Source organism: Malonomonas rubra DSM 5091 (genome assembly GCF_900142125.1).
Taxonomy (GTDB): domain Bacteria; phylum Desulfobacterota; class Desulfuromonadia; order Desulfuromonadales; family Geopsychrobacteraceae; genus Malonomonas; species Malonomonas rubra.
In genome coordinates this window covers 1-56688 of sequence record NZ_FQZT01000014.1, presented here as the reverse complement: position 1 = coordinate 56688, position 56688 = coordinate 1, and the positions used below count along the sequence as shown (strand labels likewise).

53 protein-coding genes and 2 pseudogenes (1 of these 55 only partly in view) are annotated in these 56688 nt (G+C 55.4%); 24 read left to right on the top strand and 31 right to left on the bottom strand.

The genetic code is table 11. The features are described 5' to 3' along the window. From BUB13_RS18665 to alaS, 9 genes and pseudogenes are all read right to left on the bottom strand, one after another. Positions 1–243 carry the 5' portion of an RDD family protein gene (locus tag BUB13_RS18665; RefSeq protein WP_167366816.1) on the bottom strand. 270 nt of this gene lie to the left of the window's left edge, so 243 of the gene's 513 nt are visible here — the first part of the coding sequence; the start codon lies at positions 241–243; the stop codon falls past the left edge of the window. A 15-nt stretch (positions 244–258) separates the two neighbouring features. Next, positions 259–351, bottom strand: a pseudogene (locus BUB13_RS19545) (zinc-ribbon domain-containing protein); the annotation flags it as partial. A 5-nt stretch (positions 352–356) separates the two neighbouring features. Next, entirely contained in the window at positions 357–1268 is a 912-nt protein-coding gene (gene argF / locus BUB13_RS15125; RefSeq protein ID WP_072909608.1) for an ornithine carbamoyltransferase, read from the bottom strand. Next, entirely contained in the window at positions 1265–2470 is a 1206-nt protein-coding gene (locus BUB13_RS15120; protein WP_072909607.1) for an aspartate aminotransferase family protein, read from the bottom strand. Before BUB13_RS15120 ends, argF begins: the two co-directional genes overlap by 4 nt. Then, positions 2467–3357 (bottom strand): acetylglutamate kinase, encoded by an 891-nt coding sequence (gene argB, locus BUB13_RS15115; RefSeq protein ID WP_072909606.1) that lies wholly within the window; start codon positions 3355–3357, stop codon positions 2467–2469. Before argB ends, BUB13_RS15120 begins: the two co-directional genes overlap by 4 nt. Before the next feature lie 39 nt (positions 3358–3396). After that, positions 3397–4728 carry an ATP-dependent protease ATPase subunit HslU gene (hslU, locus tag BUB13_RS15110; RefSeq protein ID WP_072909605.1) on the bottom strand — a complete coding sequence of 444 codons (1332 nt, stop codon included), beginning with the start codon at positions 4726–4728 and terminating at the stop codon, positions 3397–3399. Further along, a complete protein-coding gene (gene hslV, locus BUB13_RS15105; protein ID WP_208610185.1) occupies positions 4725–5255 on the bottom strand; it encodes an ATP-dependent protease subunit HslV in 531 nt (176 codons plus the stop codon). The genes hslU and hslV overlap by 4 nt, the downstream gene beginning before the upstream one ends. A gap of 125 nt (positions 5256–5380) precedes the next feature. Further along, the gene (locus BUB13_RS15100; protein WP_072909603.1) at positions 5381–6517 is read right to left on the bottom strand and encodes a hybrid sensor histidine kinase/response regulator; all 1137 of its coding nucleotides are present in this window, start codon (positions 6515–6517) and stop codon (positions 5381–5383) included. 98 nt (positions 6518–6615) lie between these two features. Further along, the gene (gene alaS / locus BUB13_RS15095) at positions 6616–9255 is read right to left on the bottom strand and encodes an alanine--tRNA ligase (RefSeq protein WP_072909629.1); all 2640 of its coding nucleotides are present in this window, start codon (positions 9253–9255) and stop codon (positions 6616–6618) included. A 385-nt stretch (positions 9256–9640) separates the two neighbouring features. Here alaS and BUB13_RS15090 point away from each other — a divergent pair, with 385 nt between their 5' ends. Next, on the top strand, positions 9641–10738 hold the full coding sequence (locus BUB13_RS15090) for a cytochrome c3 family protein (protein WP_072909602.1): 1098 nt from the start codon (positions 9641–9643) through the stop codon (positions 10736–10738). Here the strand turns inward: BUB13_RS15090 and BUB13_RS15085 are convergent, their stop codons facing one another. The 10 genes from BUB13_RS15085 to BUB13_RS15040 all read right to left on the bottom strand — a co-directional run bounded on the left by BUB13_RS15085 (position 10739) and on the right by BUB13_RS15040 (position 20072). Next, the gene (locus BUB13_RS15085) at positions 10739–11215 is read right to left on the bottom strand and encodes a regulatory protein RecX (protein WP_072909601.1); all 477 of its coding nucleotides are present in this window, start codon (positions 11213–11215) and stop codon (positions 10739–10741) included. Then, positions 11187–12392, bottom strand: coding sequence for a type IV pilus twitching motility protein PilT (locus tag BUB13_RS15080; protein WP_072909600.1), 1206 nt, complete (start codon positions 12390–12392; stop codon positions 11187–11189). Before BUB13_RS15080 ends, BUB13_RS15085 begins: the two co-directional genes overlap by 29 nt. A gap of 29 nt (positions 12393–12421) precedes the next feature. Then, on the bottom strand, positions 12422–13453 hold the full coding sequence (gene recA / locus BUB13_RS15075) for a recombinase RecA (protein ID WP_072909599.1): 1032 nt from the start codon (positions 13451–13453) through the stop codon (positions 12422–12424). 26 nt (positions 13454–13479) lie between these two features. After that, positions 13480–14061, bottom strand: coding sequence for an RNA 2',3'-cyclic phosphodiesterase (gene thpR / locus BUB13_RS15070; protein WP_072909598.1), 582 nt, complete (start codon positions 14059–14061; stop codon positions 13480–13482). After that, positions 14054–15532 carry a GAF domain-containing sensor histidine kinase gene (locus BUB13_RS15065; protein WP_072909597.1) on the bottom strand — a complete coding sequence of 493 codons (1479 nt, stop codon included), beginning with the start codon at positions 15530–15532 and terminating at the stop codon, positions 14054–14056. The genes thpR and BUB13_RS15065 overlap by 8 nt, the downstream gene beginning before the upstream one ends. Before the next feature lie 15 nt (positions 15533–15547). Beyond that, positions 15548–16819, bottom strand: a complete 1272-nt coding sequence (locus BUB13_RS15060; RefSeq protein ID WP_072909596.1) for a CinA family nicotinamide mononucleotide deamidase-related protein — start codon at positions 16817–16819, stop codon at positions 15548–15550. Positions 16820–16822: 3 nt separating this feature from the next. Next, complete coding sequence (locus tag BUB13_RS15055; protein WP_072909595.1) at positions 16823–17296, bottom strand: phosphatidylglycerophosphatase A family protein; 474 nt, start codon at positions 17294–17296, stop codon at positions 16823–16825. After that, a complete protein-coding gene (gene larC / locus BUB13_RS15050) occupies positions 17293–18489 on the bottom strand; it encodes a nickel pincer cofactor biosynthesis protein LarC (protein ID WP_072909594.1) in 1197 nt (398 codons plus the stop codon). Before larC ends, BUB13_RS15055 begins: the two co-directional genes overlap by 4 nt. Positions 18490–18741: 252 nt before the next feature. Beyond that, positions 18742–19494 (bottom strand): nickel pincer cofactor biosynthesis protein LarB, encoded by a 753-nt coding sequence (gene larB / locus BUB13_RS15045; RefSeq protein ID WP_072909593.1) that lies wholly within the window; start codon positions 19492–19494, stop codon positions 18742–18744. Between the two features lie 11 nt (positions 19495–19505). Further along, positions 19506–20072: an HDIG domain-containing metalloprotein gene (locus tag BUB13_RS15040; RefSeq protein ID WP_084092185.1), complete on the bottom strand. Its 567-nt coding sequence runs from the start codon at positions 20070–20072 to the stop codon at positions 19506–19508. Between the two features lie 160 nt (positions 20073–20232). Here BUB13_RS15040 and BUB13_RS15035 point away from each other — a divergent pair, with 160 nt between their 5' ends. From BUB13_RS15035 to BUB13_RS15025, 3 genes are all read left to right on the top strand, one after another. Continuing rightward, positions 20233–20808, top strand: coding sequence for a PEP-CTERM sorting domain-containing protein (locus tag BUB13_RS15035; protein ID WP_072909592.1), 576 nt, complete (start codon positions 20233–20235; stop codon positions 20806–20808). A 49-nt stretch (positions 20809–20857) separates the two neighbouring features. Then, complete coding sequence (gene yjgA, locus BUB13_RS15030; protein WP_072909591.1) at positions 20858–21352, top strand: ribosome biogenesis factor YjgA; 495 nt, start codon at positions 20858–20860, stop codon at positions 21350–21352. 195 nt (positions 21353–21547) lie between these two features. Beyond that, positions 21548–22300: a carbonic anhydrase gene (locus BUB13_RS15025; RefSeq protein WP_072909590.1), complete on the top strand. Its 753-nt coding sequence runs from the start codon at positions 21548–21550 to the stop codon at positions 22298–22300. A 76-nt stretch (positions 22301–22376) separates the two neighbouring features. Here the strand turns inward: BUB13_RS15025 and BUB13_RS15020 are convergent, their stop codons facing one another. The 5 genes from BUB13_RS15020 to BUB13_RS14995 form a co-directional block, all read right to left on the bottom strand. Then, positions 22377–22721 (bottom strand): flagellar basal body rod protein FlgC, encoded by a 345-nt coding sequence (locus BUB13_RS15020; protein WP_072909589.1) that lies wholly within the window; start codon positions 22719–22721, stop codon positions 22377–22379. A gap of 96 nt (positions 22722–22817) precedes the next feature. Beyond that, complete coding sequence (locus tag BUB13_RS15015; protein ID WP_072909588.1) at positions 22818–23297, bottom strand: RuvC family protein; 480 nt, start codon at positions 23295–23297, stop codon at positions 22818–22820. A 375-nt stretch (positions 23298–23672) separates the two neighbouring features. Beyond that, positions 23673–25472, bottom strand: coding sequence for a chloride channel protein (locus BUB13_RS15005; RefSeq protein ID WP_072909586.1), 1800 nt, complete (start codon positions 25470–25472; stop codon positions 23673–23675). Positions 25473–25573: 101 nt separating this feature from the next. Then, positions 25574–27256 carry an ABC-ATPase domain-containing protein gene (locus tag BUB13_RS15000; RefSeq protein ID WP_072909585.1) on the bottom strand — a complete coding sequence of 561 codons (1683 nt, stop codon included), beginning with the start codon at positions 27254–27256 and terminating at the stop codon, positions 25574–25576. 4 nt (positions 27257–27260) lie between these two features. Further along, positions 27261–28316, bottom strand: coding sequence for a type IV toxin-antitoxin system AbiEi family antitoxin (locus BUB13_RS14995; protein ID WP_072909584.1), 1056 nt, complete (start codon positions 28314–28316; stop codon positions 27261–27263). Positions 28317–28545: 229 nt separating this feature from the next. Between BUB13_RS14995 and BUB13_RS14990 the strand changes: the two genes are divergently transcribed. Genes BUB13_RS14990 through BUB13_RS14980 form a run of 3 tightly spaced genes read left to right on the top strand, consistent with a single transcriptional unit; the run spans position 28546 to position 32364 of the window. After that, positions 28546–29424 carry an ethylbenzene dehydrogenase-related protein gene (locus BUB13_RS14990; RefSeq protein WP_072909583.1) on the top strand — a complete coding sequence of 293 codons (879 nt, stop codon included), beginning with the start codon at positions 28546–28548 and terminating at the stop codon, positions 29422–29424. A 10-nt stretch (positions 29425–29434) separates the two neighbouring features. After that, complete coding sequence (locus BUB13_RS14985) at positions 29435–29659, top strand: hypothetical protein (protein ID WP_072909582.1); 225 nt, start codon at positions 29435–29437, stop codon at positions 29657–29659. Between the two features lie 5 nt (positions 29660–29664). Beyond that, positions 29665–32364 carry an EAL domain-containing protein gene (locus tag BUB13_RS14980; protein WP_072909581.1) on the top strand — a complete coding sequence of 900 codons (2700 nt, stop codon included), beginning with the start codon at positions 29665–29667 and terminating at the stop codon, positions 32362–32364. 100 nt (positions 32365–32464) lie between these two features. Here the strand turns inward: BUB13_RS14980 and BUB13_RS14975 are convergent, their stop codons facing one another. Together BUB13_RS14975 and BUB13_RS14970 are read right to left on the bottom strand one after the other, a co-directional pair. Further along, on the bottom strand, positions 32465–34915 hold the full coding sequence (locus BUB13_RS14975; RefSeq protein ID WP_072909580.1) for an ATP-binding protein: 2451 nt from the start codon (positions 34913–34915) through the stop codon (positions 32465–32467). 21 nt (positions 34916–34936) lie between these two features. After that, complete coding sequence (locus BUB13_RS14970; RefSeq protein WP_072909579.1) at positions 34937–35767, bottom strand: substrate-binding domain-containing protein; 831 nt, start codon at positions 35765–35767, stop codon at positions 34937–34939. Positions 35768–36340: 573 nt separating this feature from the next. Here BUB13_RS14970 and BUB13_RS14965 point away from each other — a divergent pair. Together BUB13_RS14965 and BUB13_RS14960 are read left to right on the top strand one after the other, a co-directional pair. Further along, entirely contained in the window at positions 36341–37198 is an 858-nt protein-coding gene (locus tag BUB13_RS14965) for an alpha/beta fold hydrolase (protein ID WP_072909578.1), read from the top strand. 214 nt (positions 37199–37412) lie between these two features. Next, the gene (locus BUB13_RS14960; RefSeq protein ID WP_072909577.1) at positions 37413–40745 is read left to right on the top strand and encodes an EAL domain-containing protein; all 3333 of its coding nucleotides are present in this window, start codon (positions 37413–37415) and stop codon (positions 40743–40745) included. 69 nt (positions 40746–40814) lie between these two features. On the opposite strand, the gene BUB13_RS14955 is transcribed toward BUB13_RS14960, so the two are convergent. Together BUB13_RS14955 and BUB13_RS14950 are read right to left on the bottom strand one after the other, a co-directional pair. After that, on the bottom strand, positions 40815–41270 hold the full coding sequence (locus BUB13_RS14955) for a DUF4019 domain-containing protein (protein ID WP_072909576.1): 456 nt from the start codon (positions 41268–41270) through the stop codon (positions 40815–40817). A gap of 42 nt (positions 41271–41312) precedes the next feature. After that, entirely contained in the window at positions 41313–42149 is an 837-nt protein-coding gene (locus BUB13_RS14950) for a bifunctional transcriptional activator/DNA repair enzyme AdaA (RefSeq protein ID WP_072909575.1), read from the bottom strand. Positions 42150–42386: 237 nt separating this feature from the next. Between BUB13_RS14950 and acsA the strand changes: the two genes are divergently transcribed. The 11 genes from acsA (at position 42387) to BUB13_RS14895 (ending at position 51516) form a co-directional block, all read left to right on the top strand. After that, the gene (acsA, locus tag BUB13_RS14945; protein ID WP_072909574.1) at positions 42387–44144 is read left to right on the top strand and encodes an acetate--CoA ligase; all 1758 of its coding nucleotides are present in this window, start codon (positions 42387–42389) and stop codon (positions 44142–44144) included. Further along, on the top strand, positions 44141–45121 hold the full coding sequence (pdhA, locus tag BUB13_RS14940; protein ID WP_072909573.1) for a pyruvate dehydrogenase (acetyl-transferring) E1 component subunit alpha: 981 nt from the start codon (positions 44141–44143) through the stop codon (positions 45119–45121). Before acsA ends, pdhA begins: the two co-directional genes overlap by 4 nt. A gap of 2 nt (positions 45122–45123) precedes the next feature. After that, positions 45124–46110: an alpha-ketoacid dehydrogenase subunit beta gene (locus tag BUB13_RS14935; RefSeq protein ID WP_072909572.1), complete on the top strand. Its 987-nt coding sequence runs from the start codon at positions 45124–45126 to the stop codon at positions 46108–46110. Beyond that, positions 46103–47224, top strand: coding sequence for a dihydrolipoamide acetyltransferase family protein (locus tag BUB13_RS14930; protein ID WP_072909571.1), 1122 nt, complete (start codon positions 46103–46105; stop codon positions 47222–47224). The genes BUB13_RS14935 and BUB13_RS14930 overlap by 8 nt, the downstream gene beginning before the upstream one ends. After that, a complete protein-coding gene (locus tag BUB13_RS14925; RefSeq protein WP_072909570.1) occupies positions 47221–47475 on the top strand; it encodes an acyl carrier protein in 255 nt (84 codons plus the stop codon). The genes BUB13_RS14930 and BUB13_RS14925 overlap by 4 nt, the downstream gene beginning before the upstream one ends. A gap of 233 nt (positions 47476–47708) precedes the next feature. Then, positions 47709–48503 (top strand): NAD(+)--dinitrogen-reductase ADP-D-ribosyltransferase, encoded by a 795-nt coding sequence (locus tag BUB13_RS14920; RefSeq protein ID WP_072909569.1) that lies wholly within the window; start codon positions 47709–47711, stop codon positions 48501–48503. A gap of 2 nt (positions 48504–48505) precedes the next feature. Continuing rightward, positions 48506–49837: an ADP-ribosyl-[dinitrogen reductase] hydrolase gene (gene draG, locus BUB13_RS14915; protein WP_072909568.1), complete on the top strand. Its 1332-nt coding sequence runs from the start codon at positions 48506–48508 to the stop codon at positions 49835–49837. A gap of 55 nt (positions 49838–49892) precedes the next feature. Next, positions 49893–50135, top strand: coding sequence for a hypothetical protein (locus BUB13_RS14910; RefSeq protein ID WP_072909567.1), 243 nt, complete (start codon positions 49893–49895; stop codon positions 50133–50135). Continuing rightward, positions 50102–50452: a hypothetical protein gene (locus BUB13_RS14905; RefSeq protein WP_244151886.1), complete on the top strand. Its 351-nt coding sequence runs from the start codon at positions 50102–50104 to the stop codon at positions 50450–50452. Before BUB13_RS14910 ends, BUB13_RS14905 begins: the two co-directional genes overlap by 34 nt. Beyond that, positions 50452–50901, top strand: coding sequence for an FKBP-type peptidyl-prolyl cis-trans isomerase (locus tag BUB13_RS14900; RefSeq protein WP_072909566.1), 450 nt, complete (start codon positions 50452–50454; stop codon positions 50899–50901). Before BUB13_RS14905 ends, BUB13_RS14900 begins: the two co-directional genes overlap by 1 nt. Positions 50902–51048: 147 nt before the next feature. After that, the gene (locus BUB13_RS14895) at positions 51049–51516 is read left to right on the top strand and encodes a hypothetical protein (RefSeq protein ID WP_072909565.1); all 468 of its coding nucleotides are present in this window, start codon (positions 51049–51051) and stop codon (positions 51514–51516) included. A 57-nt stretch (positions 51517–51573) separates the two neighbouring features. On the opposite strand, the gene BUB13_RS14890 is transcribed toward BUB13_RS14895, so the two are convergent. The 3 genes from BUB13_RS14890 to BUB13_RS14880 all read right to left on the bottom strand — a co-directional run bounded on the left by BUB13_RS14890 (position 51574) and on the right by BUB13_RS14880 (position 54463). Continuing rightward, a complete protein-coding gene (locus BUB13_RS14890) occupies positions 51574–51771 on the bottom strand; it encodes a hypothetical protein (protein WP_072909564.1) in 198 nt (65 codons plus the stop codon). A 244-nt stretch (positions 51772–52015) separates the two neighbouring features. Beyond that, positions 52016–52858, bottom strand: coding sequence for an endonuclease/exonuclease/phosphatase family protein (locus tag BUB13_RS14885; protein ID WP_072909563.1), 843 nt, complete (start codon positions 52856–52858; stop codon positions 52016–52018). A 45-nt stretch (positions 52859–52903) separates the two neighbouring features. After that, a complete protein-coding gene (locus tag BUB13_RS14880) occupies positions 52904–54463 on the bottom strand; it encodes an acyl-CoA dehydrogenase family protein (protein WP_072909626.1) in 1560 nt (519 codons plus the stop codon). A gap of 247 nt (positions 54464–54710) precedes the next feature. On the opposite strand from BUB13_RS14880, the gene BUB13_RS14875 reads away from it, so the two are divergent. The 4 genes and pseudogenes from BUB13_RS14875 to BUB13_RS18965 all read left to right on the top strand — a co-directional run. Then, entirely contained in the window at positions 54711–55442 is a 732-nt protein-coding gene (locus tag BUB13_RS14875; RefSeq protein ID WP_072909562.1) for a spermidine synthase, read from the top strand. Between the two features lie 3 nt (positions 55443–55445). Beyond that, a complete protein-coding gene (locus tag BUB13_RS14870) occupies positions 55446–55655 on the top strand; it encodes an RNA-binding S4 domain-containing protein (RefSeq protein WP_072909561.1) in 210 nt (69 codons plus the stop codon). A gap of 69 nt (positions 55656–55724) precedes the next feature. Next, positions 55725–56249, top strand: coding sequence for a CIA30 family protein (locus BUB13_RS14865; protein ID WP_072909560.1), 525 nt, complete (start codon positions 55725–55727; stop codon positions 56247–56249). 164 nt (positions 56250–56413) lie between these two features. After that, positions 56414–56688, top strand: a pseudogene (locus BUB13_RS18965) (hypothetical protein); the annotation flags it as partial.

The following is a 56688-nucleotide window of genomic DNA, read 5'->3' as shown; positions in this document are numbered from 1 at the left end:
CAGAACGGCGAGATTCTGTGGAGCCTTTATCGCGGTGGCCATGCCAAAGACTGCCAGGATCGAACCGAGCAATGTCTGCAGGATGAAAATGATCAGTCCATCCAACAAGGTGGCGATCAGGCGTAACCAAAATCCTGCTTTTGGTCGCTCGACTGCTTTCGTTTTTCTTCTGCTCCCCGGGGCCGGTTGAGGGCTCAGTAACTTCTCAGCCGGCTCCGCTGCAGACTTCGTTTCAGCTGCCAAGCTGAAATCCTGAGCGCATTTCGGACAGGTTGCCCGGGTTGTGCCAAGAGGCACAGCTGATGGGTCAACCTGCTTGCTGTAATTGCAGCGCGGGCACGTAATGCGCATAAAATTTATTTCGCCATCAAGCTGGCCATAATTGCTTTCTGCACGTGCAGACGATTTTCCGCTTCGTCGAAAATGATCGAGTTAGGGCCTTCGATCACCTCGTCGGTGATTTCTTCGTCACGGTGTGCCGGCAGGCAATGCATGACGACGCAATCGGCAGCGGCCATCTTGACCAGTTCGCTGTTGATCTGGAAGCCGACGAAGGCTTTTTCCCGCTCTGCCTGCTCCTCCTCCTGCCCCATGCTCGCCCAGACATCGGTGTTGAGCACATCGGCACCGGCAGCGGCTTCCTTCGGGTCGTTGGTGAAGATCAGTTTGGCACCTGCTTTTTCTGCCCGGGCGATAACGGCGGCATCCGCCTCGTAGCCTTTAGGCGTGGCCACGCGCAGCTCGAAACCGAAAATAGCAGCCGCGTTGATCCAGCTGTTGGCCATGTTGTTGCCATCGCCGATCCAGCAGTACTTCAGGTTGCGGTAATCCTCTTTATGTTCCTGCACCGTCATCAGATCGGCCATGATCTGGCAGGGGTGATACATATCGGTCAGGCCGTTGATCACCGGAGCGTCGCAATACTCGGCAAATTCCTCGACTGCAGCCTGCGAATAGGTCCGGATCATGATACCGTCACAGTAACGACCCATCACCCGGGCCGTGTCCTTGATCGGTTCACCGCGGCCCATCTGGGTATTACCGGAAGAGAGGAACAGGGCGTGACCACCAAGCTGGAACATACCGACCTCGAAAGAGACGCGGGTCCGGGTCGAGCTTTTTTCGAACAGCATACCTAGGGTCTGGCCTTCGAGCAGCTTGTGCGCCTCTCCAGCTTTCTGCTTCGCTTTCAGCTCTTTTGCCAGGGCGAACATTTTTTCCAGATCGGCCAGCGACCAATCGGACAGGCAAAGGAAATCTTTCATCATTTTTTCTCCTGATATTCGGCAAAAATCCCCTCGAGGATTTCTATCATCTGGTCGATTTCATCAGTATCTATGATCAAGGGTGGAACGAACCGCAGAACTTTGTCGACGGTACAGTTGATCAGCAGGCCACGTTCGAGTGCTGTTTTGACCATTTCGCCGCCAGCAATGTTCAGTTCCATGCCGATGATTAGGCCGCGGCCGCGAACCTCGACGACGAAGTCGTACTTTTCCTGCAGCTCTTCCAGCTTAGCACGCAGGTAATCGCCCGTTTTGCGACAGTTTTCGAGGACACCATCTTCAAGGTAAACTTTCATCGCGGCCAGTGCTGCACTTGCCAGCAGCGGGTTGCCGCCGAAGGTCGAACCGTGGGTCCCAGGGCCGAGGGCGCCGGCATGTTTTTCGCGGCTGATCATGGCGCCGATCGGCGGTCCACCGGCCAGAGCTTTAGCCAGGGTCATGATGTCCGGCTCGACTCCTTCCTGCTGGTAGGCGAACAGCGAACCGGTCCGGCCGCAGCCGACCTGAACCTCGTCGAAGATCAGCAGCAGGTTGTTCTCGTCGCACAGCTCGCGGATCGATTGCAGGTAGCCGGCGGGCGGAATGTTGACGCCACCTTCGCCCTGTACCGGTTCCAGCATGATAGCGCAGGTGTTCGGACCGACCGCCGCGCGCATCGCTTCGAAATCGCCGAAGGGCACGTGTTTGAAGCCGGGTAGCATCGGTGCGAAACCTTCTTTGACTTTATCCTGGCCGGTGGCGCTGATACCTGCCAGGGTCCGGCCATGGAAAGAGGCGACGGCAGTGATCACCTCGTTACGCTCTTTGCCGTGGTTCTCGTAGCTGTATTTGCGCGCCAGCTTGATCGCTGCTTCGTTGGCTTCGACACCGGAGTTGCAGAAGAACACCCGGTCACCGAAGGAGTGCGTGCAAAGCAGTTCCGCCAGCTCAATCTGCTGAGGGATGTGGTAGAAGTTGGAGCAGTGCAGCAGTTTGCCAGCCTGCTCCTGAATCGCCTTGACGACCTTTGGATGGCAGTGGCCCAAATTGTTGACCGCAACACCCGCAAGAAAATCGAGGTAGCGCTTGCCATCGACGTCGAGCAGCCAGCAACCGTCGCCGCAGTCGGCAACCAGCGGGTAACGGCCGTAGGTGGCAGCAACATGAGTCAGCCCCCGGTCGATCCACTCTTGTGATTTGCTCATTTGTCGAACCTCGCAACCGCGGTACCGATCCCCTTGTCGGTAAAGATCTCGAGCAGGCAGGCGTGCTCCATCCGGCCATCGATGATGTGGGCTTTGAAAACGCCCTCTTCAACCGCATCGACGCAACAGTTGATTTTCGGGATCATGCCACCGGAGATGGTTTCATCGTTGATCAGGTCGGGCACCCGGCCAACGTCAATGGTCGAAATCAGCTTGCCCTGTTTGTCTTTCACCCCTTCGATGTCGGTCAGCAGGATCAGCTTTTCAGCTTTCAACGCCCCGGCTATGCGACCGGCAACCAGGTCGGCATTGATGTTGTAGGTTTCGCCGTTCAGGCCGACGCCGATCGGTGCGATCACTGGGATGAAATTACTCTCTTCCAGCGCGCTGATCACGGTTGGATCGACGCTTTCAACCTCACCGACCATGCCGATATCGATAATTTCGGGTGTCAGGGTCTCCGGGTTGACCGCCTTCATCTCCAGCTTACGGGCGCGGATCAGGCCGCCGTCCTTGCCGGTCAGGCCGACCGCTTTGCCGCCGTGCAGGTTGATGTTTTTGACGATCTCCTTGTTGACCTTGCCGCCGAGCACCATCTCGACCACGTCCATGGTGGCGCTGTCGGTGACCCGCATTCCTTGAATGAAGTTGCTTTCGATCTTCATCGCTTCGAGCACTTTACCGATCTGTGGCCCACCGCCGTGGACCACGACCGGGTTCAGGCCGATGTACTTCATCAGGATGATGTCACGGGCGAAGCCCTCTTTCAGTTTTTCTTCGACCATGGCGTTACCGCCGTATTTGATGACGATGGTTTTGCCGTAGAAGTTTTTGATCCACGGCAGTGCTTCCATCAGCACGTTCGCTTTATTTATAAGTTCTTGCATTCTCTGTTTACCTCGGAGCGTTGATGCTCCTGAACTGCGTTAAAGAATGTATCTCGACAGATCCTCGTCTTTGCTGATGTCTGACAATCGTCGTCGGACCTCTTCAGCATCGATCACCACCTTGTTGTCAGTCAACTCCGGGGCGTCGAAAGAGAGCTCTTCCAGCAGCTTTTCCATGATGGTGTGCAGCCGCCGCGCACCAATATTCTCAGTGCGGTCGTTGACGGTTTTGGCCATCAGGGCAATTTCGCGTATCGACTCTTCCGTGAACTCGAGGTCGATTTTTTCCGTTTCCAGCAGCGCTTTGTACTGCCGTGTGAGGGCGTTCTTCGGCTCGGTCAGGATGCGGTAGAATTCTTCTTCGCCGAGGCTGTCCAGTTCGACCCGGATCGGGAAACGACCCTGCAGTTCCGGGATCAGGTCGGAGGGTTTCGAAACGTGGAAAGCGCCGGCCGCGATGAACAGCACGTGGTCAGTTTTCACCGGTCCATGCTTGGTGTTGATGGTGCTGCCCTCAACGATCGGTAGAATGTCACGTTGCACCCCTTCGCGGGAAACTTCCGGGCCGCTCATGCCTTCACGGCTGGCGATCTTGTCGATCTCATCTATGAAAATAATGCCGCTCTGCTCGGTCCGCTCGCGCGCCAGGGTGGTGACCTTCTCCATGTCGACCAGCTTTTCAGCTTCCTGCTGGTTGAGGATTTCCCTCGCCTCGCTGACCTTGATCCGCTTGCGCTTGGTCTTTTTCGGGAACAGGTTGCCGAACATTTCCTTCATGTTCATGCCGAGGTCTTCACCGCCCTGCGGAGTGAGAATATTCATCGTCGGCATGCTGCTCGATTCGGTTTCCAGCTCGACGAAGCGATCATCAAGTTCACCCATGCGCAGCAGCTTGCGCAGCTTGTCGCGGGTGTGCTGGTGCTTCTCCTGCTTGTCCGGCGAATTGTCGGCGTCGCCCGGCAGCAGCAGGTCGAGCAGTTTCTCCTCGGCGTTCGCTTCCGCTTTGACGTGCTGGTGCTTTGCTTCCTCTTCCTTGACCATGATGATGGCCAGTTCAAGCAGGTCGCGCACCATGCTCTCGACGTCGCGGCCGACGTAACCGACCTCGGTGAACTTGCTCGCTTCGACCTTGATGAACGGAGCCTGGGCAAGTTTTGCCAGGCGCCGGGCGATCTCGGTTTTACCGACGCCAGTGGGGCCAATCATGATAATATTTTTCGGTACGATCTCGTCGCGCAGGTCAGCGTTCTCCACCTGCTGGCGCCGCCAGCGGTTGCGCAGGGCGACGGCAACGGCACGCTTGGCGTCGTTCTGGCCGATGATGTAGCGATCCAGTTCGGAAACGATTTCTCTCGGGGTAAAGTTTGTCACTTGATGACCTCAACAGCGATCTGGTCGTTGGTGTAAATGCAGATTTCCGCGGCAATTTTCAGCGCTTCCTCAGCGATCATTTCGGCCGGGTGTTCCGAGTGGCGCAGCATGGCTCGGGCCGCTGCCTGGGCAAAGCTTCCGCCGGAACCAATGGCAGCGACACCGTCATCCGGTTCAATGACATCACCGGCACCGGAAATCACCAGTGAGCAGTCCTTGTCGGCAACGATCAGCAAAGCTTCAAGGCGGCGCAGCACGCGGTCGGTGCGCCAGTCTTTGGCCAGCGCAACGGCGGCACGTTGCAGGTTGCCGCGAAATTCCTGCAGCTTGGCTTCAAATTTTTCGAACAGGGTAAAGGCATCGGCGGTACTGCCGGCAAACCCTGCCAGAACCTGGTCCTGGTAGAGGCGGCGGATCTTGCGTGCGCCGTGCTTCATTACGGTGTTGCCGAGGCTGACCTGCCCATCTCCTGCCAAAGCGACCTGGTCGCCCCGACGAACACAGCAGATTGTTGTTCCCTTGAACATCGGCATTCTCCTGAAATCAGCTTGCGGGGTGAAAAAAAGACGAAATATAGCACAAAGGACCGGTGGAAAAAAGCTTTAGATCACTGAAATGGCGGGGGAAATAGCAGTTTTTTCGTTCGCTCGAATTATTCCGGCAGGGGGAATTCGATTGTGGCGACGGTTCCCAGGCTGGGGCTGCTGTCGAGGTGGAGTTTTCCGCCCATGTTGCGGACGAACTCACGGGCATAGAAAAGGCCGAGGCCAAAGCCTCGAATCTGACCAGTATTCTCCAGGTCGACCTGGTAGAACTTGTTGAAAATTTTTGGCATTTCGTCTGCCGGTATGCCGCAGCCGGTATCGCTGATCTGTAACTTGACCAGGTTGTCGTTGAGGCTGCCTTCGAACGTAATGCTGCCACCTTCGGGGGTGAACTTGATCGCGTTATCAAGCAGAGCACGGATGGCGAAGCTGATCCGCTCGCGGTCGAGTACAATCGGTTCCGGCGGCAGGGGAGGCTCGATGTTTATCCGGAAATCGATCTGTTTGTTGGCCGCGGCAATTTCCATTGCTGCTGCAACCTGCCGCGCCACTTTGCCAAGTTCGATTTGCTCAAGCTTTATGTGCCCATCCTGCAGGATAACGTTGCTGAAATATAGCAGGTCTTTGATCAGGTGTTCCAGGTGGAGGGCTTCCGCCTGCACCATTGACAAGGTTTTCTGGAAGCCTTCTTCGTTGGGGTCGCCGATGCCATCGGCGATATTCTGTACGAACAGAGAGATCGCAGTCGTCGGGGTTTTCAATTTGTGCGAGATCAGGCCGAGGAAATCACTCTTTAACTTGTCGAGCTGCTTCAGGTTGGCAATCTCTTTGCGCATGACTACTTTGTCGAGCACTTTGTCGACAGTGGTACGCAATTGCAGCAGGTTGATCGGTTTGCTGATGAAGTCATCAGCGCCCGCTTTCAGTGCCTGCAGAATGACCTCTTTTTCGGTGTAGCCGGTCATCAGGATGACGGCCAGGTCCGGCTGCTCGCGCTTGATTGTGCGCAGCAGATCCAGCCCGTTCATGTTCGGCATCATCACGTCGCTGAGGATGATGTCGACGTCATGTTTCTCCAGCACGTTGAGGGCCTGGCGGCCATCCCCCGCCTGGACAACATCAAAATTGTTGAGGGCACGGGCGCAGAGCTGGCAGATGATCGGCTCATCATCGACGACCAGCAGGGTCTTTTTTTTCTGCTCCTGAATTAATTCAGGTTGGCTGACCAGCTCTTGTTGCAACATCCGTGTTTATTCCATCAGAAAGAGATCTTTTCAGAAAACGTGACTTCCGACAAATATAGCCGATCTGCAGGAGAAGTCTAGAGTTCTGCTTGTAGGCGTTAGCCCAGCAGCTCTTTCAGCTGCTCCGGTGCGGCCTGCAACAGAGCTTCGACCTTATCGACATCGGCACCGCCTGCCTGAGCCAGTTCCGGTTTGCCGCCACCGCGACCACCGACAATGGCAGCCAGCGGTTTGATCAGGTCCCCTGCTTTGACTTTGCTGGTTAGGTCCTTGGTGACGGCAACCAGCAGGGCGACCTTGCCGCCTTCGGTCGATGTCAGCACCAGCACGCCGGAACCGAGCTTGTCGCGCAGCTGGTCGGAGAACTCGCGCAGGCCTTTGCCGTCAACGCCGTCGACCTTGACTGCCAGCAGTTTGACCCCGGCAACATCCTGTGTTTGATTGACCAGCTCGCCACTTTTGTCGGCGTTGGCCTTGGCTTGCAGCTGCTCGACCTCTTTTTCCAGCTCTTTCTGCTGCTCGAGAAGCTTCTGCAGCCGGGTTTCCAGCTGGGCCGGCTCTGCCTTGACCAGGTTGGCCAAACGTTGCAGGGCCTGCTGTTGCTGGTGAACCTGGGCCAGTGCACCATCGCCTGTGACCGCTTCGATCCGGCGGACACCGGCAGCGATGCCGCCTTCGGACAGAATGCGGAACAGGCCGATGTCGCCGGCTGCACTGGCGTGGGTGCCGCCGCACAGTTCCATGCTGTAGTCGCCGACGCTGATAACGCGGACCTCGTCGCCATATTTTTCGCCGAACAGCGCCATGGCACCGGCCTGCTCAGCAGTATCGGCCGCCATCACATCCGATTTGACTGCTGCGTTGACGCGAATCTGCTTGTTGACCTCTTCCTCGATCTTGATGATTTCCTCGGTCGTGACCGGCGAGAAATGGGTGAAGTCGAAACGCAGTCGATCCGGGGTAACTAGCGAGCCCGCCTGCTTGATGTGGTCGCCAAGGATCTTCTGCATCGCGGCCTGCAGCAGGTGGGTGGCGGTGTGGTTAAGGACGATCTTCTGGCGGCGTTCGGCGTCGACACTGATCGTTGCCTCGGCACCTTTTTGCACCGAACCGGTGACCACTTCGCAGACATGGCTGAAAAGGTTTTCCAGCGGTTTCTTGGTGTCGATGATGCGCAGGGACGCATCCGCGGTACTGATGTTCCCGGTGTCGCCGACCTGGCCACCCGACTCGCCGTAACAGGGAGTGACGGCAGTGATGACTTCGACGGTTTCACCACAGACGGCTTCATCGACCAGTACGCCATCTTTGATCAGCGCCAGTACGGCGCCTTTGTCTTCAGTTTTTTCGTAGCCGCTGAAAGTGGTTTTGATGCCCTCATCGACCAGTTTCTTGTAAATCGCTGAAACGGCTTCTTCGCCCGAACCTTTCCAGTGCTCGCGCGCTTTTGCACGCTGAGCTTCCATGCAGGTTTCGAAGCCGGCTTCGTCAAGCTCAAAGCCATCCTTTTCAACGATATCGGCAGTCAGGTCGACGGGGAAGCCATAGGTGTCATAGAGTTTGAAAACGGTTTCTCCCGGAATGACCTTCTGACCGGTTTTTTCCAGTGCCGCGATCTCTTCCTGCAGAATGCGCAGGCCGTTGCCGAGCGTGGCAATGAAGCGTTCTTCTTCGTTCTGTACCACTTTGGCGACAAAGTCTTTACGCGCGGCTTCGCTTGGATAGGCCTTGTTCATAAATTCGAGGACGAAGGTCGCTGTTTTGAACAGCACCGGATCTTCAAAACCGAGCATCTTGGCGTGACGCATCGCCCGGCGCATGATGCGGCGCAGCACGTAGCCGCGACCTTCGTTGGAAGGCAGCACGCCGTCGGCGATCAGGTAAGCGGTAGCGCGACTGTGGTCGGCCATGACCCGCATCGAGACGTCATTCTCGTCGTTGTCACCGTAGGTTTTGCCGGAGAGTTTTTCGATGTAGGCGATGATGTCACGCAGCAGGTCGGTATCGTAGTTTGACTGCACCTTCTGCATAACGGTCGCCAAGCGCTCCAGTCCCATGCCGGTATCGACCGCCGGTTTCGGTAGCGGTACCAGCTCGCCGTCCGGTTGCCGGTCGAACTGCATGAAGACGTTGTTCCAGATCTCCATGTAGCGGTCGCAATCGCAGCCGACGGTGCAGTCGGGCGAATCACAGCCGACTTCCGGGCCGTTGTCGTAGAAAATCTCAGAGCAGGGGCCGCAGGGCCCGGTGTCACCCATCGACCAGAAGTTGTCCTCCTCGAAACGGAAGATTCGCTCACGCGGGACGCCTTCCTGCTTGTGCCAGATATCGGCCGCTTCGTCGTCAGTGGTGTAAACCGAAACGTAAAGCTTGTCGATATCGAGACCCATGTCCTTGGTCAGAAATTCCCAGGCGTACGCAATCGCTTCTTTTTTGAAATAATCGCCGAAAGAGAAGTTGCCGAGCATCTCGAAGAAGGTGTGGTGGCGGGCGGTGCGACCGACGTTTTCCAGGTCGTTGTGCTTACCGCCAGCACGAACACACTTCTGCGAGGTGGTGGCGCGGACATAATCACGCTTCTCTGCGCCGAGGAAGCAATCCTTGAACTGGTTCATCCCGGCGTTGGTGAACAGCAGGGTTGGATCGTTGTGCGGAACCAGCGAAGAGGAGGAAACAACGCGGTGCTCCCGCTCTTCGAAAAATTTCAGGAAACGGGCGCGGATTTCATTACCGGTGATCATTTGTACAGCCTTTCTCGATCGTTATTTCAATATTAAATGGGCTAACCATTGAATTTAGCAGGATTGAATCAGCGATAATAATCCAAGTCGGCTGGATTGAAAAGGGCTTTGTCAGCTAGGTTGTTAAGTATGACGAAGAAGAGGAAAAGAAATTTTTGACATGGAATTTTATTTCGGCGTATATTTTAGGAATTATTAATAAGATTTGTGCGTTTCGGCAGAGGGGAAAATGGGCAAAAATATCACTGTAGGAACATTGGGTCATATATTTCTGTGGTCGATCTGTTGCTGTCTGCTCCTCTTTGTGCCTTCCGCAGGGAACACTGCTAACTATTCTGACTCTGCGCATGGCGATCCCGGTTACGGTGTATTGCGAAGCAGCATGCCATCGACTTACGCGCAGGGGAATTGCGGGCACTGCCATGAGCAGCATGAAGCGGCCAAGTCTGGGCTGTTGTTCGCGACCAATTTTAGTGGCAAGATGACCAATCCTTACACCGCTGCTGATAACGCCTGCTTTCAGTGCCATCAGGATGCTTCGAGCCAAAGTGGCGGAATTACCAACAATAACTACAGTGCGACCTTCGGTGGGGCGACGGCTGAATCTGACAGCATCATGGATGCGTTCAACCAGAGTTCCTATCACAACCTTTACGATATTCAGCAATACATAACCGGCAGTCGGGGGACCAAGAGCTTTTCCAATTTCTCAGCCCTGTACAATCCCTGCAGCGGTTGCCATAACGCCCACTTGGCTAAAGCGAATAAACGCTCAACCGGCGACCCGACGGAAACTGTCATGTCGAAACCTTCCGATCATGAAAATCTTTGGGGCGATGACAATGGCACAACCGAGCTGATGACGAGTTACGGAACCGGTTACCAGCCGCCGCTTTACGATGGCAGTAGTACGCTGCTGGAACCGGACGGCCTGTCAACATCGGCAACCACGCAGGCTGGAAAAACCCCGAATTACAATGCTTTCTGTACCGATTGTCACAATTCGACAAATGTTATTTATAGCACCGAGTTGGGGCGAAACTTACGGACGTTCAATTGGTCGCTGGAAGTGCATGGGGAGGATACTGCGTCTGACGATTCGAGTTCGTATTCGGGTTGGGGTGGTAGTGGGTCAGAGACAGAGATGCAATCGCCCTATTCCGATTCCAATCTGGGAAGCTATGTCCTGTCCTGTATGGATTGTCACGAGCCGCATGGGTCGAGTAACGCTTATCTGATTCGTACGAGTATCAATGCCGGTTCGGTCAGTTTGCCGTCTGGATCCAGTAATTGGGATAACGTTTGCTCACGTTGTCACGCGGTTGCAAGTGATTTGAGAAATTTGCATCACCGCGTTAAAGATGATGGAGATTATAGTTGTAGCGATTGCCATATCGGTAGCACCAGAGATGGAAATATTAGGCCCTGTATTGAATGTCATTACCACGGTTCCTCATTCAGGGGCTTGAAGACCTTCTGATTATTTTGGTACCTTCTTAATTACCTGAAATATTTCCCCCAAACCAAACCCGCGTCGCTGGAAATAACTGACCACCCGGCGCCGCTGTTTTTCATTCGCTGCTTGATAATCGAAGCCGGGAAACTTTCGCTCCAGTTGCTGCCGCAGTAGCTGATCGGTTTCGAACTCCTGCCCGATTTTTTCCAGTGCCTGTTCGGCTGTCGCATCGTCGATACCCCGACGTCGCAAATCGAGCAGCACTTTCCTGCCGACTCCTTTGCCACTGCGCATCAATGCGCGGGCACGCTCTGTCGCGTACCTTTCATCGTTCAGGTAGTTGTACTCGCGGCATTTTTCCAGGCAACCGTCGATAGCAGACGCTGAAAAGCCGAGCTGTTTCAGTTTTGCGGTCAGCTCGGCTTCACTGCGATCCCGTCCGGTCAGCAACCGCAGGGCGGTTGCGAAGATATCAGAATCTTTCGAGTTTGATGTTGCCATCCTCGTCCAGTCCGGTGTCCTCTTCCTCTTCTTTTTCTTCGGAGGTCAGCACTTCCTCTTCCAGCTTTTTGCCCTGCTCGAAATCACTCCAGGAGGTGTCGGAGGTGGAGTCGATGCCGGAGAACTTGAGCTTGAAGTCATCCGGGTTGGAGCTTTGGCGCAGTGCCTCATCGAAGGTGATGGCCTCTTTTTTGACCAATGTCATCAGCGCCTGGTCAAAGGTCTGCATGCCGTAGGTGGTGTAGCCCTTGGCGATTGCATCCTTAAGTTGGTTGGTTTTCTCCCGGTCGTCAATCAAATCACGAACGCGCGCGGTAGAAACCATGACCTCGACCGCTGCGACCCGCCCTTTGCCTTCAGCGCGAGGGATCAGGCGCTGGGAGACAACGCCTTTAAGGACGCCGGAGAGCTGCAGGCGGATGTGACGTTGTTGGTGTGGCGGGAACATGGAAATGATCCGGGTGATGGTTTCCGGGGCGTCGATGGTGTGCAGGGTCGACAGAACCAGGTGCCCGGTTTCGGCAGCGGCCAGGGCCGTCTCGGCGGTTTCAACGTCACGCATCTCACCAACCAGGATGACGTCCGGGTCCTGCCGCAGGGCGCTCTTCAGCGCCGGGGCAAAGCCTTCGGTATCAAAGCCGACTTCGCGCTGGTTGATGATACATTTACGGTCGCGGTGGAGGTATTCTATCGGGTCTTCAATAGTGACGATGTGGGCGGTTCTGGTGCTGTTGATGTGGTCGATCATTGCCGCCAACGTGGTTGATTTACCGGTTCCGGTAGCGCCGGTCACCAGTACCAGCCCGCGCTGTTCGGCGGCGATTTTCTTCAGCACTTCCGGCATCAGCAACTCGTCAAGCGTGGCAATCTTGTAGGGGATCGCGCGAAAAACCGCCGAAACCGTATTGCGTTGGGAAAAGACATTGACGCGAAAACGACCCAGTCCGGGAACGCCGTAAGCGAGGTCGACTTCGTTGTGCTCTTCAAAAGTGCGTCGCTGCTTATCGTTCATGATGCTTTTGCACATTTCGCTGACCGACTCCGCAGTCAGCCGTGGCGCTTTTGGCAGTGGACGCAGGTTGCCGTCAACACGAAATACCGGCGGCAGACCCGCTTTAAGATGAACGTCCGACGTTTGGGCTTTTAGAGCCATTGCAAGAATGTCATTCAGTTCCATAGTTTCTTTCCTGGCGGTTTACTTACCAATTAGTTGTTTTCTTCTTCCGTTGCAGCGACCGGCTCGCCGCCCAGCCCGTACATTTCGCGGAGCTTGCCTTCGATTTCATCGGCGATTTCCGGGTTCTCTTTCAGGTACTGCTTGACGTTCTCCCGGCCCTGGCCGATGCGGGTGCCGGCGTAAGAAAACCAGGAGCCGCTCTTCTCGACGATGTCGTTATCGACGCCGAGATCGAGGATATCTCCCTCGCGGGAAATGCCGGTACCATACATAATATCAAATTCTGCCTGCTTGAATGGTGGGGCCACTTTATTTTTTACCACTTTGACCCGGGTGCGCCCGCCGATGACATCCTGACCGTTTTTCAGCGATGCGATACGGCGGATGTCCATCCGTACTGAAGAGTAGAATTTCAGCGCATTACCACCGGTGGTGGTCTCCGGGTTGCCGAACATGACGCCGATTTTCATGCGGATCTGGTTGATGAAAATAATACAGCAGTTCGACTTGGCAACGGTCGCGGTCAGTTTACGCAGCGCCTGCGACATCAGTCGCGCCTGCAGGCCCATATGCGAATCGCCCATCTCGCCTTCAATTTCGGCACGTGGTGTCAGTGCCGCAACCGAGTCGACCACCAGCACGTCGATGGCGCCACTGCGGACCAGCATCTCGGTGATTTCCAGCGCCTGCTCACCGGTGTCCGGTTGGCTGACCAGCAGGTCGTCCGCCTTTACGCCGAGGTGGCCGGCGTACTGAATGTCGAGGGCGTGCTCGGCGTCGACAAAAGCAGCGATACCCCCTTGCTTCTGCACTTCGGCGACGATGTGCAGGGCGAGGGTGGTTTTGCCGGATGATTCCGGACCGAAGATTTCGATGATCCGCCCCTTCGGCACACCGCCGAGACCGAGGGCGAGGTCGAGGCTCAGGGCGCCGGTTGGGATATATTCGATCGAGGGCATCTGGTAATCGGAACCGAGGCGCATGATGCTGCCCTTGCCGAACTGTTTTTCAATCTGGCCCATGGCCAGTTCAAGAGCGCGGTTCTTGTTTTCGTCTGCCATTTTTTATCTCCCTTGGCGAATAAATTCTATTCGAATGAATGCGTTGTCTGTTGTTTGAAGACTGCTGTCGTTTGTGCCCTGTGGATGGCACCTTTCGGAGTCAGCTTGCTAGTATACAGGATCATTCTGTCAATTTTCATACTGCCGCAGCTTTGTGACAGAAAAGGGCACAAGGCTTCCGTTGTTGGCGGTGGCTGACGAAAGCGGCCGATCGTCAGGTGTGGCCGATAGCGACGCTGCTCGATCTCCAGGCCTGCACTCAGCAGTTGCTTGCTCAATTCTTCCTGCAGGGCGATCAGCTCTGCTTCAGGTTCGACCCCCAGCCAGAGGATGCGTGGCCGTTTAGCATTCGGGAAGAAACCGAGACCCTTCAGTAAGACATTAAAGATCTCTTTCTTTTGTCCTATCGATAGCACATGCTGACCGATTTCCGCAAGCTGCTCCGGTGTCAGGTCGCCAAGAAAATTCAAGGTCAGGTGCAGGTTTTCACTGCGGGGTGTTTTCAGAAGCGGTTGCAGGGCACGGAGTTGCTGTTGCAGTTTGCCGATGCGTCGACGCGTCTGCTCCGGTAAGGGGATGGCAATGAAGGAGCGCAGCAACTCAGTCATCGGCCTTGCGCGACCGATAAAGCGGCATCAGGATATGGAAGCAGCTGCCGGTTTCGCTTAACTTGGAGTTGTCGACCCAGATCATGCCGCCGTGGGCTTCAATCATCCCTTTTGCCAGCGGCAGGCCGAGCCCGGCGCTTGGCCCCTGGGCTGCGTACTGTTCTTTCCCATGCTGATTGATATCCCCGGCTCCCTGGAACTTGTCGAAAATCAGCAGGCGATCTTTTTCGGCGATGCCAACCCCGCTGTCGCTGATGCAGATTTCGATGTGGTCGAGCAGCGGCTTCTTCTGGAAAAAAGAGGGGCTGAAAATTTCGATTTCCCTTTTCTGGTCGAGCAACTCTTCGGCCGTTCGATGATGGGCTTCCAGCTTGACCAGGCCGCCGAGTGGCGTGAATTTGAGAGCATTTTTCATGATCCGCTCAAGGGCCTGGCGCAGATGGTGGTGATCGCCGACCGGGGCAATGTGATCGGGACATTCGCCGATTTCCAGGGACAACTGACGACGCAGAGCTTCGTCGCCAAATTGCAGCGACAGCTCGCCGAACATCAGTGGCAGGTCGATGTGCTCCTGCGCCAGATAGATGTCCTGGGCTTCGATACGTGCAATTTCCAGCAGGTCTTCAACCAGGTTGTTAAGCCGCTGGCTGCCTTTGTCAATGGTGTCGAGCAGAATGTGACACTCTTCCGGCAGGTCGTCACGCTGCCCGTCCAGCATCTCTGCGGCTGTCATAATCCAGGTCAGCGGTGTGCGCAACTCATGCGAAGCGAGGGCGAGAAAGCGATCCTTCATCTGGTTTGCTTTCTCCAGCGACCGGTTGCTCTCCTCCAGTCGCATGACGTGCTCGCGCAATTGGCGACGTGAGCGATCCAGTTCTCGCTGGCTGGCATGGGTCAGGCGATGTTGCCACTCAAGTTTTTCTACCAGTTCGGAGGCGTCGATGGCTGATGCGAGCAGGCGACAGCACTCATCCAGCAGCTCAACTTCAGGCTGGCTGTACTGACGTGGCTGTTGTTGAAACAAAAAGAGTACACCGATCAGCCGTTCATGGGCGATCAGTGGATGGGCCTGCAAGCTCTGCCAGCCTGCATCCAGAAGGGCCTTGTGGTGTAGCTCTTCGGCTTGTGGCAAGTCGTGCCAGCTGTGCGCCCGATTGGTGTCGATAACAGAAGAGACCAGGCCTTTCCCGGCGGGAATCTTCTGCAGAGACTGGCTCAGTTCGTCACTGATGCCCTGCGTTGCTACCAGGTGCAGGGGAGAGGCCGGGCTGTTCAGCTGGTAGATGCCGCAGCCGCTTGCCCCGAAATTGTTGTGCAGCATCTCCAGCGCAGTGTCGAGCAGAAGTCCGCGCTCGCGGACATTCGCCGTCAGACCGGCTATCTGGTGCAACAGCTGCAGGCGAGACAGGTCGCAGGTCGGATCGATCCTTGCGCTGATGCTCGCTGACTTTTTCTTCGACCCAGAACTCATAGTCTGTCCCGATTTTTAATCCTTTGCATAGCGTAATGCGAAGCGGCGCAGCCACTCCAGCGCCATGACTGCACTCATGCGTTGAACTTTATGGCGATCACCATTGAAGCGATAGCCTTTGACGTGCACCCCTTCCGGGTTCGCCAGCGCCATGAAAACGGTGCCGACCGGTTTCTCTTCAGTGCCGCCGTCTGGCCCGGCGATGCCAGTGATCGAGAGCGCCAGATCGGTGCCGGTGGCACGACGCAGGCCGATTGCCATGGCTCTGGCGCACTGCTCGCTGACAGCTCCGTGCTGCTGCAGGATCGGCAGGGGAACCTGCAGCCAGTCCTGCTTGGCCGAGTCGGCATAAGTAACTGCACCCCGTTCGAGAAAGGCGGATGCACCCGGTTGGCTGGTGAGCATGCTGGCGACCAGCCCGCCGGTGCAGGATTCCGCCAGAGAAAGCGACAACCCGGCTTCAATCAGCAGTTTGCCGACAACTTCTTCCGGTGTTTGCTCGTCGCGGGCCATGATGTGCTCGCCGAGCACTTCCAGCAGAATCGTCTCAGCCTGATCCAGCCTTTGCGTGGCATCGTCACCGTCAGCGCGCAGCTTGACCAGCACCAGCGGGTAATCGAGAGCGAAGGCGACATCGACCCCTTGCGGCAGTTGCGAATAGGGGATCAGCGCGTCAACCTTGGGCTCAGGCAGACCGAACAGTTTGAACAGCCGCTGCTGGCGCGCCGCTTCCGGCGGATGCAGCTCCTGCAGTGCTGGCAGTACTGCCTGGTTGAACATCGCTTTCATCTCGCTCGGGACACCCGGCAGGAAAAACAGCTGGCAATTTTTATGTCGCAGGCGGAAACCGGGAGCGGTACCGAGGGGATTCTGTAGTGGTTCCGCCTCCAGCGGCAGCAATGCCTGCCGCTCGTTGGACGGCTCCATCTGGCGATTGCGCTTTTTGAACCAAGCCCGGACCATTTCCAGAGCTTCTTCGTTGATCGCCAGCTGTTGTCCGGTTGCACGGGCGGCTGCGCGGGCGGTCAGATCGTCGCCAGTCGAGCCGAGTCCGCCAGTGACAATCACCGCCTGGGCGTGCCCGCTCAGGTAGCGCAGAGCAGCTTCGATCTCTTTTTCCTGGTCCGGTACTGACAGTGAGCAGCGCAGCCGGTAGCCGTACTGCGAAAGGATGGCGGCAATAGTGCCGGTGTTGGTGTCGGCCAGTTCGCCATTGAGCAGCTCGTCTCCTGTGGTCAGTACGGCGATATCGAAGGGGCGGTCAAGCCCTGTCAAGCGTGTCTGCATCGGTTAAAAAATCCACAAGCAAAGGCGCAGCGCAATCGCTGCGTAAATTCCGGCAACAAGATCGTCGAGGGTGACGCCAACGCCGTTTTTCATCTCTTTGTCGAACCATTTCGCCGGTTGTGGCTTGGTGATATCGAATAGCCGGAACCAGAAAAAGGCGATGATAGCGGTGCCCCAGGAAAAAGGCAGAAAGAGCACTGCCGCGAGGTAGCCGATCAGTTCATCGATGACGATCCGGCCGTCATCCGCTTCGCCATAGATTTTACCTGCTTCGTTGCAACTCCAAAAGCTCAAAAACAGCAGGGCGATGAAAGTGAGCAGTTGCAGGAACCAGTTGAAGCCGGAGATGTAGTAGAAGAAGGGGATGCCCATCAAGCTGCCGAAGGTGCCGGAGGCGACCGGGGCGTAACCGAGGCCGGCGTTACTGGCAAGAAAGAGAATCAATTTGCGCTGTGCGCCCTGTGCGATGTCATTCATGCCGGTTTCCCATTCGTCTCCGGTTGCAGTTGTTGATAGGCCGCGTTTTCCACCAGGCGGTAGACCTGTTGCAGCGGCAGCTTGCTGGTTTGGGCAAGTTTGCGGCAATCCTCGTACTCGGCGCTCAGGCGCAGAAAGCGGTCACCGTCGTAAAGCAGCTTGACCTGCGCTTCGCCCAGCTCGGTAGCGACAGTTGCCGTGCGGCGATGTAGCCTGAAGCGGTTGCAGCTGGTGCTGCGAACGCCGATGGCACTGCTCTGGTGCATAATCAGCTTGGCGAGCTTCTCCGCACAGCCCGGCTCGCAGGCCACGGTCAGTCGATGGGCGGGGCGATTTTTTTTCATCTGCAGCGGGCTGTAGGCTGCATCAAGCGCGCCGGCGTCGAACAGCTGCTCCAGCAGGTAGCCGAGCTGCTCCGCCGTGGAATCATCGATGTGGGTTTCCAGCAGTTGCACCCGGTCGGTTTGCGTGGCGTCCTCGACCATTTCGCCGAGAATGCCGCGCAGCAGGTTGGGGCGATCCTCCAGTTGCCAGCCGCCGACACCGTAGCCGGTGCGGTCGATGGTCAGCTGTGGCAGCTCGCAGAACTCTGCCAGTTCGGTGACGATGGTGGCGCCGGTCGGCGTGACCAGTTCTTTATCGCTTCCGCTGCTGACGATCGGCAGACCGTGCAGCATTTTCAGTACGGCCGGTGCGGGCAGCGGCAGGGCACCGTGGGCGCATTTACTCATGCCGCGGGAAAGCGGCAGCGGACTGCAGAGCAGTTTTTCGATGCCGAGAAGGTACAGGCCAATAGCGGCACCGGTCAGGTCGACGATGGCGTCGATGGCGCCAACTTCGTGGAAGTGAACTTTGTCGATATCGATGCCGTGAACCTTGGCTTCCGCTTCGCCGAGGCGGCGAAAGAAACGGCGGGCGGTCTGTTTCGGTTGTTCATCCAGTTCGCTGCCTTCGAGCATTTTGTCGATGGTGCTCCAGCTGCGGTGGTGGTGACCTTCTTCGTGGACCACCTGCAGGCGGCAACCTTCGATGCCGTGGCGTTGTTCGCGGTCGACTTTTAGTTCGTAACCGGTTAACGGGAGTTTTTTCAGTTCCGTCTGCAGGCGCTCGAGGGGGAGGCCGAGGTCTATTAGCAGGCCGAGGAACATGTCGCCGGAGATGCCGGAGAAGGTGTCGAGGTAGAGTGTTCTCATTTCTATTTATGCTGTCCTTTTTAAGGTCAAAGTCAAGGTCGTGGGCTTGCGCGCCCACACCGCGCCTTACTCTTTTGTCGCGCCACAAAAGAGTAAGCAGAAAAGGGCGCCCGACCTCCTTGCCCTTCGGGTTCCCTGCGCTGCATTGCGTTTTGCAGCACGGAAAAAAACTCGGCTACGCCTCAGACAGTTTTTCCTTGAAACCCTGCAAAACTTCATTTCGCTTCGGCTGCGTCACACGGGGGTGCTGTGTCAGCCTTTGCGGTTAATTCGGTTGGCTGCGAAAGCCGCGCCGAAGCCGTTGTCTATATTTACTACCGTTACGCCACTTGCGCAGCTGTTGAGCATGCCGAGCAGGGCGGCGATGCCGCCGAAGGCTGCGCCGTAACCGACCGATGTGGGGACGGCGATGACCGGGGCGGCGACCAGTCCGCCGACGACGGAGGGGAGTGCCCCTTCCATGCCGGCAACGACGATGATGACGGCGGCTTTCTGCAATTGATCGCTTTTCGCCAGCAGGCGATGGATGCCGGCGACCCCGACATCGACCAGTTCTTCGACCTCGTTGCCGAGCATGCGTGCGGTGATGGCGGCTTCTTTGGCGACCGGCAGATCAGAGGTCCCGGCGCAGACGATCAGTATTTTGCCTGCACCGCTGTTCTCAATTTTCTGCTGTATCAGGCAGAAGGCGCGGGCGTCGACGTTGTATTCCGCTTCCGGGAACTGGTTGCAGAGTGCGGTCGCTTTTTCGGCATCGACCCGGGTGGCCAGGATGTTGCTTCCGTTGCGCTGCATGGCGGCGATGATGGTTTTCAGCTGATCCAGACTTTTGCTCTCGCCGAGAATGATTTCGGGTACGCCCTGACGCAGTTCACGGTGGTGATCGATCTGGGCGACACCTAAGTCTTCGAACGGCAGTTTTTTCAGCTGGTTGACGCCATCTTCCACGCTGATGTGGCCGTCGGCCAGAGATTGCAGTAGTCTGGTCAGGTCTTTGCTGTTCAAACGCTTATCCTCTAAAGACCGAGATCGTCAGAAATGCCCTTCATCGCTTCCAGGCAGATGTCGCAAAACTCGGGAATCGGGATGCCGAGCTGTTCGCATTCAGCGATGATTTCGCGGTTTGCCCCGGCGGCAAACTGCTTTTCTTTGTAGCGTTTGCGCACCGATTTCGGTTTTACGCTGGCCAGCTTCTTATCCGGGTAAACCAGCGCCGTTGCGGTGATCAGCCCGGTGATGGTTTCTCCCGCCGCCAGTGCGTGGTGAAATTTTTCGCTGCGCTTGTCGCCGTGAGCCATTTCATTGTGCATGCGGATCGCTTCGAGAATCTCTTCAGCGACGCCTTCTTCGCGCAGGATGCGAACGGTTTCGTGGGTGTGTTTTTCCATGTCATCAAGGGTCATTTCCACATCGAGATCATGCAGCAGACCGGTCAGTCCCCAGAGCTCGACATCTTCATTGAGGTGCTTGGCCAAGGCACGCATCACCGCTTCACTGGCAAGGCAGTGTTTGACCAGGTTTTGGTTTTTTAAATGCTGGTTCAGCAGTTCAAGCGAACGTTCGCGGGTAATTCCGTAGTCCATCAGCTTTTGCTCCTTTTAGGCAGAATTGCAAGCATAGCAAAAAAGCGAGTGCGGCCAAAGCGTCATTCAGAATTTTGTCAGAGAGGGGAAGTATACTGCCAGATAAATAATTTAATGAAGATTTTTGTCACGTCAATTCACTCAAATGGAGGGGGCTCTTATGAGAGTTGTGGTGTTATGTCTATTCGTTTGTCTGCTGTCTGTTTTTCCTGCCTTTGCTATTCCTGTTACCTTTGATTTCAGCGATTCTCCAAGCGATTATTATTTTCCTAAAGCAGATCTGACGCTCAATGTCAGCGCCGGACTGGCGACTGTGACTGATACCAGTCGCGGTTTGGGGGTCGATGCCGGTGGTAGCGATAGTGGGACTTTGGATGGGGACGGCGCGTTCGAAGCTTTGTGGTTTTCATTCAGTGAAAAGGTTCGACTTGTTGATGCCTCTTTTTATTGGGTTGATGTAGGTGATGCATTTGCTTTTTCCCTTGGGGATGGTGATCAATTCGGGGAAGTTGAAGACATTTTGCGCATTGGTGATAAAGATGGTTTTTTTGATTTTACAGCCCACAACCTGAGCAGCCAAATGTTTGGTATTAAGGCAAGCGAGGGAAGCTCTTTTCGAGTAACAACTTTGACCGTCGATTTCACTCCCGTCCCAACTCCCGAACCCTCAACTTATTTACTGTTCGGTAGCGGTGTTGCCGGCCTGTTTTTCTGGCGCAGGTGCCACTCTGGTTGACTGCTCGTTCCGCTCGCGGTAGCTTCAGGCATCGAAGTCGGAGGATGTCATGAGCGAAGAATACCAGGAAGAGCTGCCCTTAAGCCGGACGAAAAAGAAACAAATGGCGAAAGAGGTGGAGAAGATCGCCGATCAGCTGTCGAGTATGTCGGATAAGGCTTTCGGCCAGTTGCAGCTGTCGGAAGATCTGACCGTAGAGGTGGTCGAGGCACGTGAAACCAAAGGGCGAAGTTCGCACAAGCGGCAGGTGAAGCATCTGGCGGGCTATCTGCGCAAACAGGAGGACGAACTGCTGCAGTTGATGACGCAGTTGCAAAACCTCGACCAGGTCGCGCGCAGCGAGAAGCACGAATTCCATCAGTTGGAAAAATTGCGTGACCGGTTGTGTGATGCACAGACGTTTGAGACGGCATTTGCAGAAATGCTCGACCTTTATCCGAATGTTGATCGAAAGGCAATCTCCCGCTTGTCACGCTCTGTTCATCAGCATGGGGATAAGAGGGCATATCGAGAAATATTCAAAAGGTTACGTGATATGGATTAGAAATCATTCCAAACTTTCCTGTGTTAAATTTAATGATAAAGTGATGGAATCCGCTGTCGGCCTCACGTATATTCACGCAGCGTGTAGATCGACTTTGTTTTTGTCTTTGTTGATTTCTGTCATTTGGGTTGCCGCGATTGGCGGTGACTGATTGGTCGGCCATGCCGATAACATTTATAGCAGGGAGGAATGGGGATGAAGAATGTTTTGCTTGCAGTTTTCCTGATGGTCGCTTTGGTCCCGGTCGCTTTTGCCGGCGGTCATGGCGGTGAAGTTCACTGGGGATACCACGGGGATATCGGGCCGGAGTACTGGGGTGACCTGTCTCCCGATTTTCACATGTGTAAAGACGGCAAAAGCCAGACTCCGATCGATATTGTCAGTGCCGTCGAGGCGGACCAGCCGGAACTGACCTTTAACTATGAAGACACCACCCTGGCCGTGATCAACAATGGTCATACTATCAAGGCCAATTACGGCGAGGGCAGCAGCATCTCGGTTGACGGAAAAACCTACCAGTTGCTGCAGTTCCACTTCCACAGTTTGAGCGAAAATAAAGTCGAGGGCAGCTATTTCCCGTTGGAAGCTCATCTCGTGCACCAGGCTACTGACGGTAGCCTGGCTGTTGTCGGGATTCTGTTCGAGGAAGGTGCCGCCAACCCGTTACTGGAGCGCCTGTGGGGCTATACGCCGTCGAAAGTCAACTCGACGACAACCGTCGGCAGCGCTTCGATCAACGTTTCCGACCTGTTGCCGGAGAGCGCCGATTACTATGGATTCACCGGTTCACTGACCACTCCTCCCTGCTCCGAAGGAGTCAAGTGGATGGTGCTGCAGAATAATCCGACCGTCTCGCCGGCGCAAATCGCCAAGTTCCGCAGCTTTTTCAATGATCAGGAAACCAAGCGTCCGATTCAGCCGCTCAACGGCCGTGTCGTGTACAAGTAGTTTTTGTTGGACGTGAAAATTAAAAGGCCGCTGCCCAAGATGGGGAGCGGCCTTTGTTTTTGTGGATAAGGTTGTCTCAGCCGATCAGATCGAGAGTGGTGTCTTCCATTTCGCCTTGTGCCTGCAGGGCTTTCAGGTTGGCTTCGTAGCCGCGCTGAGTCGGGATCATACCGGTCAGTTCCTGCCCAAGATCGACATTCGACAGCTCTTCAACGGTACCGTCAGGTTGATTGATCATCACGCCCGGTGTGTTGACCTTTTGTACTTTGGCGGAAACTGCGCCGTTCTGACCTTCTTCCAGCACCGCTGTCGATTTTTTGAATTTACTCGATTCAGCGTTGGCGATGTTGTTGCTGCTGACCGCTTGCTTGGTCGACAGGGCGTTGAGAGCACTGATATTGTTGCTGACCGATAAAGGCATGGTCCGCTCCTTTATGAGAGTGTTCTTGCAGGGTGCGGTAAAAATAAAGATTTGTCAACGCTAATGTTTTCTTTTTGAATGCTATCAGCCTGTTTTCTAATCTTTTTTTATCGGCCACTGCACCAGCCAGCCGAGTTCCAGTAGACCGAAAAGGCCGATGAGGATTGCTTCGGCAGTATCGTGGCGCAAGCTGGTTGGTTTTTTCCCGCCGAGCTGCTCGATCACCTGACGGGCCAGCCCGTCCGCCTCTCTTTTGGCTTGTGAGCCACTGCGATGCTGGCGTGAATAGAAAAGCCGATTACGCCATTGCTGGGCGTGGATCTGGGTTGTTTCGATGCTGAGTTTGTCGGCTTCCGTTATCCAGAGTTCGGCCAGTGGGCCGCCACCTTCCAGCAATACGTGGGTCGGACGGGGTTGTTCGCGGAGTAGTTTGCCGATGACTTTTTTCAGCTTTGCCGGGGAAGAGAGGTGGTGGGAGCGGTACCAGAGCAGCTCGGCGTTTTCGGAGAAAAGGGCGAGGCCGGTGTGGAGACCGACATCGACGGCTAATAAATGATGGAGTTTTTCGTTGCTCATGGTCGTTTAAAGTTGTGGCTCGAGTGCTCACACTGAGCTTACTTCAAAGTCGGCGGGTTGCGCCCCGCCAGGCGCCTTCCTTTTTGTCAATCGCAACAAAAAGGAAGCAAAAATGCTCTTTTTATCTGTAGAAGATTGAAACCCAGTGGGGTTCATCCGCCTTGCTGCAAATCAACTTACTGTGTACCCTTTCGGTTAAAACCGGCGGGATCGCAGCGAGCAAGCTCGCAATGCGCTGGTGTGCGATTAGCGCTGCCCCAATTTGGGCCCCTTTCAGTTCACAACAGTCACTGGTCATTGGTGAATCGATCCGTTCATTTGGAGTCGAAGACAGTCTCATCGTTTTCTTTGATGTTGCAAAACGTAAGCAGAAACTTACTCCGTAAACTCCTCCTTCGTTTTCTCCACCTGCTCCGCATAGTGCGCCAACAGCGTTCGTCGTGACAGCATATACAGCACCTTTTGTGGATCTTCACTGTCGACCACCGGAATCTCGTCCAGGTTGCGCGCCGTCAGTTTTTTCATGACTTCCGTCAGGTGCTCATCCGGTGTCGCACTGATCACGTTCTTGGTCGCCATGTCGCCAGCAATGACAAGGGTCGGCGGGATATCTTCATTCAAGATCCGCCGGATATCGTTGACCGAGAAAATGCCGGTCATCTGACCATCCTTATTGATGACGGGATAGTAGGCTGTTTTAGCCGAGGCAATCTTGTCGAGAATGTCCGGAAGGGTCATTCCTTCCGGGATCAGGGTCGGTTTGCGCCCCTTTCGCGCCAGCTTGCGAACGGTGATCCCCTCCAGCACATCGATGACGAAATCACCCATGTGGGCTGGCGAATCGAATCTGCCGGCGACCTGTTTTTCGTAGATGCTGTTTTTGCGCATGACGATCATGGCGACGACGCAGACCAGCATCAGCGGGGCGAGCAGGCCGTAGTTGCCGGTCAGCTCGCTGACCATGATCAATGTCGCGATCGGCGCGTTGGCGACTCCGGCGAAGAATCCGGCCATGCCGACCAACACGTAAGCACGCGGGTCCTGGGTCAGGGCGGGGAAGAGAATTTCCGCCGATGCGCCGAAGGCCCCACCGAGCATGGCGCCGATCACCAGCGACGGGGCAAAAACGCCGCCAGAGCCGCCGGAAGAGATTGTCAGGCTGGTGGCGATGATTTTTGCCAGCGCGACCACCAACATGACCCAGAGCGCCATTTTTCCGTACAGGGCGGCCTGCACCCAGCCGTAGCCGGAACCAAGAACCTGCGGGATGAACATGGCAAGCAGGCCGAGGGCCAGACCGCCGATTGCCGGCTTCAGCCAGTTGTCAACCGGCAGCAGTTTGAACAGGTCGCGCACGCCATAAAAGGTTTTGACATAAACCACGCCGAGCAGGGCGCAGCAGACACCGAGCGCAAGATACAGCAGCAGCTCAGCAGGATGATCGAAGCGGAAAAGCGGTGTGTCGAGGAGCGGCTCCCAGCCGGTCACAGCACCAAACAACGAGTAAGCGGTGATCGATGAGATGATGCAGGGGATTAAACCTTCGTGCTCGAACTCCGGATCGCGGTAGAGGACTTCGACGGCGAACAGTGCGCCGCCCAGCGGTGAACGGAAGGTCGCACCGACACCGCCCGCCATACCTGCCAGCAGCAGGATGCGCCGGTCCATGGTCGAGAGCCCCAGCTTGGTGGCGACAAAGGAACCGAAGCCGGCACCGATCTGGGCGATCGGACCCTCGCGGCCAGCTGAGCCACCAGTGCCGATAGTGACGATCGAAGCGATGGTTTTGACAATCGGGACCCGCCCGCGGATGACGCCCCGCTTGCGGTGGAAGGCTTCCAGTGCGCCGTCAGTACCGTGACCCTCCGCTTCCGGGGCGTATTTGTAGACCAGCCAGCCGGAAAAAAGTCCACCGACGGCCGGAACGAGAAACAGGCACCAGCGGTAAGGAGCAGAGAGATCGCCAATAAAGGTCGTGAAGGAGGATTCGGGCGTGCCTTCGAGGGGAGGATGAAATGCACCGATTTTTCCCAGCATCAGGTGTTCAACGCTGTTGGTGGCGAAGTAGAAAAGAAGCGCTCCACAACCGGAGACAATGCCGACAACGGATGCCAAAACCAGCAGGCGGAAGCCGGTTTTGTCGAGAACTTTAAGCAGGCCGCTGATAATCGGCATGGAAAAACCTTAAAAAAATACAGTCATAGTAAAAAACAGGCTTGATTTTTAACAGTTTTGCGCCGGGGGAACAAGGGGGGAATGGCGGCTTATCGCACTTTTTAGTGTGGTTTTTTTGACTCGCGTAACCGGTTCGCTGCCGCCATCAGTTCGTAAAGCCGTGGCATGGCCAGGTGTCCTGCTTTCCACGGCAGCAGGATGTCGAGCCCTTTTTTATCCACATTGGTCAACGCCTGTTCCAGGGTGGCGCGAAGTCCATCAGGCTGCTGCGGGTCATTTTTGAAACTGTCATGCAGCAAGCGGCCGATCGCTTCGGTCTGCCCGGCGTCGACCAGCTGTTCGACTTTCGACAGGTCGATGCGCTTGCGACCGTAGTCGAGCAGTCGTTTCTCCCGCACCTGGATTTTTGCCTCCCTGCCTTCGCGGCCACTGACAGCAAGCGAAACCTGGCGCAGCTTTGCGGGGCGGAGTGATCTTTCGTCGGCAGATTTCGGTGCCGGGCCAGCCAGCCTTTTTGCCTGCGCACTGACATCCTGCAAATGGTAGTTGTCAAGCATGATGACGGTATCGGCAACCGAGAGATAATCACCGGAGCCGCCGCAGACGATGATCGATGAAACCCCTTCCTGCTGATAGAGTTGGCGCACCCGGTGCTGCAGCGGGGTGATCGGTTCCTGCGTGTCCGGCACCAGTTGTTGCATGCGGGCGTCGCGGATCATGAAGTTGGTTGCCGAGGTGTCTTCATCGATCAGCAGGCAGTTGCAGCCGCATTCCAGTGCTTCGATAATATTGGCCGCCTGAGAAGTGCTGCCGCTGGCGTTGTCGGTGGAAAACTGGTCTGTCGCCCGGTTGCCGGGCAGGGTGCCGATGAAAGGGCTGATATCGACCTTGTTGATCACGCGGTGATCTTCGGCGCGGATTTTCACCGCCGATGGGATGGTCGCGACCAGCTCACGACCGTCGCCCGGAACCTGGTTGTAGATGCCCAGTTCCAGCGCCTGCAGCAGGGTCGATTTGCCGTGAAAGCCGCCGCCGACGATCAGGGTGACTCCGGGCGGGATTGCCATGCCAGCGACTGCTCCCCGATTTGGCAGGGTGAAGCTTTTTCGCAAGCTGCCGGGTGAAGCCGTTGGCACCGCGGAGCTCATCGGCCGGTCATCGATGCCGCTGCGGCGAGCGAGCAACGAACCGTCAGCGACAAAGGCGACCGCACCGGCTGCCGTAAGCTGTTCGCGCAGCGCCTGCTGATCTTCCAGCTGCTCGACGTGGCTGCACATCTGCTCGCGATCACGCTCCCGCCAGGTCAGGCCCTCGGCGATTATTTGCGGCAGTTCGTGGAAAAACATCTGCGCCGCCTGTTTCGGCGGAATTGAGCGGCCGGTGCCGGGCAGAGCGAACAGCAGCCGGGCTTCGAGTTGATGGTCATCGACGATCACGGCGTTGCGTCGCAGCACCTGCTGGCCGTTACAGCTGATCGCTATTTCACCGCTGCGGCCGGTGCCTCTTTTGCCTTTGACATGTTTGCTGATTGCTTTGCTGACGCAACGGGCGAGGTAATCTTCCAGCGCCGTCGTGCGGATGCGGCTGCCGTGCATTTTTGCCGGGATGCCGTGTTGCTGCGCGGAAAGCTGTACGCTGATGCGTGACGGCAGGGCGAAAGGGTCTCCCTGCACATGGTCGATACTGAGGCGGAAGTTGCCGAAATCGTACTCGCCCTGCAGCTCTTTGTAGGCTTTGTAACCGCGCCCCTCGACCTTCTGTATTTTGCTCCGCAGCCGTTCCATAAGATCAGCGGTCCAGTCGCGGCACCAGGTACTGGCTGTAAAGCTTCTGCGCCACCTGGTCGGTTTCGCTGCCGGAGAGTTCGGCGAAGGTCAGCAGCGGGTCGGCCAGGGTCAGGCCTTCCGGTTGCCAGCCGGTCCAGCTGCACTGACGGCCGAACGGCTGCAGCAGGGTGATACTGCCTTGCGGATCGGGGGTCAGGTTGAGCTGTAGCATCAGCTTCAGCTGGTGTTCCTGCGGCAGGTAGAAAACCGCGCTTTGTGGTTGAAAACCGCTGACTAAAAGCGACGCGCCCAGCTCGCCGCCGATCAGTATCTGTTTGCTGTTGGGCAGCTGTTTCAGTCGCTCTGTCAGTTGTGCGATGCTGTAGCCGGGGGCGAGTTGGCAACGCTGCAGGGTCAGCTTCGGTCGCAGGGTTTCCAGGTAGCCGAGCTGCCAGCGTTGCAGCAGTTCTTCGATGGCGTGCAGCTGGCGCTCACCCTTTTCACTGCTGACGTTGCCGCGCTTTTCCAGCTCGCCGAACAGGCTGCCGATGGCGCCGAGGGCGATCCCGGCGTCGTCCGCCAGCATGCGATAGGTGGCGTTGACCGCCTGCCGGTTGCGCAGAAACAGGTAGACCAGTTTCAGCCCGGCTGTGCGGAACAGGCGATCGGCTCCCGGCGGTTTCGGTGCATGCTTCTGGCCGCCGATCTCAATATAAAGCGGGAGCTGGTTGAGAAACAGGTTGCCGGCGCAGTCGACGTATTCAATTCCCTGTTGTTTCAGCTGTGCGGCCAGTTTGGGCGAAATGTAGTGGCTGACCAGAAGAGGGTTGGCGTCCTGCGGCGCCGGGCTGGTTTTAATCTGGTGGATGACCAGTTCGGTCAGAGTGGGGGTGAGCTTCGGGACAACTTTCAGGTAGTAGTAATATTCACCCCAGGGGCCGGAGAGGCGAAAGGTGCCAGCAAAAGGTCCGCCCACTTTCTTCAGCATGAACTCGATTTTGCTTTGCGGCAGGTTGCGGATCGCTTTCATGCTGTCGTAAATGATTTGCTCGTCATTCAGCAGTTTCTGTCGAGACATTTCCTTCTTTCCTTATTTTTTTGTTCATCAATAGTAAATTGTTCACAAATTGTTTGTTCTGTTTGAATTGAACAAAACGTTTCTGCGTTTGTCAAGCCCGAGGCATGGGTATTTTCCGGCATCCGGCTGTTGGCAAAGTGACAGTTTTGTTATCAAGAAAGCTGTTTGCGGTTGACAGTATTCTTGTTTGTCAATATTCTTCTAAAGATATTCTAATGGAGGTTTGTTTATGCGTACTGGTCTCACCTGTGCCTTTGTTTGCCTGTCCCTGTTTTTTTCCGCGGCCGTATTTGCCGAGCAACCTGTTGTCGCCAAGCGGATTACTTCTGCGCCGCAGATCGATGGTCATGCTGATGAATCGTTCTGGCAGCAGATCGCACCGGTAACGGTTAACGATGTGGTGGCCAAGATTCCGCTGCAGCTTAAAGCGGCCCACGATGGCGAGCATCTCTATTTTCTGGTTGAGTTCCCGGATGCCGATGAGAGTCGCCTGCATCGGGCGTTGGTCTGGAAGCCGGAGCTGAACAGCTACCAGAACGGGCCGACGCGAGAAGACTCTTTCGTCTTGAAATGGGCAATGTCGGGGCAGGACGCTGATTTGACCCTGTCCTCCGATCGCCCTTACCGGGCCGATGTCTGGTACTGGAAAGCGCATCGCACCGATCATGCAGGCTACGCTGACGACAAGATTCAGCACTACACCACCAGTCGCAGCAAGAAATCCCTGCTGCTGTTGTCGAAATCGGGCAAGGTTTTTTACCTGCTGCGCAACGGCGACAAGGGCAGCTCCGCCTATAAACCGAAATTGCAGGCCGCTTACACGGAAAATCAGGTCGCTAAATATGATCTTGTCGAACCGGGCGGAAGCCGTGCTGATGTGCGCGCTAAGGGATACTGGCAGGACGGCCGCTGGACCATTGAATTCGCTCGCAAGCTGCAGACCGGCAATGATGACGATCTGCAGATGAACCTGGATGGGCAGTACCTTTTCGGGGTCAGTCGCTACGAAATAGCCGGGCGGCAACCGGAACCTGAAACAGAAAGTGACGTGCCGCTGTTCGGCTCTGGTGAAGTTGGTGAACTTCTGCGCTTGAGCTTCCAGCCCTGATCGAGTTTAGATGTCTTTTCGCGCCATAAAAAATCTCGGACTGGCGCTGCTGCTCGGTGTTCAACTGGTGCTGGCAGCGCTGGCCTATCTGCAGATTGAAAACAAGCAGCAGGAGATCGATCAGCTTGCGACGGAGGTTGTTGCGCGCTTCGAAACCCTGGAGCGGGTCGATCGTACGCTCACCGCTTCATCCAACTTTTTTTTTACGATGTCACTGAAGGTTATATCTCGATAGACAGCTTGCTCTCGGTTTGTGAGCAGGCGGCTATAATTTCTACCAAGCTGCTGCAGATCAATGCCGGCTCCCCGCGACTCAACCAGATGGAGCAGCTTGCCGACAGCTTTCCCAGGTTGAAAATCGCCCTCGCGTTTTATGCCGAAGCGGACAGGCTGTTTTCTTCAGACCGACAGATTCTGGCCGATATGGTGCAGAGCCAGCTGTCGACAATCCTCAGTCAGATGATGTCTCTCCAGCTCGACTCCGGCCTGATGGCCCTGCCGGCAAATCAGAACCTGTTGAAGGTTCTGGAAGAGTTGGCTCATGTGCTAGATGATCAGTTCCGTCAGGTTGAGCAGATCGCGGTGCATCAGCCCCAGACCATTGTCCGCATCCTGGATAGCGCAACAGACGACCTTGACCTTCTGGAGACGATGAACGAAACCCTAGGTCACGCTGAGGTCGCTGCCGAGTTCAAGCGTCTGCGGGATGATATTCGTCTGCTGAAACTGAACCTGCTGGGGATTTACAATGTCTGGTCGTTCGATCCGAATCTCTCCTATCTCGGCGATGAGATCAAGAAGCTGAGTGAAGCGTGGGACCGGATTCAGTTCAACCTGAACGTCATCATCGATGACGAGAGTGAACGATTCGAAAACCAGCGCCAGCAGATGCGAGCAGATGCCGATGCGGCGAAGAGGCGTTTTACCATCCTTCTGGGAGCAGGCCTGCTGTTTGCGGTTTTGCTCGCCATGCTGCTGAGCCGGGCCCTGCGGAAACGCCTGGAAGTATTGGCTGCAGGGATGAAGCGTTACGCCGATGGCCACTGGAATGAACGACTCGATGTTGCCAGGGATGCCGACCTGTCTTTGCTGAGCGAGGCTTTTAACGAAATGGCGAGCCAGCTGCAGTGCAAGGATGAGGAGCTGAACCAGAGCATCGAAAGCCTGGTAGAAAGCCAGACGAAACTGCAAATGGCGCACAGCACCCTCGAGGTGCGGGTCGAAGAGCGAACGCAGGAACTGCAGGCCGCCAACGAACAGCTCCTGCTGATGGGCAAGGTTTTCGATCATGCAAAAGAGGGAATCCTGGTGTTCGACTCTGCCGGGGCAGTGGTCAAGGTTAACCCTGAATTCTGCCGCATGACCGGTTTTGCTGCCGAGAGAATTCTCGGTAAACGGCCTGATATGTTCAGGCCGAAGGCCACCATCCCGTTTTCACGTGACATCCGCGAGAGCTTGCGTCTGCTCGGCAGCTGGGACGGTGAGCTGTCTCTGAATGATCCGCTCGGAAATGTGATTCCGGTGCTGGTGTCGATATCGCGATACACGTACGAAGACGGTTCCCTGGCCGGTCACATTGCGGTTTATCATGATATCCGCGAGCTGAAGAAGAAGGAAGAAACGATTCGCTACCAGGCTTACCATGATGCCCTGACCGGATTGCCGAATCGTTTGCTGCTGGCCGATCGACTGGAAATTGCCATCGCCAAGGCAAGACGCTACAAGCATTCTGTCGGTATTCTGTTTCTCGATCTGGATAATTTTAAAAAGGTCAATGACAGCTTTGGCCATGCCTTTGGCGATAAGCTGCTGGAGCGGGTTGCCGAGATTCTGCGCAACATATTCCGCAGCGAAGACACCATCAGCCGGATTGGTGGCGATGAATTTGTCATCGCGCTTGGTGAAGTGCAGGATCGGGCCTGTATTCATATGCTGGCGGAGCGGGTGCTGGAACAGGTGTCGTGTGCGCATGTCATCGATGGGCGGGAAATCCATACCGGCGTCAGCATCGGTATGGCAACCTACCCCGAAAATGGTGAGACGGTTGACGATCTGCTGAAAAACGCCGACATCGCCATGTACTCGGCTAAAGAGCATGGCAAAAATGTGATTCACGCCTTCACCCAGAGCATGGACGAAAAAACCCGCCAGCGGCTGGCGCTGGAAGAGGCGCTCTGGAAGGCGCTGGAGCGGGAGGAGTTCGAGCTTTACCTGCAGCCGCAGCTGAGTATCGATGGCCGCTGCCTGACAGGTGCGGAGTGCCTGGTGCGCTGGAACCACCCGCAGCGCGGGCTGGTGCCGCCCTTTGAGTTTATCCCGCTGTGCGAAGAGACCGGCCTGATTCTGCCGCTGGGGAAGTGGATTCTGCAGACCGCCTGTCGCTTGGCGGCCGATTTCGCCCAGCGTTTTCAGCTGGCCGATTTCCGGGTGTATGTCAATGTTTCGCCGAAGCAGTTTGCGGATAAGAACTTTCTGTCAATTCTGCTGGGAATTTTGCAGGAGACCGGGCTCGATCCGCAGTTTCTTGGGGTTGAGATTACCGAGAGCTCGATGATGACAGATGTTGACTATGCCCGCGCCCTGATCGAAGAACTGAGCGCCCTCGGCATTGCCATCGCCATCGATGATTTCGGCACCGGTTACTCTTCTTTGACCCAGTTGAAGAATTTCCCCATCCAGATCCTGAAGATCGATCGCAGCTTCGTTATGGATCTGCCGGGAGATCAGAGCGACGAAAAAATCGTTGAGACCATCATCGGAATGGCGGGGCAGCTGGAAATCGATACCGTTGCCGAAGGGGTGGAAACTGCGGCGCAGCGGACGTTCCTGCAGCAGCTCGGCTGCCGTAAAGTTCAGGGCTACCTCTACAGCAAGCCGTTGCCTGTGGCAGATTTTATCGACTTTGTCGAGCAGGAAGACGGTTGGGAGAGCGGCTGTTGATCTTTGCCTGATGGCTTCGCTTTACAGCAACGTGCAGAAATTGAAAGGGCCGGTCTCCCTGTGGGGAGCCGGCCCTTTATACTTTGTTTGGCTGGTGCAGCTAGGCGTTCACCAGCGGTAGCAGCAGGGTGACGGTGGTGCCGCTGTTCGGCTGGCTTTCCACCTGGATGCTGCCCTGGTGGCTTTCGATGATCTGCTGGACGATGCTCATGCCGATACCGATGCCAACCTTCGGCGCGGTGTTATTGTCACTGCGATAGAATTTGTCGAAAATCCTTTCCAGCTGGAACTGTGACATGCCGATCCCCTGGTCGATGATTTTGACCTCGTAGTCGTTGTTTTCGACCCGGCCGACGATTTTTATCGGACTGGTTTCCGGTGAGAATTTGATCGCATTGCTCAGCAGGTTCTCCATCACTTTCTGCATCTGCCGCTCGTCCAGCATGACCTGCATCTCTCCCGTCGATTCCAGCTCGACCTCGAACCTGCGGTTGCTGTTGAGGTTCTGGGTTTGCCGGACGATTTTTTCCAGCAGCGGCTTGGGGTCGAGCGCTTGCTGCTCCAGGGGAATCTGCTGCCCGGACTCCAAACGGCTGATGTTGTGCAGATCGTCGATGATTTTTGCCAGCGATTCAGAGCGGCTGAGGATCTCTTCAACGAAATCGCGCTTCTGGTCGTAGCTGAAGTTGCCTTCGATTTCGCGGTCGAGCAGCAGCTCGCTGTAGCCGACGATCGACGTCAGAGGCGAAGTCAGCTCGTTGGCGGCGGTGTTGAAGAACTCGTTCTTGATCTGTTCCAGCGCCCGCTCGCGGGTGACATCGCGCAGCATCGAAACCATACCGGTGTGCGAACCGCGGTGGTCAAGCACCGGCGAACTGTGGACCTGGACGATGCGGCACTTGGAGTTGTTATCGGCCGGGATGGAGATGTCGAATGGCCGCATCTGGCAGGACGTGGAGGCCTCGGGCAACGCCTGAAGCAGGCGCTGGAAGTTGGGGCTTTCCTGGTCGCCGAGCAGCTCTTCGGCCGGCTGGTTATGCATCAGCACGCGGCCTGAAAGGTTGGTGACGATCAGTCCGTCGGCGACCGATTTGAGCAGAGCGTCGATGCGGCGATGAGCATCTTCCGCTTCACGCAGGGCGTGTTCGCGGGCGATGCGCGCGTTGACCAGCTCATCGATGTTCTTCATGATGCCGACAATGCCCATTTCAATATTGCGGCCGGGAACTGGTGAGCTGGAGAAGAGTACGGCGATGCGCTTGCCGTTGCAGCCTTCAACGTAGGTTTCCACGTTGTTCACCCGTTTGCGCAGCAGGGCCGAAGCGAAACTGGCCTCCGTCAGCAATTCAGGCGGGTCGGGGAAAAGGTCGGCCAGAGGTTTGCCGATCAGGTTACGTTCTTCGCAGCCAAGCAGTTCCATGGTGGCGTGGTTGACCTGTTTGATATGGCCCTGCTGGTCGGCAATCAGCAACGGGTCGATGATCGATTCCTGGATCTGCTGCAGCGACTCCTGCGAGTTGCGGTGGCGCGCCAGGTCCTGTGTCATGGTGTTGATCGCTTCGCCCAGCTTTTCGAAATCCTGGTCCTGGTACAGCTCGACATGGTGATCGTAGTCGCCGGCGCCGATCTTTTCGATGTGATCAACCAGCAGCTCGATGTTGCGGGTCAGGTGCCGTACCAGCCGGGTGGAGAGGCCAACGCTGAGCAGGGTGACCATCAGGCAGGTCAGGCCCGCCATTATTTTCAGATTCTGCAGCTCGTTGGAGAAGACGCTGTAAGGCAGGGCGGAAACCACCTGCCACGAGGTGTGCTCGACCGGCTGCGCAGCGATGAACATGTCTTCGCCGAGGAAAAGGAAGCGCCCCGGTTCTTCCGGGATCGGTGAACTCAGTTTTTTGAACAGCGGTCCTTCGTTCTCGCTCAGCAGCACCTGACGTTCGTCAACCAGGCTGATATATCCCTGCTCCCTGTGGATCGGGATCGCTTTCATGATCTCTTGCAGCTCTGCCGTCGGGATGGTGATCAGCAGGGTGCCGAAAAACTCATCACCGAAATAGCCGACCTTACTGATCGCCAGCTGCAGCGAAGGATGGTCGAAGCCGGGTGCCGAGCGGGTCAGGCCGATCTGCACCTTGTTCGGTTCAGCCACCGCCGCTTTGACCAGCGGGTTTTTTTTCAGGTCGAAAAAGTATTCCGAAGGGCGGCTGTTGACCAGCCGGACCGTCTCGTTATTGTCTTTATCGAGGTAGCTGATCAGCGGGAAACTGTCGCTTAAGTTGGAAAAGTGGCGAACGAACAGCTCTTCCAGTGGCAGGTCGCCGTACTTTTGGTGGAAACCTTCAAGGTCAAGGCTTTCCAGTTGCTCGGAGAGGTTCTGCAGGTAAATGCTGATATCTTTGGACGCTTCGCGCGAGACATGCTGCAGCCCCTGTTGCTGTAGCTTGAAGACAACAGGAATAAACAGGGAGTAGCTGAGCGCACCAAGAAAGATCGTGGTTGCCAGAACAGTGGCACACTGCAGAATGAGAAGTCTGTGACGAATGCTGAACATAGAAAATCAGGGCTTTCGTTTTTATTTGTCTGCAGCCGGAACGGCTCCAAGTTTTACCATGATCGCTTTTGCTTCCTCGCCGAACAGGAAATCGAGAAAGGCTTTGGTCGTTCCGGTCGGTGTTCCTTTCCAGACGATGCCGAGGGGCACCACTAGCGGGTAGCTGCCCTGCTGGACATTGCTGTTGGTCGCTTCGGTGCCGTCGAATTTCAGCATCGTCAGGTTGCCTTTGTGTACCTGTGATTTCGGCAGGTAGCCGAAGCTGTACGGATAGCGGTTCAGGGTGTCATAGGCTTCCGGGGTACTGTAAATGGTCCGCCCGGCCGGGTTGGCAATCTCGTTGATCTGCGGGATCACCCGCTCCAGTACCGATTTGGAAGAATCTCCCTCTTCCCGGTTGGCAATGTAGATTTTGTTGTCCGGGCAGTTGCCAAGTTGGCTCCAGTTGTTGATTTCCCCCCTGAGGATGGCGAGAAAATTTTCCGTTGAAATGTCTTCGAAGCATTGCTCCGGCAGGTTGGCGACAAAGACGACCGGGGCGTAAGCGAAAGTCCGATACTTCAAGCCTTCAGCCTGTTCTTTCGGTTTTAATGGCCGGGCGATGCGCGCCAGTTCAGTGCGGTCGGCCTGCAGCAGTTTGATGCCGCCGCCGCTGCCGACACTGTTCGGGACAAGGATTTTACTTTGTGGATTGTTGTGCTCAAAAGCTTGGGCAATCTGCCGCAGCAGGTGCTGGCTGTCACCCGTGCCAGAGACCGTGATGGTGTCAGCGAATGCAAAAGACGAATACGAAGCAATCAACAGGCAGCCGAGCAGCAGGCTACGAAGGAAGAAAAATGCAGCAAATTTCACAGTGAAAAGCTCCCTGGGAAAGTTGGTTGTTTTTAAGGGTAATCATGGCTTTATGTGGGGGGACTGTCAAGCGAGATTTGCCTGTATTTATGATTTAAATGGTCGGAAAAGTTTGCTTGAGAAATTCACGCTCTGCTCCACAATCTGGCAGTTGCCATATCAGTTCGTAATTCTCCGTCGCTGAAAAGACCAAATAGTCTTTTGTTTTATTTCGGTTTTTGCCCATTTTTCTTGCCGAAAAGCCAATAAATGCCAAAGATCGCTTTGCAGTTTTGCGAAAGATGTGAAAAGTCTATTGAAAACAGTTGGTTCCAATTTTAAGCCATTGTGTTTTGTTGTCAAGGGGCGTTCTTTTCTCGCGCGATTGCAAAAAATGAGAAGAGATCTCGTTTGTCATTTAGAAGCATTAAGTACTTGTTAAATCAGAGTCTTGAGCCTTTTGTTCGAATTTTTAGAACGTTGGTATATTCATTGCTTTGAATGTTCCTTGAATTTTAAAAAACTGTCCTGTTGGCGGATCGGCATTGGGCTGCTTTCTAACAGGGTGTGATGAATAAAGCCAAGGAGACACAGATGCGGGCAACCATCAATGGCGTACAGATCGGTTATGACGATTATGGTCAGGGTCCAACAGTTCTTTTCATTCACGATTGTCCGTTGAACCGTAGAATGTGGCAGCCACAGGTCGAGCCGCTGGTCAACGCTGGTTATCGTGTGGTTCTGGTCGACCTGCGGGGTTTCGGCGAGAGTGAGCTGGAGTCGGAAGAGGTTGCGATTCACACCTACAGTGCCGATATCGTCGGCCTGCTGAACTATCTCGGTATCGGCCGTGCCGTGGTTTGCGGGTTAGCGCTCGGTGGGACCGTGTTGTTTGATCTGATGGAGAACTATCCGAAGCGGATTGCTGGAGCCTGCCTGGCAACCAGTCGTCCGGTATCGGATGATATCCAGGAAACCGCCAAGCGGACCGAACTGATTTCGGCCCTGCAGAGCGGCAAGGAAGATCAGGTAAAAGAAGAGATGTTCTGCATGCTGATCGCCGGTCAGGAGAAATCGCTGCCAGCGACGATCAAGGACGAAGTGCGGGGTTGGATCAAGGGCCTGAAAGGAAAGACACTTGATGTCGCTCTTAAGGCAATCGGTCAGCGCAAAGATTATACTCCGCTGCTCAAGGGGGTGAAGATTCCGACCCTGTTGGTGGGTGCCGACCAGGATCCGATTACGCATCACAACCACACTGACCTGATGGCTGAGCAGCTGCCGAACTGCTACAAGGCGGTCAAGTTGAGCGGCGGCCACTTTGTCAATATGGAGCGAGCTGCTGAGTTCAACGCGCTGTTTCTCGAGTTTCTCGAAAACCTCTCGCCCAAGCGTAAAATGCTGGTCGATGTTGACGAAGAGGAGGAAATCGATTTCTGCGCCGTGATGTAAATATCAGATCGACTCAGTTTGAGAGGAGCGGGCGGCCGGTAAGGCCGTCCGCTTTTTTTGTGCGGAGTATTATGAAAAGTTTTTGAGCTATAAGGAAAACTTTCTTCAACATAAATATTAATGTGAAAAACCCACGGGCTTTACTGTTGCTTTAGCAGTGGGGCATCCCTTAGAATGCTCGTGCTTTTCTTTTGCATTTCAATGAGAAACTCAGATGTTGATCAAACAGAAAGTCCTGCTGACAACTTTGGCTCTTTTTATCGTCCCGGTTTTTGCTATCGGGGCGATTTCCTATTTTCTGGCGGAAAACTTTCTCTTGAAGAGCCGCCAGGATTCTCTCGAAGTTGTAGCCCAGATGAAGGCGCGCAAGATCGAGGATTTCATTCAGCAGAAAACCTGCAGCTACTATGAGATCCGCAAGTCGGAAAATGTCCAGCATTATCTCAAGCGCTACCGCGACGCGCTTGTTTCCGGTGACCGGGCAGTTCTCGCTAACACACAGCTGTCCTTCGATCGCGCCATGGGACCTTTCCAGGAAATTGCCGGGCTCGATGGTATCTTCCTTACCGATGCCGCAGGCGAAATTTTCTACCAGAGTAACCCTTATCATCGCGACACAGGTTTACATGATGACCTGCCGCTGCATGGAATCGACCTGCAGGAAATTATCGAGAGCCGCATGAGCCGGGTGGTTTTCGTACAGAGTGACCATGAGCAGGGGGAGGACAGCTTTTTTCTGATTGGTCCGATTATCTCGAAGCAGTCAGAATTTCTCGCTCTGATGGTTTTCGAGGTTGGTATGACCTCGATCTACACCGAAATCGACAGTTCGACCGGCCTTGGGCAGACAGGGAAAACAACGCTCGGGAAAAAAATTGATGAAACCCATTTTGTCCACCTGACCTCTTTTGTTCGTGGTCAGGAAACAGCACGCCGCACCGCTGTGGAGTTTATCGAAACAGAGGAGTTGATGCCGATGCAGGAGGCGGTTCTTGGTCGCAGCGGAACCGGTATCTGGAAGAACTGCGAAGGGGTCGAGATTATCGCTTCCTGGGCTTATCTGCCAAAGCTCGACCTTGGGCTGGTGGCGAAAATTGATCTGGATGAAGCTTTTGCTTCCATCGATCTTTTTAAAAAATTCACGGTCGGACTGATCCTCGGCATGGTGAGCCTCGGTCTGCTCATCGGGCTGAAGGTTGCCAAGTCGGCTGCCGCGCCGATTCTGCAATTGCAGGAAGGGACGGACCTGGTCGGGCAGGGAAACTTCTATCACCGGCTGCCTGTTGAGCGTAAAGATGAGTTCGGTAGCCTGGCGCAGGCGTTTAACAATATGACCGAAAACCTGTTGCGGGTGACAGCTTCGCGCGACCAGTTGAACACAGAAATTGCCGAGCGGATTGAAGTCGAGGAGCGCCTGTCGGAGAGCGAGAAGCGGCTACGCGACCTGTTTGACAATGCGAATGACCTGATCCACAGTGCCACCTCTGATGGCGAGATTCTGTTCGTCAACCGGGCCTGGCGGGACACTCTCGGCTACAGCCCCGAGGAGATCTCTTCGCTGAATATCTTCGATGTTATCCACCCCGATTACCATGAAAGCTGTTCCGCTTTCTTTGGCAACTCTTCCCCGGCGAGTCCGGCAGCAGCGATAGAGACGGCTTTTGTTACCAAGGATGGCCGTCGCATTGAGCTGGAAGGGAATGTCAGCTTTCAGTTCAAAGATGGTTTGCCCATTGCCTCGCGTGGGATTTTCCGCGATACGACTGACCGCAAGGAAGCTGAGAAAGCGGTTGAGTCTGAGCGCAAGTTTTTGCAGAGCGTCATCGATGGCGTTGACGATCCACTCTATGTTATTGCGAACGATTACCGGGTTCTGCTGATGAACCGGGTGGCACAGGGAATGCTGCGCGAAGATGCGCGGGATGCGCGCAACCTGACCTGTCACCTGGCTTCACACAATAGCAAGCAGCCCTGCCATGGCACCGATCATCCCTGCCCGCTGGAGCAGGTCAAGCAGACTGGGCGTTCCGTGACGGTTGTCCATACGCATATTATGAAAGACGGCGAAGAGCGGGTCTTCGAGCTTGTCGCCTCGCCGCTGAAAGATGAGCAGGGGCGCCTGCGTGGAATTATTGAATCATCGCGTGATGTCACGGAAAAACGCAAAGCTGAGATCGCTCTGCACGAAAACGAGAAGCGCCTCAATTTCCTCGCCCATCATGATCCTTTGACTCGCCTCGCCAACCGGGTGCTGTTCAACGAGAGGCTGGCGCAGGCGTTGGCGAAAGCTCGCCGCTCCAAGCAGCAGGTGGCGTTGCTGTTTCTCGACCTCGATCGCTTTAAGAATATCAACGATTCCCTCGGCCATGCTTTCGGAGACCAAGTGCTGAAAACTGTGGCCGAACGGCTTGACCTGTTGGTTCGTTCGACCGATACCGTGGCCCGCCTCGGAGGCGATGAATTCCTGGTGATCGCGGAAAATATTGACGGACCACAGTCGGCGGCAAACCTGGCGCAGAAGGTTCTCGATGCCTTCCAGGCCCCGGTCGTGATCCAGACGCAGGAATTGGCTGTTACCGCGAGCGTCGGCATCAGCCTGTTTCCGACTGACGGTCGCGACAGCGAAGAGCTGCTTAAATGTGCTGATGTCGCCATGTACGGGTCAAAGAAGAGTGGTGGTAACAGTTTCCAGTTCTACACTCCGGATATGAACGCCCACACCCACGACCTGTTGATGCTGGAGCGGGACATCGCCCGGGCTGTCAAAGAAAACCAGTTCGCAATCTACTACCAGCCGCAGCTCGATCTGCAGTCGGGTAAATTGATCGGGGTTGAAGCCCTGGTGCGCTGGCAGCATCCGGAAAAAGGGTTGCTCAACCCGCTCGATTTTATCCCGCTGGCAGAAGAAACTGGTCTTATTGTCGCGCTTGGCAAGTGGATTCTGCAGGCCAGCTGCCATCAGGCCAAGCAGTGGTGCGATGCCGGTTACGATCCGGGCCGGATCTGTGTCAATATTTCCGGCCGCCAGTTCAGACATGGAACCCTGGTCAGCCTGATCGATGAAACCCTGACAGACAGTGGCTTGAACCCGGAAATGCTGGAACTGGAAATTACCGAGAGCGTGATCATGGAAGATGTCGAGGAGACCTTCCAGACCTTCGCCGCGCTGCAGGACCGGAAGATTGGCCTCGCGGTCGATGATTTCGGTACCGGCTACTCATCGCTGAACTATTTGCGCCGCTTCCCGATCTCCAAGTTCAAGATTGATCGCTCTTTTATCCAAGACATAACCCATGATAGCAACGATGCAGCTATTGCCAACACGGTGATTGCGCTGGCGAAGAGTCTTAACGTTGCCGTTATCGCCGAAGGAATTGAAACTGAAGCGCAACTTGAAATGCTCCTCGGCATGGGCTGCAGGCAGGGACAGGGCTTCTTTTTCAGTGAACCACTGAATGCGCAGGATATGGAGAAATTTCTTGCTGGAGATTTCTCCTGCCAGCAGCTTTTAGCGCAGGCACGGGCGAATAGCACCAGCAGTTTCTAAAAAAGAAGTTTGTACTAGAACAACAAAGGAGCCGCTTGCATGTGCAGGCGGCTCCTTTGTTGTTTGAGATCAGCGGATGGAATAATCACAGACGCGCCAGAGGCCATCGACCCGATGCAGAAGGATCACCTCGGCCGCCTTGGCTTTGCGTTCGGCTCGAGATTCGAAATAGATCATGCGGTATTCGTCATCGGGAAAGTGTGCCGGACTGGTTGCTGTGCGCAGTTTTTTTACTTCTCGCTCAAGTACTTTGCCGAGGATTCTTTGCGTGCGGTCAGCTTTGTCGATCCATTGCTCTGCAGAGGTCATCAACTGCAGCAATGGCGATCCCATCCAGTAGGCCGCCTGGAAATTGCCGTCGTCTATAGTTGCAGTAAAGGAGAGGGCTGCCGATAAAGCCTGATCATCGACATCATCAGCAAAACTGGGGATGCAGAGAATGACGAGCAGGCAGAGGGAGTAGAATATTTTTGGGAACAGCTTTCCATTTAACATGATCGCCAGTTTACCTGGCAAACCTGACACAAATCTGACCAGAAGAAGGCGGATCGAAAAAAAATTCCCGAATTAGTCATTTTTAGCCAATTCGCAACCGAGAATCGCCAGCTTGCGAGTTTTCCCCCAGTGGTAGCCGCCAATACCGCCATCACCCCGCAGTACCCGATGGCAAGGAATCAGGTAACCGATCGGGTTACGGCCGACGGCCGTACCAACAGCGCGGCTGGCGTTTGGCTGACCGAGTTGCTGTGCCAGGTTGCCATAAGTGGTGAGGCTCCCGCTGGGGATTCGCAGCAGGGCCTGCCAGACCTGCAACTGGAAGTTGGTCCCGCGCAGCAACAGGGGCAGCGGTCTACCTATCACTGATTGGAGGGGTGGGAAGATTTGTTCGACAGTTGTTTCTGTTTTTTCCGGACATTCTTTCAATTCAGCCAGAGGCCAGTCATGGCGCAGGCGTTCCAGGGCCGGCTTTGGATTGTCGGCGTCGACAAATTCCAGCCGACAGATCCCTCGTTCCGTCTGCGCCAGAATGCAATCACCAAAAGGAGTGGGGTGGATACCGTAAAGGATCTGCATCCCATCACCACCCGATTTGATCTCGCCCGGAGTCGCTGCTTCGACATTGACCATCAGATCGTGCAAGCGGCCTGGGCTGCTCAGGCCAACGCTGTAGCTGGTCTCCAGCACCGGTGTTGAATCGCGCAGCAGCTCTCTGGCGTAACTGGACGTCAGGTGCTGCAGGAACCGTTTCGGACTGACCCCGGCAAAACGTTTAAATAAACGCTGGAAATGATAGGGGCTCAAGCCAACATGCTGGGCCGCTTTATCAAGCGATGGCTGATCGATAGCCGACTCGCGGAGGAATTCGATCGCCTGGGCTATTTTTTGATAATCACCTTGTGCCATTTCCCTTGCTCCTGATTCTAAAAGCTAGCATCCCCTTTTCCGGCAGCCAACCCGATTCTTGCTATCGTTGAGTTTTTCGCTGAGCAAAAAATCGCTGTTGCAATGGAGGTAATATTCCTCACGGCATTCAGCCTGCACTGGTTGAATACCTTACTTCTTGCAGTACAATTGAAGTTATGTTGATGACTTTGCCGCGAGGGACTTGCGAACCGTTGGTATCCAAGGGGGCGGCCTGTCATGAGTTGGCAACCAATCGTAAAATCACCCGACAAATTCCCACTGAAACCACACCTCTCCAATTATCTCGAGACCTGTAAAAGCTTCAGCTGGGAGCAGGCCGCCGCAGGACTTGACGGTCTGCCGGATGGGCGCGGCCTGAATATCGCCTTTGAAGCGGTCGATCGCCATGCCCTCGGTGCCAATGCGGAAAAGGTTGCCTTGCGCTGGCTGGGGAAAAATGGAGAGCGGCGCGATATCAGCTACTCAGAGCTCCGGGCGCAGAGCAACCGTTTCGCCAACCTGCTCGGTGAATTGGGGATTGGCGCCGGGGAACGGGTTTTCAGCCTTTCTGGCCGGGTGCCGGAACTCTATTTTTCTGCTTTCGGCACACTGAAAAATCGCAGTGTCTTCTGCCCACTGTTTGCCGCGTTTGGGCCAGAGCCGATCGCCCAACGGCTGCAGTTGGGTGAAGGACGGGTGCTGGTGACCAGCGAACGCCTCTACAGTAAAAAAGTGGCAGCTCAAAGAACGCAGCTGCCGCAGCTGAAATATGTGCTGCTGACCGATGCCGAACAGGATATCGATGACGCGACCCTGGCACTCAAGCCGCTACTGGAACAAGCCTCGGCTGAATTTACCATCCCGCCGACCGATCCCGAGGATATGGCGCTGCTCCATTTCACCAGCGGCACCACCGGCAAACCCAAGGGGGCTGTGCATGTCCATCAGGCGGTGCTGATGCACTATGTCACCGGCACCTACGTGCTCGATCTGCATCCGCAGGATATCTTCTGGTGTACCGCCGATTGTGGCTGGGTGACCGGCACCTCCTACGGCATGATCGCGCCACTGACCCACGGTGTCACCAATCTTGTCGATGAGGCTGAATTTGAGGCGGAGCGCTGGTGTCGCACCTTGGAGGAGCAGCAGGTCAGCGTCTGGTACACGGCACCGACAGCCATCCGCATGCTGATGCGTAGCGAGTTGGAGCCGGTGAAGCAGTACGATCTGAGCCCCCTGCGACTGGTTCACAGCGTCGGTGAACCGCTCAACCCGGAAGCTGTGGTCTGGGGAATAAAGGCGCTCGGGCTGCCGATCCACGATAACTGGTGGCAGTCTGAAACCGGCGGCATCATGATCGCCAACTACGCGGCGATGGCGGTTCGCCCCGGTTCGATGGGGCGGCCGGTCCCGGGCGTCGAAGCGGCCATTGTCCGGCGTGATGGCGAGTCGCTGGAAATGATCAGCGATCCGGATGTTGAGGGCGAGCTGGCGCTCAAAGCTGGTTGGCCCTCGATGTTCCGCAGCTACCTGAACGACGAAGAGCGCTACCGTAATTGTTTTGTCGGCGACTGGTACCTGACTGGCGACCTGGCGCAGCGGGATGCCGACGGCTATTTCTGGTTTGTCGGTCGCGCCGATGACATCATCAAGACTGCCGGGCATATGGTCGGCCCCTTCGAAGTGGAGAGTGTGCTGCTGGAACACCCGGCAGTGGCCGAAGCGGGGGTGATCGGCATCCCCGAGCCGACCATCGGTCAGCTGGTGAAAGCCTTCGTCGCTCTTCATCCCGGCTATCAGCAGAGCGAAGAGCTGCGCCGCGAACTGCTCGGCTTTGCCCGCAAGAAGCTCGGTTCGGCGGTGGCACCGAAGCAGATCGCCTTTGCTGAAAACCTGCCGAAAACCCGCAGTGGCAAAATTATGCGGCGGTTGCTCAAGGCGCGTGAGCTGGGCCTGCCGGAGGGGGATACCTCGACCCTGGAGGAGACATCATGAGTAAACAATTGACCGACCTGGAGCATGACTTAGCCCTGTTGCGGCAGATGTTGCGTATCCGCCGTTTCGAGGAAAAGTCGGCTGAACTCTACTCGGCGATGAAGATCCGCGGCTTTCTGCACCTCTACATCGGTGAGGAAGCGGTCGCCGTTGGCGTGGCGGAAGCGCTTGGCGCAGAGGATGCCGTGGTCGCCACTTACCGGGAACATGGTCACGCCATGGTACGGGGGATGAGCATGCGGGCGATCATGGCCGAAATGTACGGCAAGCTTGATGGTTGCTGTCGTGGCCGAGGTGGCTCAATGCACCTGTTCGGCGTCAAAGAACGGCTTTACGGTGGCAATGCCATCGTCGGCGGTGGCCTGCCGGTTGCGGTTGGCCTAGCGCTGGCCGACAAGCTGCAGGGGAATAACCGGGTCACCTGCTGCTGCTTCGGCGAGGGCGCGGTGGCGGAAGGGGAGTTCCACGAATCGATGAACCTGGCCGCGCTCTGGAACCTGCCAGTGCTGTTCGCCTGTGAAAACAATCTCTATGCCATGGGAACCGCGCTGGAGCTCTCCGAGTCGGTGACCAACCTGACCGAAAAAACAGCCGGCTACGGGGTGCCGTCAGCGGCGGTCGACGGCATGGACGTGGTTGCCGTCGAGGCAGCGGCGAAACAGGCGGTGGCAACCATCAGGCAGAGCGGCGGGCCTTATTTTCTCGAAAGTCGCACCTACCGCTTCCGGGCGCACTCGATGTTCGACCCGGAACTGTATCGCAGCAAAGATGAAGTCGAGCAGTGGAAGCAGCGTTGCCCGATCGAAAACCTGAAAACGCAGCTGCAACAGCAGGGCTGGCTCGATGATGCAAAATGGGCCGCGCTGGAGAAAGAGGTCGCTGATGAGGTCGCCGATGCGGTCGCTTTTGCCGAACAAAGTGACTGGGAACCGGTCGAGGAACTGACCCGTTTTGTCTATTCGGATCGGGAGGGCTAGCGATGACGGAGACAAGAAAAACGACCTACCGTGAAGCACTTAACGAAGGATTGCGCGAGGCATTGCAGCAGGATGAACGGGTTTTCCTGATGGGCGAGGATGTCGGTCATTATGGCGGCTGCTTCGCTGTCAGCAAAGGCCTGCTGGAAGAATTCGGGCCGGAGCGCATCCGTGACACGCCGCTGTCGGAATCGACCTTTACCGGTGCTGGTATCGGTGCGGCCCTCGGCGGCATGCGGCCGATCGTCGAGATCATGACGGTCAACTTCAGTCTGCTCGCCCTCGATCAGATCATGAACAACGCCGCCACCTACCTGCACATGTCGGGCGGACTGTTTAACGTGCCGCTGGTGATCCGTATGGCGACCGGCGGCGGCAAACAGCTGGCGGCGCAGCACTCCCACAGTTTGGAAGGCTGGTACGCGCATATTCCCGGCATCAAGGTGCTCTGCCCGGCGACAATGGAGGATGCCCGCGGTATGCTCTGGCCGGCGCTGCTCGATCCTGACCCGGTGCTGATTTTCGAGCCGGCCGTGCTCTATCCGATGGAAGGAACGCTGCCCGAAAAGCCGACGCCGGTGGCGATCGAAGGGGCGAAGGTTCTGCACCAAGGGAAGGATCTCAGTTTGATCAGTTACGGCAGCAGCCTGCACAAAAGCCTTGCCGCCGCAGAACAGCTGGCCGGCGAAGGGATTGCCGCCGAGGTGATTGATCTGCGTTGCCTGCGGCCGCTTGACGATACGACCATCATCGGCTCGGTCAGCAAAACCCATCGTGCCTTGATTGTCGATGAAGGCTGGCGCAGCGGCAGTCTTTCCGCGGAGATCAGTGCGCGAATCATGGAGCAGGCATTCTATCAATTGGATGCACCGGTCGAACGGGTCTGTTCGGCCGAGGTGCCGATGCCCTACGCCAAGCACTTGGAAGAGGCGGCTTTGCCGCAGGTTGAAACCATCGTCGCGACTGCACGGAGGATGCTCAATGGCTGATTTCTGTATGCCGAGTCTCGGTGCCGATATGACCAGCGGCCTGTTGGTCGCTTGGCGGGTAGAAGCGGGGGATAAGGTGGAGCATGGTCAGATCATCGCCGAAATCGAAACCGCCAAGGGACTCTTCGAGGTTGAGGTTTTTGAAGACGGGGTGGTTGAACAGCTGCTGATCGAACCGGGGGAAGATCAGATCCCGGTCGGTACGCCGCTGGCGAAAATCGTCGCCGATGGTGATGTGGTCACTAAGCCAGATGCTGCGGCAGAGCCGGAGGGGCGGCAGAAGGTGTCGCCGGTGGCACGACGGCGGGCGGCGGAACTGGGGGTCGATCTGACGCAGCTCAAAGGCAGCGGTGCCGACGGGGTGATCCAGCTGGCCGATGTCGAAGCGGTGGCAGGCGCGGCCGAGTCACCGGCGAAAGCTGCTCCAACGGCTAGGAAAATCACTCCGAGTGCAGAGGGGATGCGTCAGGCGATCGCGGCGGCGATGAGCCGCTCCAACAGCGAAATCCCCCATTACTACCTGGCGACCGAGATCGATATGAGCCGGGCGCAGCAGTTTCTGGCCGAGCAGAATAAACAGCGCTCAATCAAAGAGCGGTTGTTGCCGGTGGTCCTGCCACTCAAAGCAGTTGCGGTTGCCTTGCAGAAAGTTCCCCAGCTCAATGGTTATTATGTCGATGGTCAGCTGCAGCAGCGAGAACAGGTGAATATCGGCTTCACCGTTTCCCTGCGCAACGGGGGGCTGCTGACTCCGGCCCTGCAGGGCGTGGAGCAGATGAGCATTGATCAGCTGATGGCGGCGCTGAACGACCTGATCGGGCGGACCCGCGCCGGCAAGCTGCGCGGCTCGGAATTGACCTCGGCTGGAATTACCGTCACCAGCCTTGGCGACCTCGGCGTGCAGTCGGTGTTCGGGGTGATCTATCCGCCGCAGGTCGCTTTGATCGGGCTGGGGAAAATTGTCGAACGGGCTTGGGCGGAAAACGGGGCGTTGAGTGCGCGGCCGGTGCTTAGCGCAACCCTGGCTGCCGATCATCGCGCCAGTGATGGTTTGCTGGGTGCCAAGTTTCTCGATGCTTTTGGCCGGGCTCTGCAACAACCGGAGGCTCTATGAATACAGATGAGATTAAACAACAGATTTTCAATGGACTGATCGATATCGCTCCCGAGGTTGAACTGGACGAGCTCGACCCGAACGAGAACCTGCGCGAAGAGCTGGATATCGACTCCTACGACTTTTTAAGCCTGTTGATCGGCCTCAACGAATCACTCGGTGTCGAAATTCCGGAAACTGATTACGAAAAACTGGTGAGCTTGACCGATCTGGTTGCCTACCTCGCCGCGAAACTTGATGAGAGCCGTTGAACCGCCTCAAAGCTATTCAGGCGCAAAACTGTCGTGCGTAAAAAATAGACAATTATCCCTGTCGGCAAGCGCAAGACCGTTAAATCCGGGTTTTTGCGACTTGGCACACTGGATGCTACTGAAAGGAAAAAGCTGAAACAAAGATGTTTTTGCAAAAAAGTTATTAAGGGCAAGGGCGCTCTGACTCCAATTGGGGTCGGAGTGCCCTTTTTTATTTGATGAAAGCGTCAGAAATGAGCGCCAACCCTCTGAATTACTGCAACCTGCCGCCATGGGCGATCGCTTCACGGGTTTACAACAAAAACCCGCAACCGATCGAGATCCAGGGGGTGCGCTGTGCTGGCAAGCCGTTGTTTGCCAAGCTGGACATGATAGCTGATCCGCTCGAGCGGGGGCAGATTTTTCACGATTTCATGGATGTTCGCTTTCAGCTGCACCAGTGGGAGAACCAGCAATCAAAGAGTAGCCGCAAGGCGCTGAAGAACAGCTACCTGAGGTTTTTGCGTGGTTGGCTGTTCGACAGCAATTCGATTGAAGGTGCAGTGCTCAAAGGCTGGGTCGAATCGCGCATGGGCTTGCCGCCGCTGTTTCACAACGAGCCGATCGCCGACATCCACTCGGAGGCTTATTTTCTCTATACCGTGGACAAAATGAAAGGCGCGGCGCGGACCAGCGCGATACTGCGGCAGCTCGACCTGCTTTACGAATATGTACAGTACGAATTGACGCGGCAGCGGCCGGAGCAGAGTCACATCAGCCTGTATCGCGGTATCAATGATTTTGAAGAACACCAGGTGATCGAAAAGCAGGACAAGTATCGCTATATCCTGCGACTGAACAACCTCAACTCCTTCACCGATGATTTCGAGCGCGCCTGGGAGTTCGGCTGCCGGGTGCTGAAAACGCAAGTGCCGCTGACAAAGATCTTCTTCTGCGGTGGTTTGTTGCCGAAATCGTTGCTGAAAGGGGAAGGCGAATACCTGGTGATCGGCGGGGAGTTTGACGTCGAAGTGATGATCGGTGGCTGAAAATGCTGCGCGATGAGCTGAACAACAAAGCTAAGGCAGTTTTTCTTGGAGTGGCCCTGGGTGATGCGTTGGGGGCAACCACCGAGTTCATGACCCCGGGCGAGATCAAGTCCAAGTACCGGGTGCATAAAAAAATCCGCGGCGGTGGCTGGCTGGGGCTGAAAGCCGGGCATGTCACTGACGATACCGAGATGTCGCTGGCGATCGCTCATGCGCTGGTCGATGCCGGTCAATGGGATTTAAAGGGGATTGCCGACAATTTCATCGACTGGATGCGCAGCAAACCGATCGATATCGGCTCGACAGTGCGCAAGGGCATCCGGACATATATGCAGCAGGGAATGCTGGAGATGCCGCGGAACGATTGGGATGCCGGCAACGGCGCGGCGATGCGCATGGCGCCGGTGGCGCTTTTCACCCTCGGTGACGACAAGTTGCTGCGGAAATGCACCCTGGAACAAGCACGGCTGACACATCATCATCCGCTTTCGGATGCTGCCTGCATCACCCTGGGGCGGATGACACAGGCAGCGATGCTTGGTGCCGACCGGTTTCAGCTGCATGCCATGGCACGCGAGTTGATCGCCGAGCATCCGAACTTCAAGTTCAATAATTACAAGGGGTACGCATCCGGTTATATCGTCGAAACCCTGCAGACCGTATTCCATTATTTTTTCGCCACCTCCAGCTTTGAAGATTGCCTGGTGGGGGTGGTCAACCAGGGGGGCGATGCTGATACCACCGGGGCAATTGCCGGGATGCTGGCAGGAGCATTCTATGGTTTCGAACAGTTACCGAAAGCCTGGCTGAAAAAGTTGAACAAAGAGGTCCGGATCGAGATTGAACAGGTGACCGAACGACTGGTCGATATATGCCCCTGGGTAGCGCAGGATGCCCACATTCAGGAGCTCTCCGGCAACCTTTGGGAATATTACAACCAGGGCTACGTGGTTGCGATCACCACCAACGGCAAGGTGTCGCGCAGTGGAAACAACGTGATGGCACGAGGTACCGCCAAGCAGGCCGCCGAGCGCTTTCCTGATCTGCCACAGCTTTTGGGTGAGAAGATCAACAGCTGTGGCAACCATGTGCATGAACTGCCAAATCGGCTGGTCAGCTTCCCGGTCGAGCACACGCCATACGAGGTGCCTGATCTGAAACTGATAGAGCAATCGAGCCGGGAGCTGCGTGAATTGACCGATGCCCGAGGTTGGGAAAAAGTGATCGTGCCCCGGCCCGGTTGTGGCGGTGGTGGCCTCAGTTGGGGGGATGTGCGGCCGTTGCTGGCACCGCACTTCGATGAGCGGTTTCGAATTATCAAAGCGGCAAGTTAGCCGTTCTCCGTGAACTTTGCGGTGAAACTTTATTATCTGGAAAGGAACAGGAACAATGACAACGGAAATCGAAAAACTGACAGTCGATGAAGTGGCGACGACAATGAAAACAACCCCTGTCAACGTCATGATGCATATCAAGCGCGGTCTGCTGGCTGGAGAGGAGATCGACGGCAGCTGGTATGTCGCGGCTGATTCCTTGGCGAGCTACCTTAATGACGCCAATCGTGGTCATAACGGCAGCGTCTGCAAGGCGAAGAGCCATTGTGGTGGTGGCTGTTCGTCAAGCTGCGGGTGATGGTTATGGGTGTGATGATCAAACCTTCCGACCTTTACTACCGCTATCCGCGCAAAAAAGAAAATCGCGAACTGCCGAAATTCAGTGGTAAGCCGGATTCCAACCCTTTCGACCGGAATGACATGTACGAAGTGATCCCGGTGTTCGAAAAGGTGATGGACGCTCTGAATACGACGGAAATGGATGTCCTGCATCGGATGGAAGAAGTGATGAATAACGAGGTCCCGGCCTTTGTGCACACGCGAGAAGAAATGTACGACTGCCTGCTGATGGTGATGCAGGGGCTGCTGGGAAGCGAAACGACGGAGGTGCACTGATGACAATTGCACAGATGGGTGACCGGGTCACCATTCACTATATTGGCACACTCGACAATGGCCGTATTTTCGACAGCGCAGACGATGACAACCCGTTGAGTTTTGTTCTCGGCAGCGGCGAAGTCTTCCCTGCCCTGGAAGAGGCGGTTGCGGGAATGAAAGTCGGTGCAGCTAACAATGTCGAGATCCCGGCTGAAAAGGCCTTTGGGCCACATATGAAAGAGAATATGATCTGCGTTCCCCGCAGCAGTTTTCCGGCTGGGCGCGAACTGCGTGTCGGTGAGAAAATTTCACTGTCATTCGGCGATGGCGAAGAACGGGTCATGCGCATCGTCAGGGATGAAAACGAGGAAGTGACCCTCGACGGCAACCATCCTCTGGCCGGACTCGATCTGACCTTCGCCCTGCAGCTGGTCAGTATCGATGAAAAAGGCGTTGCTGTTCACTGAATAGCAACGCAACTCAAATAGAAAACCAGGGGGAAAGCGGTCTTTTCAGGCCGCTTTTTTCATTGCTGTGGGATAATCTTGTTCTTGGCGAAGGAAGATGGCATAGTGCGCCCCAACGAAAACGATCTGCAGAAAGGTCAAAAATAGATGGTTCCAGAGTCTGTACAAAAAGCCTGGCAGGACCTGCCGGAAAATCGTAAAGCTGCCGTCAGTAGAGCGATGGCGAAAAAACAACCCTTTGTCTTCACGCGTTGGGTCGAGGCCGCCGGGGTGAAGAACTTTCGCCGCGAGATGCTGATTGCCCGCAAGGCGGGAACCGGCCCACGTCTGGATAAAGCTCTTTATAGCGGTGAAGAGGGTCATCTGGCTGTCGATGTGCTGGTGGCCTATTTCACCGAGCTGGCCCCGGAGGTCAACGATCAGTATTTGGCGATGCTGGAAGAGGCTGGTGACGAAGGGCAGGAAACCAAGCTGAAGCTGTATGCCCGGCTGCTTAAGCAGCACACGGATTGGCCTTATCTCCAGCTTTACCTGGCAACGGCCCTTTGGGTTGAAGAGTTTGCCGAAGAAGATATTGAGAAAGTAAGGCAGATTGCTGCCGAGCTGGAAGAATAGAGGAACAGGAACAACGGTAAAACAAAAGGGCGGCTCTTGTGGGCCGCCCCGTTTGTTTCAGTGCTTCGGAAGGCGAAGCTTGCGTCGGCTGACTTGCAGCTTGATAACCGGTTCCGGTTTACGATCCGGGAACAGGTTGTCGTTGTGCAGGCCCCAGCCCGCAGCGCTCTTCTTCATTTCGTAAAGAACGATCGACCGAATCACTTGCTTGGTTTTTCTTGCAACTATCAAAGTTGCTGCCGATAAAGAAATCATGATCCCACCTCTTGACTAGGGCTAGTGTGTTCTCTAGTGATAATCGTAAGTTGAGGGATTTGAGCTGTCAATAGGGAGAAATTTGTAAAACCCTGTTTTTAAAAGGAAAAACCCTATAACTGCTGGAAATGACAATGTAGACACTTTGACGGCATTGTGAAAAAAAATTTAAAAAAGTTTTGAATTTCATTTTTGGAACAATGTCTTTCCTGTTTTTTGGCAAAAACAGTTTAAAAACAGCAGGTTAGAACATTGTTTTGAGGGTTTCGGTTTTCTCTTGTGGCGCATGGCACTCATGGCAATTCGGAGCAAGACTTTCCCCGGATAGCAAGCAATAACAATGCTGTTCCCGTTCGATCTTTCTTAAATCGATGTCAACCTCAACGTCAAAATCGACGACGAGCGGTAGATGATCCGAAAACGCCACTTGCGGAATGCAAAAATCGAGCATGTTAATCTTGTCGCTGTAGAGAATAAAATCAAGGTGCCGATGCGGCTTCTTGCTCGGAAAAGTTGGCAGGCCTTGGATGTTCGCGCTTTTTAAACCGGTCGCAGCAAGAAACAGGTCAATCTCACGCTCGCCCCATAATGCGTTGAAGTCGCCTGCAACAACACATGGCTTTTCCGCCCGTTTTACCAGATCATATAAAGCGCTCAACTGCCTGTGCCTGGCCCTTCCCCCAAGAGCCAGATGCACCAGGTAGATGATCACGTGCTCCAGTTCCAGCTCGATCACCAGGCGCTTCATGCCATGTTTGAAGAAGTGGAATGTTTCATTGCGGATACGGTCCCTGGCCAAAAAGGCATTCGCCTGTTTTTTCAGTATCGGCACATGTCGCCAGAATGACTTTTCGCCATATTTGACCGAGTGAGTATGGTAATGTCCCAGCGCCTCCGCCAGCAATTCGGCCTGGTTTTTTCCCCGCATTCGGTAGGATCCCTGATCGACTTCGACCAAACCAACCAGGTCTGGCTCCAGTTCGCGCAGAAAACCTGTTATCCTTTCCAGGTTTTTATAAGATGGGCGAACAAAATTTCGTGCCTTGTTGCCTGTCGCATAACGGATGTTGTAAAGCACAAACCGCATAACATCCCCCTGACTTCAAGATTTATCCACAATAGAGCTTTACTCTCATACACTTTTCAGCTTCGGTTCAGCCAGACAATCCCGCCAGGATTGCGATTCCTCCTCTACCGCCAGCAGCGTACTCAGATTCGCAGAAGCGTAGCCGGTCAACAGCGCTGATATTTCCTGCTGTAACGTTGCCAGGCAATTATCGATCAGGCTCTTATTGAAGCCTTTATCGGCGAGCTTCAAAACCAGATTCATTACGATGATGCGACTGATCACCTGGCCGATTTCCAGCAACTTCCGCTGCGGCAGCGATGAATCGATTGCGAAGCTGAGCAGGTTTTTGAGCCTCTCAGCAGCGCGATCGGTGAGTGCGTAACCGCAGAGATAACGCTGCAGGTTCTGCTCTTTGGCAACCTTCATCTGTTTGAGCAGAGCCTCGCCGATCTGGATGTAGAGGATATCGTTCGAGCCCTCGAAGATCTGGAAAGGACGGTTGTCAATGGTCGCCCGACCGGCAAAATGATCGAGTCGGTAACCTTTGGCACCGACCAGTTGCAGCAGTGATTGCGAGCTTTCCTGCATCAGGTCGGTAACGCAGGTTTTAACGGCATTTGCTTCGACGCCATGGGTCGCCAGGTTGTTTTCCAGCCCGGCCTTTTCGCTGGTGTTGAGGCACAGCGCCGAGCAAATCGTCACCGCCGACTGGATTCTAGCCAACCGTGCCTGGACCTGGTCGTAGCTGGCGAGGCTTTTGCCGCCGACCTGCCGCCCCCGGCAGTGGGTCGTGGCTTCATCCAGAATACGTCGGACAAAGCCGATCGCCATTGCCGGAAACTGCATCCGACTGCGGTGCAGCAGGTCGAGCATCATCTTCACGCCGGTACTCTGCGGCACCAGTTGATGGGTTTTCGGGATGACAACATCGATTCGGTTGCGCCCGTAAGGGAGCATGTAGATTCCCAGGTTGTTGTACTTCTCTTCAACAATGATCTGTTGTCCGGGCGCGTTGGCGTCGCAGATAAAAAAGTCGATATCGCGGCCGAGGCCTTTTTTTTCGCTGAAATGCCTTGCCGTCAGCAGCCAGTAATCAGCCCAGCCAGTCAGGCCGGCCCAGTGCTTGGTTCCCTGCAGGCGGCACAGCCCATCATGTTCGGTCCAGGAACTCTGCATGTGCAGCGCGTCGCTGCCGTACTCGGGCTCGGTGATCATCAGACCGCCCATTTTCCGCTGCTGAACAAAATCGGTCAGGACCGATTCACGTGCCTGCTCCTGGGCGTATTTCGTTACCGGCTGAATGAACAATGCCCAGTTGATGCCGAACATCAGCGCCAGCGGCAAGGATTCGTAGGAGGCCGCTTCGACCAGCGCGATTCCTTCGTGCAGCTGTCCACCTCGACCACCGTATTGATCGGGGATGAAAGTGGCAAAGGGGCTGCAGGCCATAATATCTCTCAGCACGTAAGGTGGCAGCCCACGGCGGGTGCTCAGTTGATCGATATCCTCGCGGGTGTGAAAAAGATTGTGCAGGGTCTTTTGGAAGGTCTCCAGATAGACCGGGAAGGGGGTTGAGCTGTCGCTCTGCTCCGGGCGGATCGGCGTTTTGTCTGATGATTTCATCTGTTCTCCCAAAGGAAAAAAGAGTGAATCTGTAACTGTTTTTATCAGTTTAGCTCTGTTTGCACCAGTCTCAAGGGGGAACTGAAAACACTTGCCGTAGAATACCTTTTCAGCTCTCAGTAGAAGCTTTTTGCCAAGGACCAAAGCGTAAAAACAGATTGCCCCCATCGACATATCAATGCTAAAACTCCAACACTCCGGCCACAGGTGTTACCCTGTGGTTTCTTTGTTTTTAAAGGATGTTGGCATGGCGATTCCCTGGCAGGTTCTCGACCGGTTTGAAACCGATGATGAAGGTGTTCTCGAACTGCGTAAACGGGGCAAGGGTGATTTTTTGATTACTGTTGGTTCGCAGATTCTGATGAACAGTAAAGCCCAGCGTTCAGAGATGGCGCTCGGCAAGCTCGGTTGCCGGAAACTGAAAAATTATCCCAACCCGCGCGTTCTGGTTGGCGGGTTGGGAATGGCGATCACCTTGCGCGCTGTGCTCGACGAATTGCCAGAAAACGCCGAAGTGGTGGTCGCTGAACTCAATGCGAAAATTCATCAATGGTGCCTTGGCCCGCTGGCCGAGTTGACAGATGGTGCTGCTGCCGACCCACGGGTGAATGTTGCAATCGGTGATGTTGCCGAACTGGTGAAAACTTCTCCCGCTGAGAGTTTCGATGCAATTATTTATGATCTTTATCGTGGACCGGGGCCGCAGACCGACAAACGTAACGACCCGCTTTACGGCAGCCGGGCGATCGAACAGTGTCGATCTGCTTTAAAGAAAAACGGAGTCTTCGCCATCTGGGGCGAAAATCCGGATACTGGGTTTGAAAGCCGACTTACCGCAGCGGGTTTTGCCGTGCAATGCGAGCGGCCGGGCAAAGGTGGTTACCGTCATGCTGTCTGGGTGGCGGAGAAAAAGGTGGCGAAAAAAGCATCAGCAGGTCGCGCTACCAGTAAACCGCGTGAGTTTGGGACGAGGAAATAAGCGATGGAAGAGTTTGCTCTACAGGGCCATGAGTTTGTCGAGCTGCACAACCTGTTGAAGATTACCGGCCTCTGCTCCAGCGGCGGCACCGCCAAGTTGATGGTTGCAGAAGGTTTGGTCAGGGTCGATGGTCAGATTGAACTGCGCAAGCGCTGTAAAATAAGGTCCGGCCAGGTGGTCGAATTTGAAGGTCGGCAGATCGCCGTCGTTTAGCTTTTGGCTCTCGGCTCTTATTTGTGCTAGATTAGCACCCTGTTTAATGAATTGTTATCTGGAGGCCGGGTGGCAAATAGAGTTTTGCACAATTTAACCCTGCTGGAAACTGTTGACCAGTGGCATAGCGTCGACGATGTTGCCGTTGGCGGCAGCTCGCGCAGCCAGCTGGAACAGATTCTTCCGGGCGGTATCACTTTCTCGGGCACCATCTGCTGTGATGGTGGAGAAGGCTATGCCTCGGTGCGTTCCAGTACCAACCTGTACGATCTCAGTCAGTATTCCGGAATTACCCTGCGGGTAAAAGGTGATGGCCGCCGTTACAAGCTATCGCTCCGCTGTGCGACCGACTTCGAAGGGATCTCCTACCGGGTCGGTTTCCAGACCGGCAAAGGTGTAGAGCAGACGATCCACTTGCGCTGGAGTGTTTTTGTCCCCACCTATCACGGCCGTGTGCTCGCAGCACCGGCTGAGCTTGATCCCTCGCAGATCCGCAGTGTTGGTTTTGTTGTCGCTGATCACAAGTCCGGCTCTTTTCAACTGGAAATCCTGCGACTTGAAGCGACCATGAGCAACTTCCGCCCTACTAACTAACAGCACATTTCTGCGTCCCATTTCCCCTCGGCCGGTGCCCGTTGCGCATTTGGCGCTATACTTAATGCAATCTTCTTTCGAAAAAAAGAAATTCCTATTTAAGTTTTAACAACTTACAACCGAAATAATTAAGGTAATGTTCTGCCTGCAAAGGAGTTGCTGATTTGGACGAGCAGTTGCCTGAAGAAAATAAAGTAAAAAAATCGACAGAAACGCCTGAAGAGGTTATCGAACCTTCGAAGTCCGAAGAGTCCGCTATTGAGGTTGAACCTGCCGATGATGTTTCTGCCGAAGCTGCTGCGGAAAGCCTTGACGAGGCTGATTCAGCTGTGGAATCCGCTTTAGCGGAAGAACCGGCGGAAGAACCGGCGGAAGAACCGGCGGAAGAACCGGCGGAAGAACCGGCGGAAGAACCGGCGGAAGAACCGGCGGAAGAACC

What these genes read in the sequence shown, in the direction of transcription:
- BUB13_RS14910 (WP_072909567.1), top strand. Translation starts at nt 49,893, where the DNA reads ATGACAACGGAAATCGAAAAACTGACAGTCGATGAAGTGGCGACGACA.
- BUB13_RS15120 (WP_072909607.1), bottom strand. Translation starts at nt 2,470, where the DNA reads ATGAGCAAATCACAAGAGTGGATCGACCGGGGGCTGACTCATGTTGCT.
- argF (WP_072909608.1), bottom strand. Translation starts at nt 1,268, where the DNA reads ATGATGAAAGATTTCCTTTGCCTGTCCGATTGGTCGCTGGCCGATCTG.
- pdhA (WP_072909573.1), top strand. Translation starts at nt 44,141, where the DNA reads ATGAGTAAACAATTGACCGACCTGGAGCATGACTTAGCCCTGTTGCGG.
- BUB13_RS14985 (WP_072909582.1), top strand. Translation starts at nt 29,435, where the DNA reads ATGTCTTTTCGCGCCATAAAAAATCTCGGACTGGCGCTGCTGCTCGGT.
- BUB13_RS15080 (WP_072909600.1), bottom strand. Translation starts at nt 12,392, where the DNA reads ATGGAACTGAATGACATTCTTGCAATGGCTCTAAAAGCCCAAACGTCG.
- BUB13_RS14965 (WP_072909578.1), top strand. Translation starts at nt 36,341, where the DNA reads ATGCGGGCAACCATCAATGGCGTACAGATCGGTTATGACGATTATGGT.
- BUB13_RS15035 (WP_072909592.1), top strand. Translation starts at nt 20,233, where the DNA reads ATGAGAGTTGTGGTGTTATGTCTATTCGTTTGTCTGCTGTCTGTTTTT.
- BUB13_RS15020 (WP_072909589.1), bottom strand. Translation starts at nt 22,721, where the DNA reads ATGCCTTTATCGGTCAGCAACAATATCAGTGCTCTCAACGCCCTGTCG.
- BUB13_RS15025 (WP_072909590.1), top strand. Translation starts at nt 21,548, where the DNA reads ATGAAGAATGTTTTGCTTGCAGTTTTCCTGATGGTCGCTTTGGTCCCG.
- thpR (WP_072909598.1), bottom strand. Translation starts at nt 14,061, where the DNA reads ATGACTGAGTTGCTGCGCTCCTTCATTGCCATCCCCTTACCGGAGCAG.
- BUB13_RS14885 (WP_072909563.1), bottom strand. Translation starts at nt 52,858, where the DNA reads ATGCGGTTTGTGCTTTACAACATCCGTTATGCGACAGGCAACAAGGCA.
- BUB13_RS14880 (WP_072909626.1), bottom strand. Translation starts at nt 54,463, where the DNA reads ATGAAATCATCAGACAAAACGCCGATCCGCCCGGAGCAGAGCGACAGC.
- BUB13_RS14960 (WP_072909577.1), top strand. Translation starts at nt 37,413, where the DNA reads ATGTTGATCAAACAGAAAGTCCTGCTGACAACTTTGGCTCTTTTTATC.
- yjgA (WP_072909591.1), top strand. Translation starts at nt 20,858, where the DNA reads ATGAGCGAAGAATACCAGGAAGAGCTGCCCTTAAGCCGGACGAAAAAG.
- BUB13_RS15005 (WP_072909586.1), bottom strand. Translation starts at nt 25,472, where the DNA reads ATGCCGATTATCAGCGGCCTGCTTAAAGTTCTCGACAAAACCGGCTTC.
- BUB13_RS14935 (WP_072909572.1), top strand. Translation starts at nt 45,124, where the DNA reads ATGACGGAGACAAGAAAAACGACCTACCGTGAAGCACTTAACGAAGGA.
- BUB13_RS14900 (WP_072909566.1), top strand. Translation starts at nt 50,452, where the DNA reads ATGACAATTGCACAGATGGGTGACCGGGTCACCATTCACTATATTGGC.
- BUB13_RS14920 (WP_072909569.1), top strand. Translation starts at nt 47,709, where the DNA reads ATGAGCGCCAACCCTCTGAATTACTGCAACCTGCCGCCATGGGCGATC.
- BUB13_RS14995 (WP_072909584.1), bottom strand. Translation starts at nt 28,316, where the DNA reads ATGTCTCGACAGAAACTGCTGAATGACGAGCAAATCATTTACGACAGC.
- hslV (WP_208610185.1), bottom strand. Translation starts at nt 5,255, where the DNA reads ATGTTCAAGGGAACAACAATCTGCTGTGTTCGTCGGGGCGACCAGGTC.
- BUB13_RS15055 (WP_072909595.1), bottom strand. Translation starts at nt 17,296, where the DNA reads ATGAATGACATCGCACAGGGCGCACAGCGCAAATTGATTCTCTTTCTT.
- BUB13_RS15090 (WP_072909602.1), top strand. Translation starts at nt 9,641, where the DNA reads ATGCCATCGACTTACGCGCAGGGGAATTGCGGGCACTGCCATGAGCAG.
- larC (WP_072909594.1), bottom strand. Translation starts at nt 18,489, where the DNA reads ATGAGAACACTCTACCTCGACACCTTCTCCGGCATCTCCGGCGACATG.
- acsA (WP_072909574.1), top strand. Translation starts at nt 42,387, where the DNA reads ATGAGTTGGCAACCAATCGTAAAATCACCCGACAAATTCCCACTGAAA.
- draG (WP_072909568.1), top strand. Translation starts at nt 48,506, where the DNA reads ATGCTGCGCGATGAGCTGAACAACAAAGCTAAGGCAGTTTTTCTTGGA.
- BUB13_RS15100 (WP_072909603.1), bottom strand. Translation starts at nt 6,517, where the DNA reads ATGTTGCAACAAGAGCTGGTCAGCCAACCTGAATTAATTCAGGAGCAG.
- BUB13_RS14930 (WP_072909571.1), top strand. Translation starts at nt 46,103, where the DNA reads ATGGCTGATTTCTGTATGCCGAGTCTCGGTGCCGATATGACCAGCGGC.
- BUB13_RS14870 (WP_072909561.1), top strand. Translation starts at nt 55,446, where the DNA reads ATGGAAGAGTTTGCTCTACAGGGCCATGAGTTTGTCGAGCTGCACAAC.
- BUB13_RS14925 (WP_072909570.1), top strand. Translation starts at nt 47,221, where the DNA reads ATGAATACAGATGAGATTAAACAACAGATTTTCAATGGACTGATCGAT.
- BUB13_RS14975 (WP_072909580.1), bottom strand. Translation starts at nt 34,915, where the DNA reads ATGTTCAGCATTCGTCACAGACTTCTCATTCTGCAGTGTGCCACTGTT.
- BUB13_RS15015 (WP_072909588.1), bottom strand. Translation starts at nt 23,297, where the DNA reads ATGAGCAACGAAAAACTCCATCATTTATTAGCCGTCGATGTCGGTCTC.
- BUB13_RS15060 (WP_072909596.1), bottom strand. Translation starts at nt 16,819, where the DNA reads ATGCAGACACGCTTGACAGGGCTTGACCGCCCCTTCGATATCGCCGTA.
- BUB13_RS15000 (WP_072909585.1), bottom strand. Translation starts at nt 27,256, where the DNA reads ATGGAACGGCTGCGGAGCAAAATACAGAAGGTCGAGGGGCGCGGTTAC.
- BUB13_RS14990 (WP_072909583.1), top strand. Translation starts at nt 28,546, where the DNA reads ATGCGTACTGGTCTCACCTGTGCCTTTGTTTGCCTGTCCCTGTTTTTT.
- BUB13_RS14875 (WP_072909562.1), top strand. Translation starts at nt 54,711, where the DNA reads ATGGCGATTCCCTGGCAGGTTCTCGACCGGTTTGAAACCGATGATGAA.
- BUB13_RS15040 (WP_084092185.1), bottom strand. Translation starts at nt 20,072, where the DNA reads ATGGACTACGGAATTACCCGCGAACGTTCGCTTGAACTGCTGAACCAG.
- recA (WP_072909599.1), bottom strand. Translation starts at nt 13,453, where the DNA reads ATGGCAGACGAAAACAAGAACCGCGCTCTTGAACTGGCCATGGGCCAG.
- argB (WP_072909606.1), bottom strand. Translation starts at nt 3,357, where the DNA reads ATGCAAGAACTTATAAATAAAGCGAACGTGCTGATGGAAGCACTGCCG.
- BUB13_RS15085 (WP_072909601.1), bottom strand. Translation starts at nt 11,215, where the DNA reads ATGGCAACATCAAACTCGAAAGATTCTGATATCTTCGCAACCGCCCTG.
- BUB13_RS14895 (WP_072909565.1), top strand. Translation starts at nt 51,049, where the DNA reads ATGGTTCCAGAGTCTGTACAAAAAGCCTGGCAGGACCTGCCGGAAAAT.
- BUB13_RS14890 (WP_072909564.1), bottom strand. Translation starts at nt 51,771, where the DNA reads ATGATTTCTTTATCGGCAGCAACTTTGATAGTTGCAAGAAAAACCAAG.
- BUB13_RS15065 (WP_072909597.1), bottom strand. Translation starts at nt 15,532, where the DNA reads ATGAGTTCTGGGTCGAAGAAAAAGTCAGCGAGCATCAGCGCAAGGATC.
- BUB13_RS14950 (WP_072909575.1), bottom strand. Translation starts at nt 42,149, where the DNA reads ATGGCACAAGGTGATTATCAAAAAATAGCCCAGGCGATCGAATTCCTC.